General features: G+C 60.5%; 49 protein-coding genes and 1 pseudogene (1 of these 50 running past the window's edge). 23 read left to right on the top strand and 27 right to left on the bottom strand.

From position 1 onward, the window contains the following. Positions 1-67: 67 nt before the first annotated feature. Positions 68-1,246 (bottom strand): acetyl-CoA acetyltransferase, encoded by a 1,179-nt coding sequence (locus UCMB321_RS16325; protein ID WP_040068688.1) that lies wholly within the window; start codon positions 1,244-1,246, stop codon positions 68-70. Positions 1,247-1,395: 149 nt separating this feature from the next. Between UCMB321_RS16325 and UCMB321_RS16330 the strand changes: the two genes are divergently transcribed. Beyond that, positions 1,396-1,968, top strand: coding sequence for a LuxR C-terminal-related transcriptional regulator (locus UCMB321_RS16330; RefSeq protein WP_040068690.1), 573 nt, complete (start codon positions 1,396-1,398; stop codon positions 1,966-1,968). Between the two features lie 32 nt (positions 1,969-2,000). Here UCMB321_RS16330 and UCMB321_RS16335 read toward each other — a convergent pair whose 3' ends face one another. Continuing rightward, positions 2,001-2,942, bottom strand: coding sequence for a LysR family transcriptional regulator (locus UCMB321_RS16335; protein WP_040068693.1), 942 nt, complete (start codon positions 2,940-2,942; stop codon positions 2,001-2,003). 100 nt (positions 2,943-3,042) lie between these two features. On the opposite strand from UCMB321_RS16335, the gene UCMB321_RS16340 reads away from it, so the two are divergent. Continuing rightward, positions 3,043-4,269 carry an MFS transporter gene (locus tag UCMB321_RS16340; protein WP_040068695.1) on the top strand — a complete coding sequence of 409 codons (1,227 nt, stop codon included), beginning with the start codon at positions 3,043-3,045 and terminating at the stop codon, positions 4,267-4,269. A gap of 27 nt (positions 4,270-4,296) precedes the next feature. Here the strand turns inward: UCMB321_RS16340 and UCMB321_RS16345 are convergent, their stop codons facing one another. Beyond that, positions 4,297-5,097 (bottom strand): class I SAM-dependent methyltransferase, encoded by an 801-nt coding sequence (locus UCMB321_RS16345; protein ID WP_040068697.1) that lies wholly within the window; start codon positions 5,095-5,097, stop codon positions 4,297-4,299. A 531-nt stretch (positions 5,098-5,628) separates the two neighbouring features. Between UCMB321_RS16345 and UCMB321_RS16350 the strand changes: the two genes are divergently transcribed. After that, positions 5,629-6,918: an MFS transporter gene (locus UCMB321_RS16350; protein WP_040068698.1), complete on the top strand. Its 1,290-nt coding sequence runs from the start codon at positions 5,629-5,631 to the stop codon at positions 6,916-6,918. 183 nt (positions 6,919-7,101) lie between these two features. Here the strand turns inward: UCMB321_RS16350 and UCMB321_RS16355 are convergent, their stop codons facing one another. Further along, on the bottom strand, positions 7,102-7,542 hold the full coding sequence (locus UCMB321_RS16355; protein ID WP_040068699.1) for a hypothetical protein: 441 nt from the start codon (positions 7,540-7,542) through the stop codon (positions 7,102-7,104). A 410-nt stretch (positions 7,543-7,952) separates the two neighbouring features. Between UCMB321_RS16355 and pnuC the strand changes: the two are divergent. The 6 genes and pseudogenes from pnuC (at position 7,953) to UCMB321_RS16385 (ending at position 13,404) form a co-directional block, all read left to right on the top strand. Then, positions 7,953-8,550 (top strand): annotated as a pseudogene (pnuC, locus tag UCMB321_RS16360) (nicotinamide riboside transporter PnuC). Positions 8,551-8,714: 164 nt separating this feature from the next. Further along, positions 8,715-10,298 carry a lactate dehydrogenase gene (locus UCMB321_RS16365; protein ID WP_245220815.1) on the top strand — a complete coding sequence of 528 codons (1,584 nt, stop codon included), beginning with the start codon at positions 8,715-8,717 and terminating at the stop codon, positions 10,296-10,298. Between the two features lie 507 nt (positions 10,299-10,805). Further along, positions 10,806-11,153: a hypothetical protein gene (locus tag UCMB321_RS16370; RefSeq protein ID WP_157015980.1), complete on the top strand. Its 348-nt coding sequence runs from the start codon at positions 10,806-10,808 to the stop codon at positions 11,151-11,153. 97 nt (positions 11,154-11,250) lie between these two features. Further along, complete coding sequence (locus tag UCMB321_RS16375; protein WP_052451269.1) at positions 11,251-11,736, top strand: Spy/CpxP family protein refolding chaperone; 486 nt, start codon at positions 11,251-11,253, stop codon at positions 11,734-11,736. Positions 11,737-11,883: 147 nt separating this feature from the next. After that, a complete protein-coding gene (locus UCMB321_RS16380; protein ID WP_040068700.1) occupies positions 11,884-12,444 on the top strand; it encodes a lipid-binding SYLF domain-containing protein in 561 nt (186 codons plus the stop codon). A gap of 510 nt (positions 12,445-12,954) precedes the next feature. Next, on the top strand, positions 12,955-13,404 hold the full coding sequence (locus UCMB321_RS16385; RefSeq protein WP_040068701.1) for a hypothetical protein: 450 nt from the start codon (positions 12,955-12,957) through the stop codon (positions 13,402-13,404). A gap of 24 nt (positions 13,405-13,428) precedes the next feature. On the opposite strand, the gene UCMB321_RS16390 is transcribed toward UCMB321_RS16385, so the two are convergent. The 9 genes from UCMB321_RS16390 to UCMB321_RS16430 form a co-directional block, all read right to left on the bottom strand. Next, complete coding sequence (locus UCMB321_RS16390; RefSeq protein WP_040068702.1) at positions 13,429-14,160, bottom strand: Crp/Fnr family transcriptional regulator; 732 nt, start codon at positions 14,158-14,160, stop codon at positions 13,429-13,431. A 137-nt stretch (positions 14,161-14,297) separates the two neighbouring features. Further along, positions 14,298-15,881, bottom strand: coding sequence for an MFS transporter (locus tag UCMB321_RS16395; protein WP_040068703.1), 1,584 nt, complete (start codon positions 15,879-15,881; stop codon positions 14,298-14,300). 18 nt (positions 15,882-15,899) lie between these two features. Beyond that, positions 15,900-16,328 (bottom strand): DoxX family protein, encoded by a 429-nt coding sequence (locus UCMB321_RS16400; RefSeq protein ID WP_040068705.1) that lies wholly within the window; start codon positions 16,326-16,328, stop codon positions 15,900-15,902. A gap of 68 nt (positions 16,329-16,396) precedes the next feature. Beyond that, positions 16,397-17,050, bottom strand: coding sequence for a hydrolase (locus tag UCMB321_RS16405; RefSeq protein ID WP_040068707.1), 654 nt, complete (start codon positions 17,048-17,050; stop codon positions 16,397-16,399). An 84-nt stretch (positions 17,051-17,134) separates the two neighbouring features. Further along, the gene (locus UCMB321_RS16410; protein WP_040068710.1) at positions 17,135-18,031 is read right to left on the bottom strand and encodes a LysR family transcriptional regulator; all 897 of its coding nucleotides are present in this window, start codon (positions 18,029-18,031) and stop codon (positions 17,135-17,137) included. Between the two features lie 136 nt (positions 18,032-18,167). Further along, positions 18,168-18,794 carry an isochorismate family cysteine hydrolase YcaC gene (ycaC, locus tag UCMB321_RS16415; protein ID WP_040068711.1) on the bottom strand — a complete coding sequence of 209 codons (627 nt, stop codon included), beginning with the start codon at positions 18,792-18,794 and terminating at the stop codon, positions 18,168-18,170. 67 nt (positions 18,795-18,861) lie between these two features. Continuing rightward, positions 18,862-20,700 carry an amidohydrolase gene (locus UCMB321_RS16420; protein ID WP_040068713.1) on the bottom strand — a complete coding sequence of 613 codons (1,839 nt, stop codon included), beginning with the start codon at positions 20,698-20,700 and terminating at the stop codon, positions 18,862-18,864. Further along, entirely contained in the window at positions 20,697-21,332 is a 636-nt protein-coding gene (locus tag UCMB321_RS16425) for a putative antibiotic biosynthesis monooxygenase (protein WP_040068716.1), read from the bottom strand. The genes UCMB321_RS16420 and UCMB321_RS16425 overlap by 4 nt, the downstream gene beginning before the upstream one ends. A gap of 142 nt (positions 21,333-21,474) precedes the next feature. Further along, positions 21,475-22,395 carry a LysR substrate-binding domain-containing protein gene (locus tag UCMB321_RS16430; RefSeq protein ID WP_040068718.1) on the bottom strand — a complete coding sequence of 307 codons (921 nt, stop codon included), beginning with the start codon at positions 22,393-22,395 and terminating at the stop codon, positions 21,475-21,477. 211 nt (positions 22,396-22,606) lie between these two features. On the opposite strand from UCMB321_RS16430, the gene UCMB321_RS16435 reads away from it, so the two are divergent. After that, entirely contained in the window at positions 22,607-23,047 is a 441-nt protein-coding gene (locus UCMB321_RS16435) for a helix-turn-helix domain-containing protein (RefSeq protein ID WP_040068721.1), read from the top strand. A gap of 122 nt (positions 23,048-23,169) precedes the next feature. On the opposite strand, the gene UCMB321_RS16440 is transcribed toward UCMB321_RS16435, so the two are convergent. After that, positions 23,170-23,994 (bottom strand): alpha/beta fold hydrolase, encoded by an 825-nt coding sequence (locus UCMB321_RS16440; protein ID WP_040068723.1) that lies wholly within the window; start codon positions 23,992-23,994, stop codon positions 23,170-23,172. Next, a complete protein-coding gene (locus UCMB321_RS16445) occupies positions 23,991-24,614 on the bottom strand; it encodes a flavodoxin family protein (RefSeq protein WP_052451270.1) in 624 nt (207 codons plus the stop codon). The genes UCMB321_RS16440 and UCMB321_RS16445 overlap by 4 nt, the downstream gene beginning before the upstream one ends. Positions 24,615-24,946: 332 nt before the next feature. On the opposite strand from UCMB321_RS16445, the gene UCMB321_RS16450 reads away from it, so the two are divergent. Beyond that, the gene (locus tag UCMB321_RS16450) at positions 24,947-27,742 is read left to right on the top strand and encodes an ATP-binding protein (RefSeq protein ID WP_040068724.1); all 2,796 of its coding nucleotides are present in this window, start codon (positions 24,947-24,949) and stop codon (positions 27,740-27,742) included. Here UCMB321_RS16450 and UCMB321_RS16455 read toward each other — a convergent pair. After that, positions 27,689-29,185 carry an ATP-binding protein gene (locus UCMB321_RS16455; RefSeq protein WP_040068725.1) on the bottom strand — a complete coding sequence of 499 codons (1,497 nt, stop codon included), beginning with the start codon at positions 29,183-29,185 and terminating at the stop codon, positions 27,689-27,691. The two genes, UCMB321_RS16450 and UCMB321_RS16455, sit on opposite strands and share 54 nt — an antisense overlap. Before the next feature lie 186 nt (positions 29,186-29,371). Next, entirely contained in the window at positions 29,372-30,322 is a 951-nt protein-coding gene (locus tag UCMB321_RS16460; protein WP_040068727.1) for a GlxA family transcriptional regulator, read from the bottom strand. 223 nt (positions 30,323-30,545) lie between these two features. Between UCMB321_RS16460 and UCMB321_RS16465 the strand changes: the two genes are divergently transcribed. From UCMB321_RS16465 to UCMB321_RS16485, 5 genes are all read left to right on the top strand, one after another. Beyond that, the gene (locus UCMB321_RS16465; protein WP_040068728.1) at positions 30,546-31,268 is read left to right on the top strand and encodes a pirin family protein; all 723 of its coding nucleotides are present in this window, start codon (positions 30,546-30,548) and stop codon (positions 31,266-31,268) included. Between the two features lie 306 nt (positions 31,269-31,574). After that, positions 31,575-32,009 carry a hypothetical protein gene (locus UCMB321_RS16470; RefSeq protein ID WP_040068729.1) on the top strand — a complete coding sequence of 145 codons (435 nt, stop codon included), beginning with the start codon at positions 31,575-31,577 and terminating at the stop codon, positions 32,007-32,009. A gap of 296 nt (positions 32,010-32,305) precedes the next feature. After that, a complete protein-coding gene (locus UCMB321_RS16475; RefSeq protein ID WP_245220816.1) occupies positions 32,306-33,754 on the top strand; it encodes an efflux transporter outer membrane subunit in 1,449 nt (482 codons plus the stop codon). A gap of 101 nt (positions 33,755-33,855) precedes the next feature. Next, entirely contained in the window at positions 33,856-34,962 is a 1,107-nt protein-coding gene (locus UCMB321_RS16480) for an efflux RND transporter periplasmic adaptor subunit (protein WP_245220822.1), read from the top strand. 13 nt (positions 34,963-34,975) lie between these two features. Beyond that, positions 34,976-38,047, top strand: coding sequence for an efflux RND transporter permease subunit (locus UCMB321_RS16485; RefSeq protein ID WP_040068730.1), 3,072 nt, complete (start codon positions 34,976-34,978; stop codon positions 38,045-38,047). Here the strand turns inward: UCMB321_RS16485 and UCMB321_RS16490 are convergent. Next, entirely contained in the window at positions 38,016-38,885 is an 870-nt protein-coding gene (locus UCMB321_RS16490; RefSeq protein ID WP_040069010.1) for a LysR family transcriptional regulator, read from the bottom strand. The genes UCMB321_RS16485 and UCMB321_RS16490 overlap by 32 nt on opposite strands. 105 nt (positions 38,886-38,990) lie before the next feature. On the opposite strand from UCMB321_RS16490, the gene UCMB321_RS16495 reads away from it, so the two are divergent. Further along, positions 38,991-40,052, top strand: coding sequence for an alkene reductase (locus tag UCMB321_RS16495; protein WP_040068732.1), 1,062 nt, complete (start codon positions 38,991-38,993; stop codon positions 40,050-40,052). Between the two features lie 110 nt (positions 40,053-40,162). Here the strand turns inward: UCMB321_RS16495 and pdxR are convergent, their stop codons facing one another. Then, complete coding sequence (pdxR, locus tag UCMB321_RS16500; protein ID WP_040068734.1) at positions 40,163-41,653, bottom strand: MocR-like pyridoxine biosynthesis transcription factor PdxR; 1,491 nt, start codon at positions 41,651-41,653, stop codon at positions 40,163-40,165. 120 nt (positions 41,654-41,773) lie between these two features. Here pdxR and UCMB321_RS29545 point away from each other — a divergent pair, with 120 nt between their 5' ends. The 3 genes from UCMB321_RS29545 to UCMB321_RS16515 all read left to right on the top strand — a co-directional run bounded on the left by UCMB321_RS29545 (position 41,774) and on the right by UCMB321_RS16515 (position 44,381). Beyond that, positions 41,774-42,871: a flavin reductase family protein gene (locus tag UCMB321_RS29545; protein WP_084615075.1), complete on the top strand. Its 1,098-nt coding sequence runs from the start codon at positions 41,774-41,776 to the stop codon at positions 42,869-42,871. Positions 42,872-42,966: 95 nt separating this feature from the next. Next, positions 42,967-43,596 (top strand): M24 family metallopeptidase, encoded by a 630-nt coding sequence (locus tag UCMB321_RS16510; RefSeq protein WP_245220817.1) that lies wholly within the window; start codon positions 42,967-42,969, stop codon positions 43,594-43,596. Positions 43,597-43,685: 89 nt separating this feature from the next. Beyond that, positions 43,686-44,381, top strand: a complete 696-nt coding sequence (locus UCMB321_RS16515) for a type 1 glutamine amidotransferase (protein WP_040068740.1) — start codon at positions 43,686-43,688, stop codon at positions 44,379-44,381. A 31-nt stretch (positions 44,382-44,412) separates the two neighbouring features. Here UCMB321_RS16515 and UCMB321_RS16520 read toward each other — a convergent pair whose 3' ends face one another. Together UCMB321_RS16520 and UCMB321_RS16525 are read right to left on the bottom strand one after the other, a co-directional pair. Continuing rightward, positions 44,413-45,288: a DNA/RNA non-specific endonuclease gene (locus UCMB321_RS16520; RefSeq protein ID WP_040068743.1), complete on the bottom strand. Its 876-nt coding sequence runs from the start codon at positions 45,286-45,288 to the stop codon at positions 44,413-44,415. A 136-nt stretch (positions 45,289-45,424) separates the two neighbouring features. After that, the gene (locus UCMB321_RS16525) at positions 45,425-45,985 is read right to left on the bottom strand and encodes a DUF4123 domain-containing protein (RefSeq protein WP_052451273.1); all 561 of its coding nucleotides are present in this window, start codon (positions 45,983-45,985) and stop codon (positions 45,425-45,427) included. Between the two features lie 356 nt (positions 45,986-46,341). On the opposite strand from UCMB321_RS16525, the gene UCMB321_RS30760 reads away from it, so the two are divergent. Then, positions 46,342-46,545 carry a hypothetical protein gene (locus UCMB321_RS30760; protein ID WP_157015982.1) on the top strand — a complete coding sequence of 68 codons (204 nt, stop codon included), beginning with the start codon at positions 46,342-46,344 and terminating at the stop codon, positions 46,543-46,545. A gap of 144 nt (positions 46,546-46,689) precedes the next feature. On the opposite strand, the gene UCMB321_RS16535 is transcribed toward UCMB321_RS30760, so the two are convergent. After that, complete coding sequence (locus UCMB321_RS16535) at positions 46,690-47,160, bottom strand: Lrp/AsnC family transcriptional regulator (protein ID WP_040068749.1); 471 nt, start codon at positions 47,158-47,160, stop codon at positions 46,690-46,692. Positions 47,161-47,336: 176 nt separating this feature from the next. Here UCMB321_RS16535 and UCMB321_RS16540 point away from each other — a divergent pair, with 176 nt between their 5' ends. Both UCMB321_RS16540 and UCMB321_RS16545 read left to right on the top strand, forming a co-directional pair. Beyond that, the gene (locus tag UCMB321_RS16540) at positions 47,337-48,593 is read left to right on the top strand and encodes a Zn-dependent hydrolase (RefSeq protein WP_040068751.1); all 1,257 of its coding nucleotides are present in this window, start codon (positions 47,337-47,339) and stop codon (positions 48,591-48,593) included. Positions 48,594-48,665: 72 nt separating this feature from the next. After that, entirely contained in the window at positions 48,666-49,892 is a 1,227-nt protein-coding gene (locus tag UCMB321_RS16545) for a diaminopropionate ammonia-lyase (RefSeq protein ID WP_040068752.1), read from the top strand. Positions 49,893-49,918: 26 nt separating this feature from the next. On the opposite strand, the gene UCMB321_RS16550 is transcribed toward UCMB321_RS16545, so the two are convergent. From UCMB321_RS16550 to tssM, 5 genes are all read right to left on the bottom strand, one after another. Continuing rightward, positions 49,919-51,484, bottom strand: a complete 1,566-nt coding sequence (locus tag UCMB321_RS16550) for a sensor domain-containing diguanylate cyclase (protein WP_040068753.1) — start codon at positions 51,482-51,484, stop codon at positions 49,919-49,921. Between the two features lie 244 nt (positions 51,485-51,728). Beyond that, entirely contained in the window at positions 51,729-52,661 is a 933-nt protein-coding gene (locus tag UCMB321_RS16555; protein ID WP_040068754.1) for a hypothetical protein, read from the bottom strand. Positions 52,662-52,763: 102 nt separating this feature from the next. After that, positions 52,764-53,708, bottom strand: coding sequence for a serine/threonine-protein kinase (locus tag UCMB321_RS16560; RefSeq protein ID WP_052451274.1), 945 nt, complete (start codon positions 53,706-53,708; stop codon positions 52,764-52,766). After that, entirely contained in the window at positions 53,705-54,433 is a 729-nt protein-coding gene (locus tag UCMB321_RS16565) for a PP2C family protein-serine/threonine phosphatase (RefSeq protein WP_040068755.1), read from the bottom strand. Before UCMB321_RS16565 ends, UCMB321_RS16560 begins: the two co-directional genes overlap by 4 nt. Next, positions 54,433-57,671, bottom strand: the 3' portion of a protein-coding gene (gene tssM / locus UCMB321_RS16570; protein WP_040068757.1) for a type VI secretion system membrane subunit TssM. 184 nt of this gene lie beyond the right edge of the window; the window shows 3,239 of its 3,423 coding nt (coding positions 185-3,423); its start codon lies off the right edge, out of view — the gene reads right to left on this strand; its stop codon occupies positions 54,433-54,435. Before tssM ends, UCMB321_RS16565 begins: the two co-directional genes overlap by 1 nt.

Genomic DNA, 57,671 nt, shown 5'->3' on the forward strand with positions numbered 1-57,671 from the left:
TCGAACAAGGCCGGCTGCTCCGGGCAGCGCAGCCCGGTATCTTCCAACCAGTTGGCGATATTCATGCTCAGCTCCTGCGTGCCTGAAGGACCGAGGCGTAGTTGGCGACCGCCATGCCGCCCATGTTGAACACCAGGCCGAACTCGGGATTCGCCGCGGCCAGGCCGATTGGCTCGCCGGTCAGTTGCCGAAAAGCCAGGGCATGCATCGAGACCCCGGTCGCCCCCACCGGATGGCCCTTGGCCTTGAGTCCGCCGGACAGGTTCACCGGCAGGCGACCACCCGGGCGCACAGTCCCGTCATCCAGGGCCCGATGCCCCTCGCCCCGGGGCGCCAGGCCCATGGCTTCATAGATCAGTAGCTCGGCGATGGTGAAACAATCGTGGACCTCGGCAAAGCCCAGGTCGCCCAGGGTCACACTGGCGCTGCGCAGGGCCGAGTGGATCGCGCGCTGCGGCCCTTCGAAGGCGAGGATGTCGCGGCGCGCTATCGGCAGCAGATCGTTGACCTGGGCCACCGAACGGATCAGTACCTCACGGCGAAACTGCCGGGCGCGCCTGGCCGAGGCCAGCACGATGGCCGACGCACCGTCGCTGATCAGCGAGCAATCGGTCAGGCGCAGCGAAGGCGCGACATAGGGATTGCTCTGGGAGACATTGTTGCAGTGTTCGAAATCCATCACCTTGTGCATCTGCGCCAGGGGATTGGCCATGGCGTTGGCGTGGTTCTTCGCCGCGATGGCGGCCATGGACGCCATGGGGCAGTGGTAGCGCTGGCGATACTGCTGCGCGGCGAGGCTGAACAGTTGCGGGAAACTGAGCCCGGCCTCCTCGCTATCGTTCTGGTAACCGGCGCCGGCCAGGGCGCGGGTGACCTCGGCCGTGGAGTTGCCGGTCATCTTCTCGGCGCCCACCACCAGCACCAGTTCGGCGGAGCCTGAGAGAATCGCGTTGATCCCCGCCTGGATGGCCGCCGCCCCCGAGGCACAGGCGTTTTCACAGCGGGTGGCCGGCTTGAAACGCAGCCCCGGGTCGGCTTGCAGCAGCAACGAGGCGGCAAACCCGTCCGGGACCATGCCCGAATTGAAATGCCCGAGGAACAGCGCATCGATTTCCGCAGCCTCTATCGCGGCGTCCGTCAGCGCCTGGCGGGTCACTTGAACGATCAGATCTTCCAGGGTGGAACCGGCAAGACGGCCAAAGGGCGAGTGGCCGGCCGCAACAATGGATACGCAATCATTCATCATGGTGATTTTCTTCTTGGTTTGAATCAGGCATTGATTACAATGGCGCACCGCCGGGATCGCTCGCCAGTTAGTACAATTACGTACTTGGGTACGTAGCCGACCCGAGGGCGATATCGCCCGTACAGGATCCCTACCGAGGCAGGATGCCAATGACCGTCTTCACGCAGCAACTGAAAGACCTTCAGCGCCTGGCATTCAAGGTGTCACCGGCAGCGCAACTGATCACCGGCGACCGCGTGATGCTCGACTGCAACGAAGCCTTCCTGGAATTGTTCGGCTATCCGCGCGAGGAGTTGCTCGGGCAGTTGACCTTGCTGATCTACCCGTCCCAGGCGGACTACAAGACCATCGGCAATCGCAGCCGCAACTGGTTGCTGTGCAGCAAGACCGGTTCCTACTCCGATGAGCGCTTCATGCAGCACAAGAACGGCGAGGTGTTCTGGGCCCGGTCGCAAGGCTATACCCTGACCCCGGACGATCCGTTCAAGCTGATGGTCTGGCACTTCGAGCGCCTGGACCGGGCGCACCACGCCACGGTGGACCTCACCCCCCGCGAACGTGAAGTGTCGATGCATATCGTCAACGGCCTGACCTGCAAGGAAGTGGCCAGGAAGCTGGCGATTTCCCACCGAACCGTGGAAGTCCACCGCGCCCGGTTGATGAAGAAGCTGCAGGCCAAGAACAGTGCGGAGTTGGTGTCGAAGATTATTTTTGTCGACTGACGCGTGAGTGACCGACAAAGCCCCTCTCCCCTTTAAAAACGCGGTACCTGCATGTCACGCAGCAGTTCCTCGCTAGCGTGACTGAAGCGCTCAATCAGAAAGTCCAGCAGCGCACGCACTCGGGGTACCTGGTAGCGGTTGGCATGCAATACGGCATAGACACCCGCCTCATTCACGCTGAAATCCGGTAACAGGGCTTTCAGTGTCCCGGCGCGGATATCCGCGGCAGCGTCCCAGATGGTCTTGCGTGCGATGCCGCGACCAGCCAGGGCCCAGGCTCGGGCCAACGCACCGTCGTTGGTTTCCCAGGCCTGCTCCGTCGGCACGATATGACTCCAGTGCTGCTCATCCACCACAAAGTGGAATTCATTCAAGGGCCCGGCCGAGGTCACCAGCACGATAAATTGATGGTCAACCAACTGCGCGGGGGTCGCCGGCTCACCCCGTCGTGTCAGATAGTCAGGTGAAGCACACAGCACCCGCCAGTTGGGCGCCAATTGCCGCGCGACCAGTGAGCCGTCGCTGGGCCGCCCGAAACGGATAGCCAGATCCACATCGTCCTGCAGCAGGTTCGACAGGGAGTCCGAGAGTGTCAGCGCGATGCTCAGTTCTGGATGCTGGTCGCAGAATATTTCAAGCCAATCGTTCAGCAGATTGCGCCCGAAATCGGCGGAGGCCGAAATCCGCACTTTTCCGCGCACGCCCTGCTGACTGGCTTGAAGCCCCGCCTCCGCGTCATCAATGGCGCGCAAGGCCACCCAACAATGTTGCAGGTAGAACCGCCCCTCGTCGGTCAGGCGCAATTGCCGCGTGGTGCGATCGAACAGCCTGGTTCGCAGCGCCATCTCCAGCTTGATCAGCCGTGCGCTCGCGGCGGCTGGAGAAAGCCCGAGCTTGCGCCCGGCCGCGGACAAACTGCCGAGACTCGCCGCCTCCGCGAACAAACGCATATCACCCAATCGGTCAGTTGCCATTTTAAATACAGATTTGAAAGACAGACAAAGAGTACGCCAATTATCAAATACAAGGAAAGCCAGCAGACTCGCCCTTCTTCCCGCAATCGAGGTGCAGACAATGACCGGCAAACAGAACGCAGGGCGCGCGACCGCTGCGGCCACCCCCGAGAGAATCCCCCTGGCCGCCCTGCTGGCACTGACCATGGCCAGCTTTATCGCCACCGCCAACGAAAGCGTACCTGCCGGCCTGCTCCCGCAGATCGCCCAAGGCTTTGGCATCTCACAAGCCTGGGCCGGTCAACTGGTCACCTTGTGTGCGCTGGGTTCAGGGTTGGCGGCGATTCCCTTGACCATCGCCCTCGCAAACTGGCGACGGCGCTCCGTCCTGTTGCTGGCGGGCGCTGCCTTTTTGGTCTGCAACGCCGTGACCGCGTTGTCACCTTATCTGTCGCTGACCCTGCTGGCGCGCTTTATGGTCGGCATCGCTACCGGCTTGGCCTGGAGCCTGCTGGCCGGTTATGCCCGGCGAATGGTGCCAGTGCCTTTGCAGGGTCGAGCCATGGCCCTGGCAATGCTCGGCATACCGCTGGCGCTGGCGTTTGGTGTCCCGCTCAGCACCTGGCTGGGTGCCCTGCTCGGTTGGCGTGGCGTATTCGGCGTGCTCTCCGGGCTCAGCTTGGTGCTGATGCTCTGGGTCCGGTTCAAGGTGCCTGATTATCCCGGCCAGGCGAGCGTCCGACGGCTGCCGATGCGCAAGGTCCTGAACATCCCCGGCGTACGTCCGATACTGGTCGTGATGCTGTTCTGGATCATGGCCCACTACACCCTTTACACCTACATCGCGCCGTTTCTAGCCGCCCTCGGACTGGGCGATCGACTGGATTGGGCGTTGCTGACGTTCGGCGTGGCCGCGTTGGGCGGTATCTGGATAACCGGCCTGCTGGTGGATCGCTGGCTGCGTCGCCTGGTGTTGCTCAGCCTCGGGGCGTTCGCCCTGGTGTCGCTGATGCTGGGTTTCAGCGGCGCACCAGCGGGCGTGACCTTTATTGGCATCGCAGTGTGGGGACTGAGTTTCGGCGGTTCGCCGACACTGCTGCAGACCGCCCTGGCGGACGCAGCCGGCGACGGTGCCGATGTGGCGCAGTCGATGCTGGTGACCGTCTTCAACCTCGCATTTGCCGCCAGTGGCGTGCTCGGGGGCCTGCTCCTGGAAACCCTGGGGACCGGAGTTTTTCCCTGGGTGTTGATGGGCATGCTGTTGGTTGCGCTGATCGTGGCGTCCGCGGCCAAGGAACATGGGTTCAAGGCTGGCCGAAGGGCATCGACGCGACTGGAACTTCAGTGATTGCTCAACCGGTTATCGGGTCCAGGGCTACATCTTGATGGCCGTCAGGATGTAACACATCGGCACGTCCCAATAACCTTGCTCATAGATGTCATAAAGCTCTTCTCTGTTGGAGTGCGGATACTCCGAGAAATGGCTGATGCGCAAACCGGCACGGATAGCGCCCGTGATGATTTCACCCAGGCCATGGGGGTGCCAGTAGCTAGTTACTCCGTTGGCCTCTCCTTGGCCTTCGTAAACGATGACTTTGTCTTCAACCACTGGCCCTGCCTGGAAGTAGGAGCTGGCGACTCTCCAGGGGTCGGTAGATTCAGGGTCCAGCATCTCCAGGAAGGGATGTGTTTCGTAGATCACCATCGTGCCGCCCGGCCTGAGGGTCTTTGCCGCGTGCGCAAAGAAGGCCTTGATGTCTGGCATCCAATTCAGGACCCCAATGGTGATCAGTGCGACATCGAAAGCTTCGTAAAGGTTGGCGGGCAGCTCATGCACGTCCGCTTCGACGAATGTCGGGGTATGTGGCGATCGGGCGGTCAGCTCAAGGGCCTGATCGAGGAACGCGGCGGCCTGGTCCACGCCCACGACGGATCGTGCACCCAAGGCAAACAACGAAAGTGACTCGCGACCGTTGTTGCAGCCCAGTTGGATAACATCCTTGCCTGCAAGACCTATGTCACGCAGTTGCTCAGTCAAGGTTGCATCCAGGCAGGAAAAATCCGGAGTGCCAGCGGACTCGACAAGACTCTTCCAGGTGCGACTGCTTCTGTGGTGCTCGGCAGAAGCGTTCCAGGCGTCTCGATTGCTGGCAATGACGCTCTTGGCAGATGGCATGTTCTAGTTCCCTTAGAGTGATTCGTCGTTTGTAGTCAATCTTGACCGAGTTGTCTGGCCTGCGGCTCACCCGCAGGTCGGCACCGGTCATCCAGTCGGTCTAATTCGGAGTTGAAAGATCCTCAAAGGGTACGTCAATTATCAAATGCAAGGAAGGCAGCAAGGCTCGCGCCTCTCTGGACTATCAGGGGCGCACCGTGGCTTCCCAAAGGGGACAGATTTATTTTTTCAGCTTCGTTCTTTTCGTTGGTCTCCTTTTCATTGAAATCTGGAAGTGTTTTTCAGAGTTCCCTTAGAGAAAACACCAATCTGCCGTTGACGAACAATACGGAGCGCGTTACGTTAAATTTTATGAACATATTTTTCGTCACCACCACGACAACCACCACCACGACCGCCATCGGCGGGCCGCGGGGAGGTTGTGCGCTCTAAACACTTGCCACAATTTAACCGAAAGGCCCCGCCGGAAACGGACGGGGCTTTTTTGTGCTTTTCGTCCTTCCGGTCCATAAAAACATCAGGGAGAGAAGGATGGACGATTTTGATCATCGCGCATTGAGAAATAAACTCGATTTGCGACGAGTTCGGTCTGCGAGTGACGCCATGCAATCAACGAAGGTTGGCCGGGCTTCGCGGCATTTTGATCGAATTACCGGCGGAGTCGGCTTAGCAACAACGGTCCTGCTCTTTCTGCAGTTTCTCGTTAACCTCTCGGTGTTCGGGTCTTTTCCGCTGCTGGCTGCCTTTCTGAGTGTCGAGCGACATTTGAGCTCCGGCGACATCGCGAGCGTACTCACCGTGAGCCTGCTGTCGAGTCGGCTGTTGCCGCTTATTCTAGGATCCGCTACCGACCGCTTCAGTAGCAGAGTGCTGGCTTCGTTAGGCCTGGTCTGCCGTGCTCTGGGTTTCATCGGTTTGGGCCATGTTCTCGATTTCCCCGCGTTGGCCGCATGTGCGTTCTTGGGTGGACTCGGCGCAGCCCTCTATGAAACGACCGCGTACTCCGTGTTCGGCACCCTCAAAACAGACATTCGTTCGCGTGTATTCGTCTTGAATAATCTTGTACTTAACCTGGGTGCGCTGGTCGGGCCAACAGTGCTGTTCGTACTGCCTGTCCATAGCGGCGCTTTTCCATTTGAGGTGAGCGGTTATATTTTCGCTGCGTTGGCTTTGGTGGCACCGTTCGCGGCTGTACGAAGGCGCGTGAATGAAAGACCGAGGCGCGGGGCCTCTGTGTTTTTTGATGCTTTCCACGACAGGCAATTTCGAAGACTCTGCCTCGCACTTATCCCGTTCTGGACCGTGTACACGCAAATTTATGTGTTCATCCCGCTGACTTTCGCTCAGGGAGTGTCAGGGTATAACGGTGTGCGACCGTTATACATCGCGAACGCCTTGTTCGGTGTCTTAACCGCGCTTCTGGGAATGCGATGGTTTCAACGCACGAAGTGGCAATCGCTGATGTCAATCGGTCATCTCGCGCTGCTCGCCTGTTTCGCACTGGCAGCGCTCATTTTCCTACGTGAATGGAACTCACAGCAGTCTCTGGTGATCCTCGTCGTCATCGCTTTAGTTTTCACCTTCGGCGAAAGCCTCATCTTGCCCGCGTCGAATATCGCTCTCGCTGAGCTCACAACCGAGAGCAACGCGGGAACCTATTTCGGCGCGTCAGCAGTCTCTTGGGCAATAGGTGGAGCATTGGGAAACTATCTGGGGAGTATGGGCGCACGATGGACGCCGATCAGCATGGGTTGGCTCGTCTTCGCCGTTGTCAGCATGGTTGGGTTGCTTTGTTTCAAGAGGTTTGAGCATGCCAAATAGAGGGTGAGACAAGATAAGTGCAAAAGGTGACACTCATTAGCCAGTCATGGTTTGGAGGGTGAGCTTCAGCAAAGCCACGACGCTATTACGTCTTGCACAGCCCTTAAACAGAAAAGAGATCAAGCGGCCAAGCGCTTGATCTCTCTAAATGGAGAAACGGGATTTATTTTCTTACGACCTCAATCAATCGGAGGGTTGCTCCACTACAGGGGATAGCTGATTGGACGGGGACGCGCCCTCAAGCAGCGCATCCACCACCGCACGCGCTACCTCCACCGAATGCAGCATGCCCCAGAACAACGCTCGCTCGACGGGATTAGTATGCAGGCTGATTTCGTCACCATTGAGTTCCGCCGTTTCGAGCAGATTCGAAACGTAGGTCAGTGCGTCCTGGGCATTGATGCCCGGCTGGATGGCAAACAGCGTGGGTTTGTATGGGGCTTTGGGGGTGACGGGTTTGGAGCAGGTGAATGCGAGGGTGTTGAGCAAACGGGGTGTGTTTGCCGGGACAGACTCAGGCTCGTTGGAGGGGGTATCAGAGAGTTTGCGCAGGTAGATGCCTTTGTCGGCAGTACTGAGGGCGTTGCGAGTGGTAGCCAGATCGGGGGGCATTTTCTTTGTCATGGTGACGCTCCTTAAACCGCTTACGCGGTGCTGTGCGCCTTTTCGATCCGGGCTGCAAAACCCGTATCGCTGAATTTGCAGCGACAGTCGAACTGTAGCCATGACGTTTAGTGCACGCAATATTCTCCGACGCCTGAAGCATGTGGGAAATGTGAGTTTTTTCAGCGGGCCATTTCGCGTATTGATTGAACGCTGCTGAGCTGCGCTTGGGGCAAAAAGTCCGCCCATTCTTTGATTTGTCACACCTGAAATATTTCAAAAAGTTCTCGGTATTTTTTGACCTGAAAGGCTCATTGCAGAAAAATACCCCGCTAATTCATTGATAAGTATCAATTTCAATACCAAACTAGCCCGCTCCTCTCCCCGCTCCCGGTCAAGGCACCGCTACCGTTTCCGTCAAGGAACCCTGCATGTCCACACTTGAAATCATCGCTGTCCTAGTCAACGTCCTCGGCGTCTGGCTGACCGCCCGGCGCATTCGCTGGTGCTGGCCGGTCGGCGTCGTTGCGGTGCTGCTCTACGCCTGGATCTTCTACGACGCCAAGCTGTATTCCGATACGTTGCTGCAAGGCATCTTCGCCGTGTTGCAAGGCTATGGCTGGTGGCGCTGGAGCCAGGGCGAGCTGAGCGAGGGCAAGGTCCATGTCGCCCGGCTGTCCTGGCGTGAAGGCCTGCTGGGTCTGCTCTGCGGTGCGTTGGGCGCGGGGGTGCTACCGGCTTACCGATGCAGCGGTGCCGTGGATGGATGCATCGCTCACCGCCTTCAGCCTGGTGGCCAGTGTCTGGGCGGCGCGCAAGTATGTGGCCAGCTGGTGGCTGTGGATCGTGCTGGACGTCCTCTACGTCGGCCTGTTCCTGTTCAAGGACCTGCAACTGACAGCGGCGCTGTACGCCGGCTTCGTGGTGCTGGCGATCTATGGCCTGCGGGCTTGGCAGCAGGACCTGAACGGCCAGGAGCAGCGACCGCTCCCAGGACGCGACTCGACGACGGGTGAGCTGATTCGTTAGTGCCGGCACCTGCGCAAGGCATCGCCTTCGAACACTTCGCTCATTGACGCCCGATACGCCAGGCTGAAGCCGTCCGGCCGGACCCTCGGGCGATCCTCAAGTTTAATGTGTCGTAGTCGATACACTCCTGTACATAGAACAACTTTCTTGACTCAGGAGGCTCCATGACAGGGATATCGTCGATCAGTGTTTTGACGCTGAACCCTTCCCAGGTTACTGGCAACCTGCCGGCTGGCGTACAGCCTGCCAACGCAACCGCTGCGGTTTCCTCCCCGGCCTCCAGCGTGATGATTGGCCAGAACACTGTGGTCGAAATCAACACCTACAACGCCCGTGGCGCCTTGTCTGACGCCGCGGCGGCGCCTGCCTGGGAAAACAGCCCGCTGGACAGGATATCGTTCACGATGGGCGGTAACCTCGCCAGCCGCTCCAACGCCAACCGCTTTGCCGGCCTCGGCGCGGCGTTGTTGGCGCAACTGGCCGAAGGCAAGAAGGACATCTCGCAGTCGGTTATCCAGGCGCCAGGCAGCAAACCGCTCAACGCCACCGAGCTGTCTGCCGCTCAATCCCAGCTGCACAGCCGCAATGCCGACAGCACCATCAGCCTGACCCTCAAGACCGCCAGCGGTAAAACCGTGACCTTGAGCCTGGCGAACCAGGACAATGGCCTGGCCGTGCAGGCCCACGTGGATGGCGGCAAGCTCAGTGATGAAGAGAGTGCCGCCCTGGCCAAGATGGCCGGCGGTTTCCAATCCGCGCTCGACGGTCTGACCGCCGAGCCGCCCCAACTGAAGCTGGCTGCCCTGACCCAGTTCGATTCCAAGGTGTTTTCCTCGGTCGACCTGAGTACCAAGCTCAAGCTTGAGGACAATCGCACCCAGACCCTGAGTTTCCATGCCGACGGCCAGCAACGCTCGGTACGCATGAACGGGCCCGCGGGTGACCTGCAACTGTCCGTGGACCTCAAGAGCCAGGCGATTCGCGGCAACGCCAATCAACAGCAGAAGGCGCTCCAGAGCTACCTCAAGCAGATCGACGCCGCCACCAGCCGGGGTAACGGCGACCGGCAACTGATGTCGATGTTCAAGGATGCGTTCTCCACCCTGAACAGCAACTATCCCGACACCCGCGCGGCCACCACACCCGCCACCGTCGACCCGCTGGCGCCGAGCAATATCGACCGCAACCTGTTGACCGGCCTGGCTGACTTCTCCGCGTCGGTGAAACAAACGGCCCAGGCGAGCAACCCGATGCGTCCCGGCGAACGGGATACCTTTGCCTACGACGTGTCCCAATCCACTCGACTCAAGGGCCGCGATCCGTTCAATCGCGCCATAGAGCAGGACCAGCAATCGCACCTGTCCGCCAGCTATCACCAGCCGCTGTACCCGGGCCAGAAGCTGAAGCTGACCAGCGCGGCCGAGTCGCAGAACTACCTGTTTTACCAGATCGACGACCACGCCAGCAGCCACACCACCATCAGCTATGACAAGGGTGAGTTGACCAACGCCTCGGTGACACAGTCGGCCAGCCAATCCACGCGGATATCCAGATACGTGATGGGGCGTCTGCTGGAGCAGACGGTCACCCCGCTCAACTCATCGAGAACCCGGAGTTTCAGGGACGTGCTGGAACACGCCTTGCACCCGGACAATACGCCGACGGGTGCCGCGCAATTGAAACAAGCCCTGGCCGAGCTTCAGGACAAAGCACTGTTGCAAGCGGACCCGGCAAAACTCAAAGGCTGACCCTGGCGGTCAGCTTTCTCCCACGTCACCTGGGATAACAGGGCGGGTGCCGGGACCCGCCCTTGAGCCGTGGCTTTACCTGCTATATCCCTGACTCCCTCCTCGATCGTCACCGAAGTAGCGGCCATGCTCATGCCCGCCGTGACCTTCGTGCCAATAAGGCCAACAGCCCCCCAGCAGGAGGGCACCGGAAAGTACCAGGATCCATAGGGTCGTGCGTTTCATTTGATCGTTCTCCAATGCAACGGATTAGCGGCTGCTCCGATTCATTGCCATGGGCCAATGTGTGTCACAGCAAAATCCCTGAATGCCGGGTATGGAACGATGACATGCCCCCAGCAGCTCGTCGGTTCGCTGCCGCGCATAGTGGCCTCAAGCGATAACGGTTCGGGCACAGGGGCCGTGTCGCCCCTCCAGCGTGCGCTACCGAACAGACTCGCTTCGACCACAGGGTCAACCTGACATCAGGCAGATCGCTGCCAACTGATGATCGCAGAGGCACAACCCATGACCCACACATCGAAACTATCTTTATACCGCCGGCTGGCAGTCATGGTTGGCGCCATTGCCGTGTCGGCATCCGTGCTACCCGCACAGGCGGAGCATGACCATTACCGCGAGGGGCACGGGCGGCCGGTTTACCATCGCGACTATCGCGGCGGCCATGGCGACTATCGCGGTGATCGTGGTGACTATCGCGGCGGTGGTGACGATCTGGGCGGGATCATCGCCGGCGCGCTGCTGGGAGCCGCGGTCGCCGGTGCCCTGCGGCCGCCGCCGGCCGTGATTTACAGGGAAGCGCCGCCACCGCCACCGCCAGGGGTCAGGTACTACTATCCGCCACCCGGCTATTGAGCTCCATGCCCCCCTGCCCCCCAGGCAACCGGCTGAACTCACCGATAGATCCCCAGCCACTGTCGTCAATCCGCTCCCTTAATCCGGGTATACAGACATGAAAAACTTCGTATTCAAAGCGGCCATGCCAGCCGTATTGATGCTGGCCTTCCTCACGACTTCTGTCTCGGCACAGACGACGGCAGCGAACAGTTCCGACGCTGTCTCACAAGCGGCTGCCCGTCACGCAAAAAAACACGCCGACTTTGTAGAAAAACGGGTCAACGAACTGCACGCCAAACTGAAGATCACCGAGCAGCAGTCGGCACAATGGGAGGCCTATGCGAAAACCATGCGTGACAATGCAGATGCCACCGATAAAGCCTTCCTGGATCGTGCGCATAAGCTGTCATCGCTAAATGCCGATGACGCGATGCAGTCCTATGCCAAATTGGCCCAGATGCACGCAGACAATATGCAAAAACTTGCCGCGTCGTTTAGCGCGTTATATGGCGTGCTTTCCGCCGATCAGAAAAAAACCGCGGACAAGTTGTTCCGCAATGAACGAGAAGAACGGCTCGAAACAGCCAGTAAATCTCATTGATGTGCAGTGTTGTGTGCGCTACCGAACAGACAAGAATCGGTAGCGACTCCCACTCTGATCAAAGGTCGGCCGCGGCCGAACAATGATCGGATGATCGCAGAGACAGCCAGCCTGGTTCATCGCTATCGCTGGCATTGGAGGACCACCATGATCACTTCACTACGCTCACTTATGTTTATCGCTGTCACAACCCTGTCGTTGGTTTCGACAGGTCTGTTCAATAGTGCAAGCGCCGCCACGGCCGAGGATCTGGAAAAAGAATCCCGGCAGGCCTTGCAAATGCTCTACAAGACTCAACCATTTGCCGAAACCCTATCCCACAGTGCCAAGGCTGTACTGGTATTTCCCAAAGTCGTCAAAGCAGGCCTGGTGTTTGGTGGCAGTTATGGCGAGGGGGTGATGCTCAGTGGCCCGAAAGTGGACGGTTACTACAACTCGGTGACCGGTTCATGGGGACTGCAGGCCGGTGCCCAGTCTTATGCCTATGCGGTGTTCCTGGTGACTGACAAAGCGGTCAACTATGTCCGTGCAACCAAGGGTTGGGAGCTCGGTGTAGGCCCCACCGTTGTCCTGGCTAACCAGGGGCTCTCGAAAAACCTGTCGACCTCGACCTTGAAGGACGATGCCTACGCGTTTGTCTTTGACCAGGAGGGCCTGATGGCGGGCGTCAGCATCGAAGGCACCAAGATTTCGCTGATCAAACGTTGAATCGAGGCGGACATCGGGAAAGTGTCGGTAGCCTGGTCTATAGCAATGCAGTGATGATCGACAAACGGGGTTGGCGAAACGCTGTTCAAATCAACCTTTCCCAGACGTCCCTATTGGCCAACTCCGTATCGGTCGCGTGTATTGAACGGCCACTGATAGGACTTAGTTCATAAGTACCGCCGGCCTCACAGACTGCCAAATAGCGCACGCCACTTGATTTGTGAAGGTAGCGTAGCAGTGGATGGCACTGTGCATTGATACGCCGTACCAGAGCTGAATCAGTCATGGCGTTCATGATTAGACCTGCTGCAGCGATGGCTGCTCTGTTGTTGTTTTTATTCTGTGCTGTCTCGCGGCAATATTCTGTACGCCATCCCACACAGTGCAAACTATCACTTTATGACTCCCCTTTCTGAGTCTATGTGTACTAGCGCACAGACCCACTCCGTCCATTCCTTGCAATCTGGCAGTACATGCATTGGTTCGAGTACGAACCAAGGAGTATTGATCATGAAATTCATTTATTCAGTGAGGTTTTCAAGACTTGCCTTGGCCCTGTTGATGGGTGTATCTCCCGTTGTGCTGTCTGCAGCCAACAATGAACCGGTCGACATGTCCGCGGTACAATTGGAACCGCATGAGCAGAATGGAATCCGCTATGTGGCAGGTGGCATTGGCCAGGATGAGTCAAAGGCCTTGTTGCAGACCCAGGGCTACAACCTTCATCTCGTCTTTTCAACGGGGTCGGGCAACAAGTACCTGAGCGATGTCGACGTACTGATCCAGAGTGAAAAAGGCGACGCTCTATTGTCGCTGAACCAAGTGGGTCCCATTCTCTACGTTCAATTGCCGGCGAACAAATACCGGGTAGTGGCAAAGGCCAATGGACATGAAGAGCGCCGCACCGTTGCCCTCAACGGTAAATCTATCGATACGGTGAACATACACTGGAGCGATTAAGGGCATGCTGACGCTGGCCCGCGACTATTCGTCGGTAGGCGGCAATGGCTCACTGGGTAGCAGGCGGTCGGTTTCCTTTTTGACCACGGCATAGCACTCGCAACTCAGTTGCTCGAGCGCGGCCCTGTCCAACACCGTGATGTGGCCGCGGCTGTATTCGATAACGCCCAGGCGTTGCAGCTTGCCGGCGGCATCGGTCACGCCTTCGCGGCGGACACCGAGCATATTGGCGATCAACTCCTGGGTCATGGTCAGTTGATTGTCCTGCAGGCGGTCGAGAGACAGCAGCAACCAGCGGCACAGTTGTTGATCGATGGAGTGGTGCCGGTTGCAGACCGCGGTCTGGGCCATCTGTGTAATCAGCGCCTGGGTATAGCGCAGCATCAACTGGAGCATCTCCCCGTGGCGGTTGAACTCGTCCTTGAGCCGCTGGCAGGGTAATCGGTAGGCATGTCCTGCACTCTGGACAATGGCCCGGCTGGGCGTACTTTCCCCGCCCATGAAAACAGCGATACCGATCAAGCCCTCATTGCCGACCACGGAAATCTCCGCCGAGGCACCGTCCTCCATCACATACAACAGGGAAACGATGGAGTCCGTGGGGAAATAGACATGGTGCAGGATATCGCCGGATTCGTAGAGCACCTCACCCAGCGGCAAGGGGATCAGTTCGAGGTAGGGCAGCAAGCGCTCCAGCGATTGCGCGGGAAGGGCCGCCAGAAGATGGTTCTGTTGTGGTTTGGGAACATCGAGCATATCCGCCACCTCTCCAGGAGAAGTCCCCCAACTACTAAAGATTAGGCCAACGTACGCTGTGTGCGTTACCGCACACAGCCGCTCATCGGGTTTTGGGATTGTCGAGACGTTGATTGCAACGGAGCGAGACTCACCCGTCAGCCTTTGAGCAGGTGCCGAATACGAACAGGCTTTCCGGCGATCTGAAAGCGCCGGGCGGCTGATTCGATTTTCAACTCTGCGCGAGTGACTCTACCGTGATGGCGTAGATGATCGTGCCAGGACTCGTCAAAAAACAGCTCTATCCACAGTTGCGGATTTTCGGTGTCCTGCATCAACTGCCAGGAAAAAGAACCGTTGCGGTGGCGCATTCTGCGCACTTCTTCCATGGCCTCCTTGAAGGCATCGGCATCCGTCGTGTCAATCTCATACTCGAGCGTGATCATGACGGGCCCACGTTCACCATCAGCCTCGACATTGATCAACGGTTGAGGCCAATGCAGCGAAGGGGCCAGGTCTTCCGCACTCAGCGCAGGCAATTTGACCCACCAGCCCACCCCTACTCCCAACACCATGATGACAGCGGCAAAGCTCAGCGATATCGAGATCGACAGCCAGCTGGCGATCAGCCCCCACATCAGACCGCCCATGGCCATGCTGCCAAAGAACGTCAGAATGTAGACCGCCAACGCCCTCGCCCTGACCCACGCCGGTACCGATGTTTGCGCAGACACCTGGAGGCTGGACAATACCGCGATCCAGGCAGCCCCACTGACGAGCATCACCGGAATAAGCAGATAGAAATCCTGAATCCATGCCAAGGCCAGCAATACTGCCGCATAGATAAGGCTGGCCAATGTCATCAGCCGATTGACAGCCATCAGACGACGAATTCGGGGTAGAAACATTGCACCCGCAACCGCCCCGATCCCGACGCAACCGAGCAGGATCCCAAATTGCTCGGCGCTGCCCTTCAGCTCACCTCGCACGATCAGTGGAAGCAAGGACATACCGGCGCTTGCGCCCAGAAAGAAAGCCAGGGCACGCACCAGAACTCGCTGCAGGTGCCGTGAACTACGGGCATGACGCCAACCCACACGTATCGCGCCAAACAGGCGTTCTGCCGGCAATACGCTCTGTTGTGGCGTGCGATGCCACAAGGCGAGCACCGCGATAACGCCAAAGAAGGACAGGGCATTGACGGCAAAGGTCGCCCATGGCCCTACCAGGCTGATGATGATGCCGGCAATGGCCGGTCCGAGTGCCCGGGCAACGTTGACCCCCACGCTGCTAAGCGATATCGCGGCGGGCAGGTCACTGGCGGGAACCAACTCAGGTGTCAACGCTGACCATGCCGGCATGGTCAGCGCCGTTCCAATCCCCATGGCCAGCGTAAACAGGAGTAAAAGCGTAGCGCTCATCAGGCCCGCAAAGGTGATCAGGGCGAGCGCAAGTGCAACGACGGCCATCCCTGCCTGGACAACCAACAGGTAGCGTCGTTTGTCGACGATGTCGGCCAGCGCGCCAGCGGGTAGCGCCAGAAGGAACATCGGAGCGGCAGCCGCTACTTGTACCAGAGACACCATGAAAGGGCTGGCCGACAAGGAGGTCATCAGCCAGCCGGCACCGACTTCATGCATCCACGTCCCTATGTTGGAGGCAATGCTGGCGAGCCACAGACTGCGAAACAGTCCATGGCGAAGCGGTTGCCAGGCCGAAATCGGGGCCTGCTCTTTAGTCATCGTACCCACCCTTTCCCCCTACAGTTTGCTCAGGAGCGGCCAACGATGCGACAGCCCGGTCCCCAAGGCCAATCGTCCAGATCCGCCGACAAGGATCGTCGAGAAGATGATCAGCAGCAGCCAGGCGAACTGGCCCTCGGCCAGGCTCCACTCGGGATGCACCCAGATGACCGATACAACCAGCAAAAATAGAACAGGCAGTGTCGCAAGGCGCGTCAGAAGCCCCACTGCGATAAATATCGGACAAAACACTTCCGCAAAAATGGCCAGGGACAAGGTCAACCGAGCCCCCAAGCCAAACGGGTCTTCGATCAACCCCAGTTCGTGCTCGAAGTTGAAAAGCTTGGGCAATCCATGCACCAGCAACAGCATCAGTACACCGGTGATGCGTAGCCAACACAGCGCCACATCCGGTGCAGTCGTCGTATTCCTATCAGATGCGGACATGTTCCATGGCCTCCCAACGCTTACCGGAGTGCGCCTCTTCCCTCAACAAGGAAGAGGCGCGATACAGATCAGTGACCTTCCGACGCGTTGAACATGGTCTTGGCATAAATCAAGCCAAGACCATAGCCGCCACCGTGAGTGATAGCGGTTTTCACCGTCTCGTTATAGGTGTCACCGCGAGCCCAGTCACGCTGCAGTTCCAGGAGGTATTGAAGCGAGGTCATCGGACGCGCACCGGCTTGAATCATGCGTTCGATAGCGCGCTCATGAGCCTCGTCTGAAACGTCGCCACACGCATCACAAATGATGTAGACCTCGAAGCCTTGTTCGAGCGCCGAGATCGCAGGGCCAACGATGCAGACCGAGGTCCAGAGACCGGCAAGCACGATGCGGTCGCGACCGATCTTGTTCACGGCGACGGCGATACGCTCGTCCTCCCAGGTATTCATGCTGGTCCGATCAATCAGCTCCTGGCCGGCAAAGACCGAAGTAATTTCTTCGAACATCGGGCCCGAAAAACTTTTTTCAGCGACGGTGGTAAGAATGGCAGGAACGCCAAATTCCTTCGCTGCTTTCGAGATCAGTGCAGCGTTATTACGCAGTGAGACAGCGTCGATGGATTTGGTCGCAAATGCCATCTGTGACTGAAAGTCGATCAAGATCAGGGCGTGATTGCTCGGATCAATCAGGCCTTTGCCGGGTGCTGCTTTTGCGGTTGCCATAACACTTCTCCAGATAGGTTTGAGAGGTGCTATTTTCGGCGGCGTTGGAGCAGCGCGATTGTATGGGTGTGCGAATCTGGAAAATTAAAGCCCACCCTCGGTCCGATCCAGCCGTTCGCGCAAGAACTCGATCAGCGCCTGCACCGGCCGCGAGCCCTGACGATGCTGCGGATAGACCGCCGATAACGTCAACGGCTCAGGGCGGAAGTTGTCCAGCACCTGCACCAACCGCCCGTCCTTCAAGGCCGATCCGACAATGAAGGTCGGCAAATAAGTAATGCCCATGCCGGCGATGGCCGCATCCTTGAGCAATTCACCGTTGTTGACCCGCATCCTTCCGGTGACGTTCACGGTCAATGGTTTGCCCTGCCCTTCGAAACGCCATTGCACCTGGCGACCGTGGCCGTAAGGCAGGCAGTCATGACTGTGCAAGTCTTCGGGATTGACCGGCGTACCGCGCTCGGCCAGGTAGGCCGGGCTGGCGCAGTACACCCGGTGGATGGAGGCGAGGCGTCGGGCGATCAGTGTCGAATCTTCCAACACACCGATGCGCAATGCCAGGTCGTAGCCCTCACTGAGCAAGTCCACCGGACGATCACTCAAGTCCACTTCCACCGTGACGTCGCGATAGCGCTGCAAAAACACCGGCAGCAGACAACCCAAGTGCGCCACCGCGAACGACAGCGGCGCGCTCAAGCGAATGGTGCCACGAGGCTCGCTGGTCTGGCCGGCGATCCCCTGCTCCACCTGCTCGACTTCGCTGAGCAGGCGCAAGGCCGACTCGTAATAACTCTGTCCCAGGGGTGTGACGTCCAGCCGCCGGGTCGAGCGATTGAGCAGCCGTACACCCAGGCGCTCTTCCAGTTGCATCAGGCGTCGGCTGACGAATTGCTTGGACAGCCCCAACTGATCGGCCGCCGCCGTGAAGCTGCCGGAGTCCATGACCTGGCAAAAAATACGCATGTCTTCGAACGGGTTCATTGTCACTCTCTGGTTGACAGCTGAACGCTTTATAGCCGCCTTTTCACTTTCAGGCACCTCATTAAAAGGAATTGACCCTGAACATTCTTGAGCGCAAAAAAAATGCCCGCACATCGGCGGGCATTTTTTCAGCCAATCACTTGGCAGTGAACTTGGTGTAGCTGTTGATCAGGTTGCGATAGTTCGGCAGGCGCTGGGACAGCAGATTCGCCAGACCTTCCATGTCATTGCGCCAGTCAACTTGCAGCTCGCAGGCCACCGCGAACCAGTTCAACAGATGCGCACCGGCGGCCGACATCCGCGCCCACGCTGCTTGTTGCACGGTGGTGTTGAAGGTGCCGGAAGCATCGGTGACCACGAATACCTCAAACCCTTCGGCAATCGCCGACAGGGTCGGGAACGCCACGCACACGTCAGTCACCACGCCGGCGATGATCAGTTGCTTGCGACCGGTGGCCTTGATGGCTTTGACGAAGTCTTCATTGTCCCAGGCGTTGATCTGGCCAGGGCGGGCAATGAACGGCGCGTCCGGGAATTGCTCTTTGAGTTCCGGCACGATCGGGCCGTTCGGGCCGCTGTCGAAACTGGTGGTGAGGATGGTCGGCAGGTTGAAGAACTTGGCGATGTCGCCCAGCGCCAGGACGTTGTTCTTGAACTCGTTCGGGCTGAAATCCTGCACCAGCGAGATCAGACCGGTCTGGTGGTCGACCAACAGCACAACAGCATCGTCTTTGTTCAGGCGCTTGTAAGGAACGTTGCTCATGTGAAACTCCTCGGTGGATGGTTATTGCAGGGAGCGCCGGTCAGAAAGGCCGGCGCTTTTTTCGAAATCAGAAGGCGAAGCAGGAACAGCCGAACGCGCCCCAGAAACCGGCGAAATCGCTGACCGGCGCATTCGACAGGCGCGCCTTCTCATGGCTGTGCGTATGCACCGCGCACGGGCCGCTGCACTGGTGCACCTGGGCCTGCAACGGCGAATTCGGGCGCCAGTGGCCGGGAACCTTCAGCACCGGCGACCAGTCCGGCAGCACCGGCACGCTGGCCGGCCCGAGTTTTTCGAAGTCGCCGGCGGCGTACACCACCTTGCCGCCGACCACCGTCAGCACCGACTCGATCCACTTGATCGCTTCTTCCTCGACGCTGAAGAAGTCCGCGCTCAACGCCGCCAGGTCCGCCAGTTGCCCGACCTTGATCTGGCCCTTCCTGCCCTGTTCGGAGGAGAACCAGGCGCTGCCGTGGGTGAACAGTTCCAGCGCGGTGGTGCGCGGCAAGCCTTCCTCGTACAACGCCAGACCGCCGACGGTGCGGCCGCTGACCATCCAGTACAGCGAGGTCCACGGGTTGTAACTGGAAACTCGTGTGGCGTCGGTGCCCGCGCCCACCGGCACGCCTTCGGCGAGCATGCGTTTGATCGGCGGCGTGGCTTCGGCGGCCTTGCTGCCGTAACGGTCGACGAAATATTCGCCCTGGAACGCCATGCGGTCCTGGATCGCGATGCCGCCTCCCAGCGCCCTCACCCGCTCGATGTTCTGCGGGGTGATGGTTTCAGCGTGGTCGAAGAACCACGGCAAGCCGTTGAACGGAATGTCGCGATTGACCTTCTCGAACACATCGAGCATGCGGCTGATGGATTCGTTGTAAGTGGCGTGCAGACGGAACGGCCAGCGATGCTCGACCAGGTGGCGAACCACCGGTTCCAGCTCCTGTTCCATGGTCTGCGGCAGGTCCGGGCGCGGTTCGAGGAAGTCCTCGAAATCCGCCGCCGAAAACACCAGCATTTCACCGGCGCCGTTGTGACGCAGGAAGTCATCGCCCTGATGCAGGGTGACGCTACTGGTCCAGTTCTTGAAGTCGGTCAGCTCTTCTTTGGGCTTCTGGGTGAACAGGTTATAAGCAATGCGAACCGTCAGTTGCTGGTCCTTGGCCAACTGTTCGATCACTGCGTAGTCGTCCGGGTAATTCTGGAAACCACCACCGGCATCGATGGCGCTGGTCAGGCCCAGACGATTGAGTTCACGCATGAACTGACGGGTCGAGTTGACCTGATATTCCAGCGGTAACTTCGGCCCTTTGGCCAAGGTCGAGTAAAGAATCATCGCGTTCGGACGTGCCACCAACATGCCGGTCGGCTCGCCGTTGGCGTCGCGCACAATCTCGCCACCCGGCGGGTTCGGCGTGTTGCGCGTGTAACCGACGACCTTGAGCGCTGCGCGGTTGAGCAAGGCGCGGTCGTACAGGTGCAAAACGAACACCGGCGTATCCGGCGCCGCCTGGTTGAGCTCTTCAATCGTCGGCATGCGTTTTTCGGCGAACTGGAATTCGTTCCAGCCGCCCACCACCCGCACCCATTGCGGTGTCGGCGTGCGGTCGGCCTGGTCCTTGAGCATGCGCAAGGCATCGGCCAGGGACGGCACGCCTTCCCAGCGCAGTTCCAGGTTGTAGTTCAAGCCCCCACGAATCAGGTGCAAGTGCGAGTCGTTGAGCCCTGGGATGACGCAGCGGCCCTTGAGGTCAATGACCTGGGTGCCCGAGCCACGCAGGGCCATGGCCTCGGCATCGGTACCCACCGTGACGAAGCGGCCGTTGGTGATCGCCACCGCACTGGCAAGGGGTTTTTCACGGTCAACGGTATGAAATTGACCATTGAATAGAATCAGATCGGCGTTCATCGGGTTTCCTCAGGCGGAGTGGAATGAGGCTGTCCAGCTTGCAGCCACGGCGCGAACAAGCGCGTTGCCATGGGCATGAACAGGTACACCACCGAAACCACGATGGTCACGGTGATCAGAAACGTGGCAACCACGTAATTGGACAGAAAGGCGTTGAGCTTGAGCAGCGGGCCCCAGATCAGCGGCACCAGCAAGGTATGCGGCAGGATCACCAGCAACGTCACCACAGCCTGCTTCCAGCGCGGCGGTGGCGAACCGGCGTCGGCCTGTGGCGCGAACCAGAATTCCTTGACCGGATTGACCTCGGTCTGGTCCCCATCCGCCAGCATCGGCGCGGCTTCGTTGACCAACTCCTGTCGTTGCGGCGAATCGAGCCAGCGCTGCATGGCCTCGGTGGAGCAAAAACGCAGCACGCAGGTAAACATGGCCAGGCCGGCGCTCTTGCCGCGAATCACATCCACCCCCAAATGCCCCTCGCTCTGCCCGGCAATACCGACAATCCGCCGCAGCCAGGCTTCATAGGGCACTTCAAAACCGGCCTTGACCCGATGCTTGACGATCAGGGTCACGACTTCTTCGACCCCCCGCACCGGATGGGTGGTTGCAGGGTCGAGTCGATTGGAATCAGGCATGACGAAAGGCTCCGGCGAAACGGAAATTGTGCGCAAGCACAGGTGAACAACCCGCGGCGTCGATGCGCCGGGGCTGGATTCGATAATGCCGCTGCGAGGGAGGGGAAAATTGAACGTATGTGCTCTCTTTACGAGCGAACGATCAAGCTGGAATATTCAGAGGCTCGGACATGAACTGGGTAATCCGCGAGCGCAACCATCGCTCCGCCGGATCATTGTCGTGCACCCCGCTCCAGGCCATCGACAACTCTGCCTCATCGATGGGAAACGGCGGATCTTCGGCCCTCAAGGCACAGCCTTCGACCAGCGCGCAAGCGGCGTAGTCGGGAACAGTAGCGATCATCTCAGTCCCGGCGAGCAACGCCCGCAATCCACTGAACTGCGGCACCCCCAACACCACCCGCCGGGTGCGCCCCACCTTGGCCAGATCAAGATCAATGTTGCCGCTCAAATCCCCCGAAAACGACACCATCGCATGGGGCCGCTCACAATACTCATCCAGCGTCAGTGCTCCAGGCCGGTTGTCTGCGCGCAGCACTTTGCAGGGGATATCCCGCAGTTTCTTGCGTTTGGCATTGGCCGGCAGTTCGGTGGTGTAGCTGACCCCGACTGAAATCTCCCCGGACGCCAGCAACGTCGGCATCAGCAGGTAGTTGGCCCGGCGCACCACCACAATGATCCCGGGTGCCTCCTCCCGCAGATGGCTCAACAGCGCCGGAAACAAGCCAAACTCGGCGTCATCCGACAGACCAATGCGAAACACATCGCAACTGGTAGCCGGATCAAACTCCTTGGCCCGGCTGACCGCCCCGGAGATGGTGTCCATCGCCGGTTGCAGCTCCTTGAGAATCGCCAAAGCCCGCGCCGTCGGCTCCATGCCGCGGCCGTTACGCAGCAGCAACGGATCGTCGAACAGGTCACGCAAGCGCCCCAACGCGGCGCTCACGGCCGGCTGACCCATGAAGAGTTTTTCGGCGACCCGGGTCAGGTTCTTCTCGAACATCAGAGCCTCGAAAATCACCAGCAGGTTCATGTCGACGCGGCGCAGATCGTTACGGTTCATAGCTACGGTTCCATTATGTTTTCAGTCAGGCACCAGTCTTTTGGACTTTACTCAATCATGTGCGCTTAACAAGAGGAATTAACAACGTTTAACTCGCAAGCCCGAGCCCTGCGACCAAGAATCAAGCCATCTACGCAAACCTGTTTTTCCAAAGGGGGGTGTAGGCCCACCGTACAGTGGGCCGACGCATTCCCATCAACGGATATTTGTCATGGCTCATACTCAGCACTTCGCCACGAAAGCGCAAAAAGCCACCACTGGTGCCCTCACGCCCTGGCGCGAAAGCCTGGTCAAGCAACTGATTCTCGACCGCCTCGGCGAACCCCTGGAAGTCACTGAACTGGCCCGGGCCTGCGCGATGTCCCGCAGCCATTTCTCCCGCACCTTCAAGTGCAGCACGGGTCTGTCCCCCCAGGACTGGATTCGTTGCCAGCGCATCGCCCGGGCCAAGCAACTGATCCAGAACACCGACATGACCCTGACGCAAATCAGTCTGGAGTGCGGCTTCTGCGATCAGGCGCACTTCTGCCACATTTTCACCCGCAGCGAAGGCATCACGCCTTTCGCCTGGCGCTGTCAGGCGCTGCGATCCGCGCCACCCACCACAGCACAAGCCACCCCCTCACCTGTCGCTCAACGTTACGCCCAATGATCAAACCGAGCGGCATGACCGCTCGCTTTCAGGAATGACAACCGAGCATCACCCCGGCGCCGGAATGCCACTCATGCAGAGGCAGAAAACCGGCGCGGGCCGAACGCCCGCGCCGGGGCCAATCAGGCCTGGAGGAACGCCAGCAGGTCGGCGTTGAGCTGATCCTTGTGCGTATCCGTCAGCCCATGGGGCGCGCCAGGGTAGACGAGCAGTTTCGAGCCCTTGATCAATCTGGCCGAGGCGATGCCGGCGGCTTCGATCGGCACGATCTGGTCAGCGTCGCCATGTACCACCAGGGTCGGCACGTCGAACTTTTTCAGGTCTTCGGTGAAGTCGGTTTCGGAGAACGCCTTGATGCAGTCATAGGTGCTCTTGTGACCGGCGATCATGCCCTGCATCCAGAACCAGTCGATCATCCCCTGAGAAGGCTTGGCGCCAGGCTGGTTGAAGCCAAAGAACGGCCCGCTGGCGATGTCTTTGTACAGCTGCGAGCGGTCCGCCAGGGACGCCTGGCGCAGGCCGTCGAACACTTCCATCGGCAGGCCGCCCGGATTGGCTTGGGTCTTGAGCATCTGCGGCGGCACCGCGGAAATCAGCCCGGCCTTGGCCACGCGACCGGTGCCGTGTCGACCGATGTAGCGCGCCACTTCGCCGCCGCCGGTGGAGAACCCGAACAGCACCGCGTTCTGCAGATCCAGCCGCTCGATCAACTGCGCGAGGTCGTCGGCGTAGGTGTCCATTTCATTGCCGAACCAGGGTTGGCTGGAACGGCCGTGACCACGGCGGTCATGGGCGATGACCCGGTAACCCCTGGAGGCCAGGAAGATCATCTGCGATTCCCAGCTGTCGGCATTCAACGGCCAACCGTGACTGAAGACAACGGGCTGACCGCTGCCCCAGTCCTTGTAGTAGATCTCGGTACCGTCGCGGGTGGTGAATGTGCTCATGGCGATGACTCCTCAGGTAAGACGTCGGGGGTGTTTGGGTGAATCAAACTGATGGATGGCCCCATTCGTTCGGCCAGGCGCGCAACCCGCTCACCCAAGTGCGCGGCGGTATCACGATCTTCGGGGGGTGGCGCATGATCGGGGGACTGTTCGACATTCGACTGGGCCATGGCTCCCAGGGAGCTGCCCAAGCGATTCAATTGCCCATCGAACACGCCGACGCTGGAACGTGCGGGCAGCAGGCCGAGGCCAACCCAGATCATCGAGTGCTGGGCGGCAAAGACCGCCATCTGCAGCAAGGTGTTGAGTTTGTCACCGCACAGGCAACCGGAGTTGGTGAAGCCGGCGGCGAGTTTGTCGCGCCAGGGCTGGGCCAGGTAGAACGACGCGGTGAGCTCCATGAACCGTTTAAAAGATGCCGAGGCGCTGCCCATGCAGGTCGGGGCGCCGAAGATGATCGCGTCGGCCTGGTGCAAGCGCTCCCAATGGTCGTCCACTTCCTCGACCGGAATCAGCTGGCAGGTACTACCCAGGTGCCGTTCCACCCCCTGGGCCACGGCTTCGGCCATGACCCGCGTATGACCATAGCCACTGTGATAGACCACTACCACGTTGCTCATTCCGGCATCCTCCTGAAACGTTGATCCCTTTTGCGGCACGAAGCACGAAAACCGGTGCTGCAGTTGATGGGCTTGGAAGTATTGGATTTTTGGGTGTAACCCGAACGCAGGACGAGTTAAACGTTGTTAATTCTCAACGGTGCGCCAAAAAACCCGACGCCCCCTGTGCCACTGCCGCGTCCAGTCAATTCGGAGCTTGCGAGCGGCGCCGGAAACCCGGCGGTCGATGCGCATGCCGGACAGGCGCTCGGCCACCGCGTTGCACTGACGAAAAAATCCAAGGAAAATGCTCGGATACCGCGTGATGGGCGGATGCAAGCAGGAGTACCCCGTTGACCCTTCCCCCCGAACAGGTTGTCCATTTCGGCCCCTACCGGATCTACCCCGGACAGCGTCTGGTGCTGGAGGGCGACCAGCCCCTGCGCCTGGGTCGGCGTGCCATGGACATTCTGTTGATCCTGCTGGAGCACGCCGGGAATGTGGTCAGCAAGCAACAACTGATCGCCCGGGTATGGCCCAAAAGCGTGGTGGAAGACATCAATCTGCGAGTGCACATGGCGGCGTTGCGCAAGGCCCTCGGCGACGGCCAGGCCGGCCAGCGCTACATCGTCACCGTGGCCCAGCGTGGTTACAGCTTTGTCGCGCCGTACTCGCTGGAACAGGTCGTCCAACGTCCCGCGAGCGGTGGGCACGAGCAGAGCGGCCATAACCTGCCCATTCGTCGGACGCGCATGATTGGTCGCCAGGCCTTGGTCGACAGTCTTGTGACGCAATTGCCACGCCAGCGCTTCATCACCCTCGTCGGCCCGGGCGGTATCGGCAAGACCACCGTGGCGCTGCGCGTCGCCGAACAACTGATCGGCCGCTACCGGGACGGCATTCGCCTGCTGGACCTGGCCCCACTCAACGACCCGTTGATGATCACCACCCACCTGGCGACTCTGCTCGGCCTGTCCTTGCACGACGCCGAACCGATGAACTGTCTCGCGAGCTTCCTGCGCGAGCGACAGATGCTGCTGGTCATCGACAACTGCGAGCATCTGATCGACGCCGTTGCGCTGCTCAGCGAAAGCCTCCTTCGCGGCGCGCCCGAGGTGCACATTCTGGCCACCAGCCGCGAGAGCCTGCGGGCCGAAGGCGAATTCGTCCAGCGCCTGGAGTCTCTGGACTGCCCACCGCCCATCGCCGCACTGGACCGCACCCAAGCCTTGACCTTTTCGGCGGTACAGTTGTTCGTCGAGCGGGCGATGGCCAGTCATGACAGTTTCGAACTGACCGATGACGAGCTGCCTCTGGCGATCGAGATCTGCCGCCGTCTGGACGGCATTCCTTTAGCGATCGAACTGGCCGCGGCGCAAGTGGGCAACCTTGGCCTGAGTGGATTGCTGACGCAACTGCAAGGCAGTTTTCGTCTGCTCACCCAGGGCTGCCGGACGACGTTGGGCCGGCATCAGACCCTGCGCGCCACACTCGACTGGAGCTTCGAGCTGCTCAGTGCCTGCGAACAAACCTGCCTGCGTCGACTGGGTGTGTTCAGGGGAGGATTCACGCTGGAGTCGGCGGCCGCAGTGATTGTCGGTGAACACATCGTGCCCCGCGAGGTGCTTGGCTCGATTACGCAACTGGTGGCCAAGTCGTTGCTGAACGTGGAGGTGGGCGACGAAGAGGTGTTCTACCGTCTGCTCGACACCACCCGCAGCTATGCCTTGGAAAAACTCGACCAGACGACTGATCTGCCAAGCACCCTGGAACGCCACGCCGAACGCTGCCTGGCCTTGATGCATCAGGCCCAGAACGACTGGGAGCACGTCCAGACCTGTGTGTGGATCGAGCGCTACGCCCGCAGTCTGGAAGACATTCGCTCGGCCCTCGATTGGAGCTTGAACGCTCAAGGGGCGCAGGCACTGGCGATCCGACTGGCTTCGGTTTCGACACCCCTCTGGCAGGAGCTGTCGCTGCTCAAGGAACACGGCGTGTACGTGCGCAAGGCCCTGGCACTGCTCGAATCGACGCCCGAGCCCTGCCCTCGTCTGAAAATGGCCCTCAAGCTTGCCCTCGGCAGCTCCTGCTACCATACCCAGGGCGGTACCGCCGAAACCGTCGAAGCCTTTGTGAGCGCCAGGACCCTGGCCGAACGCTGCAACGACGTGGCCGGTCAGCTCAAAGCCGTGTCCGGGCACATGGCGGTCAATCTCAGTTGCGGCAACTACCAAGCGGCCCTGGAACAGAGTCTGCAATTCGATCGACTGGGTTTGCAAGACGATGCCATTGCGTCCCTGAGTACTCACCGTTTGCAGGTGCTGGCCCTGCACTTTGCCGGGGATCAGCCACTGGCGCGGGAGAATGCCGAACAGGTCATTCAGCGTATGGCCCAGAGCGGACACCTCAATCGCTTCACCCACGGCTTTGGCATCCAGTACGACCAGAGCGTCGCCGCCCTGACCATCCTGGCGCGGATCCTCTGGTTGCAGGGCTATCCCGAAAAGGCCTGGTGCACCGCCCGTCAGGCGCTGGATATTGCGATCCGGATCGACCACGGCACGTCCATCTGTTACACGCTGGCACTGTCCGGTTGCCTGATCGCCCACTACAACGGCGACAGTCGAACTGCCCGCGAACTCTTGCGCCTGCTGCTCGAGCAAGCACAAAAACATTCAGTGCTGCTGTTCCACAACTGGGCCCGGCACTACGCGCAGGTGATCGATGCCGATGGTGCACACTCGAACCCGCAACCCGTTACCGGGCTGATCAAGGAAATCATGGTCACCCTGAATACCGGCTTCGTCGATGACGCCTTGCTGGCACGGGCCGAAGACGGCGCCGCGGGCTGGAGCACGGCGGAAATCCTCCGGGCCAGAGCGGATGCTCTGCTTGCGGAAGACTGTCAGAGTACGGCCGAGGCCGTTCTGCTCAAGGCGCTGGGGGTGGCAAAAGCCCAGGGTGCCCTGGCCTGGGAACTGCGTACTGCCACGTCACTGGCCCGGCTTTGGCAGCGTCAAGGCCACTTCCAGCAAGCCCATGACCTGTTGGCGCCGATCTACGATCGCTTCACTGAAGGCTTTGCCACGCCAGACCTAACCCAGGTCCGTTGGCTGCTCGACGAGTTGCAACGACACAGGTCCGCGTAACGCCCAGCGGGTCTGGCGGAAGTAGCGGGCATAACGCATTTCAAACACCCGCAGCAATCCACTGCGCTCAAGTTTCTCCCGAGCGTAGGTGCGGGTGGTGTTGAGAAGCCGGTAGCGTGTCATGCCATTGCCCCGCTCGACCGACAGCAGCGATTTGCGCGCCAGCCGCTCCACCACGTCCACCAGACGGGTGGGGCGCAGCACCGCACAACCGATGACGCCGACGGCCGCCTCCAGGGTAAAGGCCATTTTGAACACCGCCAGCCCCTGCAACACGGTTTGCTCCAGCGGGCTCAGCCGCTGATAGCTCCAGTCCAGCGCGGATTTGAGGGTTTGCTGCCGCGCAACGGCGGTGCGCCGCCCGTGGGTCAGCAGTTGCAGGCAGTTGCCCAACTGGGCTTGCAGCCCCACCAGCGCCAGCGCGTCGATCTGCGCCGCCGCCAGCTCGATGGCCAACGGCAGACCATCGAGTCGGCGGCAGATTTCACGCACCGTCTTGAGGTCCCGCTCGCGCAAGGTAAATGCCGGCTGACGGGCTCGAACCCGGCTGACAAACAGCTGCACCGCCGAATACTCCATGACGTCGGCCACACTGTGCAACGCTGACGCGGGCGGCACGGCCAAGGGTGGCAAACCCAGCACCGTTTCGCCCGATGCCCGCAGCGGCTCGCGGCTGGTGGCCAGGATCGACAACCGTGGCACCGCCACCAGCAACGTCTCCACCGCTGTTCGACAGTCTTCGAGCAGGTGCTCGCAATTATCGAACACCAGCAAGGCATGCCAGGGCACCAGGGCGTCCACGCCACCGTCCAGCTCGAGGGTGCGAATCAGAGACTCGATAATCCGTGTCGGATCATCGATCATCGCCAGATCCATGATCCAGACACCGTCGCGATAGTGATGCAACAGCAGCTCCGCCACGCGCAAGGCCACCGTGGTTTTGCCGACGCCGGCCGGACCGACCAGGGTCATGAAACGGCGAACCGGCAGTTGCCGGACCACACTGCCCACCACCGAGTCTCGACCGGTGACCGGGGTCAGCCGCACTGGCAGGTTATGCTGGGGCTTGCGCACGCTGTCGATCGAGACCGATGCGCCCTCCTGAATGCGCTGCACCGGGGCAATGAAGCTATAACCGCGCTGGGGAATGCTGACGATGTAGCGCTGCCCACCCAGGCCGTCGCCGAGGGCCCGACGCAGGGCGGCGATGTGGACACGCAGGTTGATTTCCTCGACCACCGAGGTTGGCCATACACAGGCGATCAGTTCGTCCTTGCTGACCACGTTGCCGGCGCGGTCGACCAGCACCTGGAGGATATCCAGTGCCCGCCCCCCCATGCGCAGCGGCCGATCACCTTCCAGGACCAACCGTTGACGCGGGTGGAACGCGTAGGGGCCGAACCGCAGTACCGTATCGCTGTTCAAATCGCTGAGGTTGTTCATACCGGGTCACGTGCTGAAAACCTGGCCCGGCTCAAGGTACGGCATCACCCGTTGCGCGAGTTCGCCCAGGCTCCCGCATCTCTATTGCCAAGCGTTCGCGACTATCTTGGCAGGCTTGGGTGACCGTACAACTGCCCCGGGGGGAGCGTCACGGCCATCCCGGTGCGCAGAACGGACAAGAAGCTCCTAGCTAAACTGTTCCCGGTACTGGGTGGGGGTCAAGCCGAGTTTTTCACTGAACAGAAAACGCATGTGCCGCACGCTGCCGAAGCCGCTCTTGTAGGCGACGGTCTTGAGCGGCAGGTCACTGGTTTCCAGCAGGTTTCTGGCGCAGTCGATACGCGCGCTTTGCAGAAATTCCATGGGCGTCATGTTCACTTCCCGGGCAAATACCCGGGCGAAATGCCGCGCACTCATGTTCGCCAGGCTGGCCATGCGTTCGATGCTGAAGGCTTCATCGAGGTGTTCGAGCACATGGTGCTGAACCCGGGTGACCGGGGTTTCATGGGACGCCACCGCGGACATCAACGGGCTGAACTGCGCCTGCCCACCCTGGCGCTTCATCACCACCAGCAACACCTTGGCCACGTCCTGGGCGATTTTCTTGCCGTGATCCTGGGCGACCACCGCCAGTGCCAGGTCGATGCCGGCGGTGACGCCGCCGGAAGTGATCAGGTTGCGGTCCTGAACGTAAATCTGATCGGTCTCCACCGTCGCCTTGGGAAAACCCTTGATCAGCCGCTCCGTATAATGCCAGTGGGTCGTCACGCGATAGCCGTCCAGCAAACCGGCATTCCCCAGCACGAAAGCGCCCGTGCAGATCGAGCCATAACAGGTGCTCCGGCGGACAGCGTGCTGAAGCCAGGCGAGCAACGGCGGATGTCTTTCGTTGTAGGCCCCGGGGCCGCCCGGTACCAGCAACAGGTCATAGCCCTCGCACGCCTGATCAATATGCACATCGGCCTGAACGCTGACACCGTTGGAAGCTCGCAGAGGGCCATGCTCGGTGCCGATCATCGACAGATGATAGTGATCGTCCGGAGCCAGATAACGATTGGCGATGGAGAACACCTCCATGGGCCCGGCCATGTCGAGCAGGAGGAAGTCCGGGAACAGCACCATTGCCACGCTTTTCATGGTTTGTAAGTCACTGATATCAAAGAAATGGAAGCGTCACACCGACGTTGAACAGTCTGACCGAGGGTGGCGTGCTCATGGAATAAGCATACGTGATTCGTCGAACAAAATTGTCAATCTGAAAGAGACAGTATTTCAATTTTCACCTACTTATTGCACAAAATGGTAAACATTAACCTTCTCCTCACTCGGACGAATTAACGTCCCTGCAGGAGATCTCATCATGCTGACCCTTCGCAAAGCCTCTGATCGTGGCATGGCCAATCACGGTTGGTTGAAGTCGTTCCATACCTTTTCCTTCGCCAACTACCGCAACCCGCGGGAGCAGGGTTTTTCCGACCTGCTGGTGATCAACGATGACCGGGTGGCGGCCGGTAAAGGTTTCGGTCAACACCCGCACCGGGACATGGAGATTTTTTCCTATGTGCTCGAAGGTGCCCTGGAACACAAGGACACCCTCGGCACCGGTTCGGTGATCCGCCCCGGCGACGTCCAACTGATGAGCGCCGGCAGCGGCGTGGCACATAGCGAGTACAACCACTCGGCGACCCGGCCGGTGCACTTCCTGCAAATCTGGATCGTGCCGAACGTCAGCGGGGCCAAACCTCGTTATCAGCAAGAACACTTCAGCACCCAGAAGAAACGCGGCCGTCTACAACTGATCATCTCGCCTGACGGGGCCAACGGCTCGCTGCGCGTGCGTCAGGATACGCGGGTTTATGCCGCGCTGATCGACGGCAAGGAAAGCGCCAGCCTGGAATTGGCCGCCGATCGCTACGCCTATGTACACGTGGCCCGGGGCAAGGTCGAACTCAACGGCGTGCAGCTGCAGGAAGGCGATGGCGTGCGGGTTCGGGATGAACAGGTGCTGACCTTGAGCAACGGCGCGGATGCCGAGGTGCTGGTGTTCGACCTGCGCCCTCAGGAGCTGCCGGAAATGCCATGACCGTACTGGGCCTGGGGGCTCTGTGCCCCCGGGCTTCAGCGGTACCGCTGATGACACTCACGACGTTTGACTCGCCCACGCCTCACTGCCTGGACAAACAATCTGTGGCACTCAATTCGCTAGGAAAAGGACTACAAAATCCAGCGAAACATCCAGCTATCTCATCCAGGGGATTTGAGTCCAGTATCGGTGCCATGGATCAGTGTCGGCGACGCCTTTGCCGGCTGAATGCCCAAGCCCCGCGCCGCAACGCACGGCTCGACATCAGGTGGCTGTCATGGGCCGTTGTCAAATACAGGAGATAGAATGACGCCCGCCATTACGCTCTACGACGCGCTGACCACTGTCAGCATTCCATCAGACAAGGCCAAGGCTGTTGTGCACGCGTGGGAGGCTGAAGTGGAAAATCTCGCATCGAAAGCTGACCTAAAACAGGTTGAAGCACATTTCAAATCAGACCTAAAACAAGTTGAAACACATTTAACACAGTCCATCACGGCATTGGGCACTGAACTGCGTTCGTCCATCAAGGAGCTCCAATCCGCTCTCCGCGAGCAGGGGGTCGAGCTGAGAGCAGAACTCAAGGAACAGCGGGCCGAGTTCCGGGCCGAGCTCAAGGAACAACGGGCTGAGCAACGGTCCTCCACCCGAGTCCTGCAATGGAGTATCGGTGTGACCTTCCTCTGTGTCGCCGCGCCTTTCATTAAAAATGCGTTCGAGGTGTTGGCCACGTCGTACTGACTGAAGTGGCTCGGTGACATGACGCGGCCTGCCCAAGAAATTTCACTTGACTTGCCGCCAATTAACTCAGCAATTAGTCTTCTGATGGGCCGTCACGCCTTGAGTGGGTGCCGCCCGCCTCCCGAATCTTGCGCATTAACCGTTGTCCAAGGAGGTAAAGAGCATAGGCTTGGTCTATTCATAAACTAACTAATTGATCAATTAGAGAGCCCATGAAAGAGCCAGAGCAATCCCAACGGAAGGCGACCTCTCGCATCTGCCAGGCTCTCGCTCCTGCGAGTGTGCTTTGCATCGCCATGCTCACGGGCTGTACCGTAGGGCCAGACTTTGTTCGGCCCAGTGTCGCCAAGAACGCCGGCTATTCGCGGGAGAAACTCGACACGACGACGGCCTCGGCGGACGTGGCGGCGGGAGGCGCCGCGCAAAAGCTGGTCGCGGGCATGGACATCCCTGGCCAATGGTGGACGCTGTTCCGCTCGCCGGCACTGAACGCGCTGGTGGAAGAGGCGCTGAAGGCCAATCCGGATGTTGCCGCCGCTCAAGCCGCCCTGCATCAGGCCAACGAACTGGTTTACGCCGATCAGGCGGCGCTGTTTCCCTCCCTCAGTGGCAGCTTGTCCAAGACTCGAGAGTTGCCATCGGCGGCCACGACGCCTGGTTTCACCCCGAAGATTCTCACCGTCAACTCAGCCTCGCTGAGCGTCTCTTACGCCCCGGATGTTTTCGGCGGTACCCGTCGGCAGATCGAATCGTCCACCGCACAGGCCGAATATGAGCGCTACCAATTGGAGGCGACTTACCTCACGCTGACCTCGAATGTCGTCAACACCGCCGTGACCCTGGCCTCCCTGCGCGATCAGGTGACGGCCACCGAGGCCATTATCCGGCTCCAGAGCGACCAGCTGGCGCTTCTGCAGGCACGACGGCGGCTTGGGGCGATCGCCAATACCGACGTGCTCACGCAGCAGGCGTCACTGGCACAAACCCGCGCGACGCTGCCGCCGCTGCAAAAGCAGCTCGCGCAAACCCGCAACCAGTTGATGGCCTATCTCGGCCGCTTTCCTGACCAGGACCGGGGTGAACATTTCGAGCTGGCCTCCCTCCAGCTGCCAGAGCAGTTGCCGCTCAGCCTCCCCTCGGCCATCGTGGAGCAGCGCCCGGATGTGCGCTCCGCCGAGGCGCAACTGCATCAGGCCAGCGCCAATATCGGCGTTGCCGTTGCCAATCAACTGCCTCAATTCAACATCACCGCTGCGCTGGGCTCCAGTGCGAGCGGTGGCACCAAGCTGTTTTCCTCGGGCACGGGGTTCTGGAGTCTTGCCGGATCGATCAGTCAGACGATCTTTGACGCCGGCGCATTCGAACACCGCAAGCGGGCCGCCGTGGCCGCGTATGACGAATCGGCCGCCCGTTATCGCAGCACCGTGATCGCGGCCTTCCAGGATGTCGCCAACGCCCTCAGAGCGCTGGAAGCCGATGCCGATACGCTCAACCAGCAAGTGCAGGCCGAACAGGCGGCCCGCGACAGCCTGGCGCTGGCCCAGGCGCAGTTCCGCCTGGGCGCCGTTGGCTATCTGACACTGTTGACGGCGCAACAGACCTACCAGAACGCGGTACTCACCCGCGTCAGGGCGCAGAGCGCCCGCTATAGCGACACCACCGCCCTCTTCCAGGCACTGGGCGGTGGCTGGTGGAACCGAACCGATGTGGCCCCGGCCTCCCTGGGAAGTCCTGACCGTTATTGAAACAGTGAGAAAACACCATGGCCGACGCCAAGACCGCCTCTGCTCTATCGACCCCGCCGACTACACCTGGTGGTGTCCGTAAACGACGGCTGCTGCGGCCCATGCTCATCATGCTCGCAGTGGTGCTGGTGATCGTGGCGATCATCGCCGGCGTGAAATTCATGCAGATATCGAAGGTGATCGCCCAATCCAAGATCCCCCTGCCGCCCTCCGTGGTGACGGTCACCCGCGCGCAATTGGCCGATTGGCAGCCGAGCGTTTCCAGCGTGGGTTCGATGAAGGCGGTGCGGGGTGTCGATGTCACCACCGAGGTCGGCGGTATCGTTCGCACGATCGGCTTCAAACCGGGCCAGGAGGTGGCGGCCGCCGACCTGCTGGTCCAGTTGAATGCGGACTCGGACATCGCCCAGCTTCACTCGCTCGAAGCCACCGCCAACCTGGCCGTCACGGTCCTCAAGCGCGACAAGGCTCAACTGGCGGTCAGCGCCGTGTCCCAGGCACAAGTCGATGCGGACGACGCCGACCTGAAAGCGAAAGTGGCGGCGGCAGAGCAGCAACGGGCGCTGGTGGCGAAGAAGACCATCCGTGCCCCCTTTGCCGGAAAGATCGGGGTGACCAGTGTCAATCCCGGTCAATTCCTCAACCCTGGCGACAAGATAGCGACCCTGCAGACCTTCAACCCCATCTACATCGACTTCAACGTCCCGCAGGCACAGTTGGAGGCGATTGCCCTCGGTCAAGCCGTCTCGGTCACGGCAGGCGGCCTGCCCCAGCAGACCTTCACCGGCAAGGTCACGGCCATCGACACCAAGTTCGACCCGACCACGCGCAACGTCATCGTCGAAGCCACCATCGCGAATCCGCAGCAACGCCTGGTGCCCGGCATGTTTGCCCAGGCCGTCGTGGAGTCTGGTACGAAGCAGCGCTATCTCACGGTTCCACAAACCGCCGTCACCTATAACCCTTATGGGACAACGGTGTTCATCGCGGTACCGAGTGACCAGGGCAACGAGGTGCTCACGGCACAGCAGACCTTCATCAAGACGGGGCCGACCCGCGGCGACCAGGTGGCCATCCTGTCCGGCGTGAAGGAAGGCGACCAGGTGATCACCAGTGGCCAGATGAAACTCAAGAACGGCTCACCGGTGAAAATCGACAACCGTGATGCGCCGCTGAACGACACGTCACCGACGCCACAGGAACAATGAGGCCCGCCCGCCCATGAAACTCACCGATACCTTCATCAAGCGACCGGTCTGGGCCGTTGTCGTCTCGATGTTCATCCTGATACTGGGGTTGCGGTCGATCTTCGGGCTGCCGGTCAACCAGTGGCCTCGCACCGAAAACACCGTGGTCACCATCACCACCAGTTACTACGGCGCGGATGCGGCCACCGTCGCCGGCTTTATCACCCAACCTCTCGAGTCGGCCATCGCCCAGGCGCAGGGCATCGATTACCTGTCCTCCTCAAGCATTACCGGGCTCTCGACCATCACCGCGACCCTGCGGCTCAACTACGACGCCAGCAAGGCCCTGACGGAGATCAATACCCAGGTCAACTCGGTGAAGAACCAGCTGCCGGCGCAGGCCCAGGAGCCGGTGCTCACGGTCGCGGTCGGACAGACCACGGACGCCATGTACCTGGGCTTCTACAGCGATGCACTGCCCACCAACAACATCACCGATTACCTGTTGCGGGTGGTCAAGCCCAAGCTCGATTCGCTCGAAGGCGTGCAAACGGCCGAGATTCTCGGCGGGCGCCAATTCGCCATGCGCGCCTGGCTGGACCCGGACAAGCTGGCCGCCCACAACGTTTCGGCACAGGACGTTTCGGTGGCCTTGTCCAGCAACAACTACCTGTCCGCCCTGGGTTCGACAAAAGGCCAGATGGTGACGGTCGACCTGACCGCCGGAACCGATCTGCACACGGCGGATGAATTCAAGCAACTGGTGGTCAAGCAGAACGGCGATGCACTGGTGCACCTGGAGGATGTGGCAACGGTCACCCTGGGTGCGGAGAACTACAACACCAGCGTCGCGTTCTCCGGCAAGCGTTCGGTGTTCATCGGTATCAAGGTGGCCCCCACTGCCAACATCCTGACGGTCGCCGCCGAGGTCAGAAAGGCTTTCCCCGACCTGCAATCGCAACTGCCGGCCGGCGTCACGGGCGAGATCGTCTACGACTCCACGGAGTTCATCAATACCTCGATCCGCGAGGTGGTGAAGACCCTCGGCGAGGCCATGATCATCGTCTCGATCGTCATCTACCTGTTCCTCGGCTCCTTTCGCGCGGTGATTGTGCCCCTGGTGGCGATACCACTGTCGCTGATCGGAACCTTTTTCATCATGTTCCTGCTGGGGTACTCGATCAACCTGCTGACCCTGCTGGCGCTGGTACTGGCCATCGGCCTGGTGGTCGATGACGCGATCATCGTGGTCGAGAACGTCGACCGCCATATCAAGGAAGAAGGTAAAGCGGTCATGGAGGCCGCCATGGTCGCGGCCAGGGAACTGGGGGGGCCGATTATCGCCATGACGGTGGTGTTGATTGCCGCCTACGTCCCCATCGGGCTGCGCACCGGTCTCACTGGCGCACTGTTCAAGGAGTTCTGTTTCTCGTTGGCCGGCGCCGTGACCGTGTCGGCCGTGGTGGCGTTGAGCCTCTCGCCGATGATGACGTCGCGACTGTTCAAGCCCGGGCAGGAAGAAGGTCGATTCGCCCGCTGGCTGGATCGCTGTTTCGACCTGCTGCGCAGCCGCTACCACCGGGTGCTGTCAGCCGGACTCGACAGCTGGCCGGTGCTGGTCATCTTTGGCTTTATCCTGTTCCTGCTGGTGGCCGCCAGCGGCATGACCGCCAAGAGCGAGCTCTCCCCGACCGAAGACCAGGGGCTGGTGTTCATGCAGGTCAAAGGGGCGCCGACGGCCTCCCCGCAGCAGATGGAGCGCCTGGCTGACCAGGCCTTCCAGATCTCGAAAACGGAGCCCGAGTACGCGCAGATGTTCCAGCTCACGGGGGTGCCATCACTCAATCAGGGGCTCGGCGGCGTGCTACTCAAACCCTGGGGACAACGCAGTCGCTCGCAAGCGGAATTGATCCTGGACCTTCAACAGAAGTGGAACCAGGTGGCCGGTGCCAAGATCGCGGCCTTTCCGCTGCCGTCGTTGCCGGGCGCCCAGGGCTTGCCGATCCAGTTCGTCATTACCACCACCGAGTCGGTCCAGAACCTCAATGAAGTCGCCCAGGCGGTGATGAACGAGGCACAAACGCAAAAGCTGTTCTGGTTCTCCGACCTGGACTTGAAGATCGACAAGCCGCAAGCCACGCTGGTGGTCGACCGTGACAAGATCGCGGCCCTGGGGATGACCCAGGCCGACGTCGGCGCGGCCCTTTCGGCGGCGCTGGGTGGGAACTACGTGAACTATTTCTCCACCGCCGGGCGCTCGTACAAGGTCATTCCCCAGGTCCTGCAGGTCAACCGTCTCAACCCCGAGCAGATTCTCGATTACTACATCCGCACGCCCTCCGGCGCCATGATCCAGGCGCGTACGGTGGCCCATATCGAGACATCCACGGAGGCGGAGTCGATCAACCACTTCCAGCAGCTCAACTCCGCCACCCTTTCCGGCGTGAGCAGCTTGTCCCAAGGTGAACTGCTGGCGAAGCTGGACAGCATCCTCAACAGCGTCGCACCGTCAGGCTACACCTCGGATGCGTCAGGTGAGTCGCGTCAGTTCCTGCAGGAGTCGGGCGGCTTCGTCGGCCTTCTGCTGTTCTCCATCCTGATCGTCTACCTGGCGTTGGCGTTCCAGTTCGAGAGCTACCGGGACCCCGTGGTGATCCTGTTTTCGGTGCCGCCGGCGCTGTTCGGCGCACTGGCGTTCATCACGATGGGCTTCGCCTCCATCAACGTGTACACACAGGTCGGGCTGGTGACCCTGCTCGGGCTCATCACCAAGCATGGGATCCTGATCGTGCAATTTGCCAACGAATTGCAACGCGCCGGTCGCGCCAAGCGCGAGGCCATCGAAGAGGCCGCCGCGGTACGTCTGCGGCCGATCCTGATGACCACCGCGGCCATGGTGCTGGGCGTCGTGCCGCTCGTCCTGGCCTCCGGTGCCGGCGCGGCCGGGCGTCACGACATGGGCCTGGTGATCTTCTCTGGCCTCTCGATCGGCACCCTGCTGACGCTCTTCATGGTGCCGGCCATGTACATGTTCATTGGCACCACTCACCATCAGGAGGTGCCCGAACAGCCGCTCACGCCAGCCGAGCTCGAAGGAACTCGATGAAACGTTGGGTCTTGGCGGGCAGCAGTCGCGTCTCGGTGACGGCATAAACCGTCACCGCCTTGCCCCTCCATTCGGGCAGGACCCGACGCAGCTGGCCATTACGCAGTTCATCGACAATGATTTCGTCGTGCATCAACACAATCCCCTGGTCCAGCGTCGCCAGCCGTCGCAGCAACCCGACGCTGTTGACCATGAAACGTCCTCCCACCGCCACCGAGAGGGTTTGCGCACCATTGTTCAGGGTCCAGGTCCCGTCCCTCAGGATATTCAGACACTGATGCCGTTCGAGATCGCTCGGTGTATCGGGTACACCCGCCACTTCGAGATAACGCGGCGAGGCGTACAAATACGGCACCAGCGTGATCAGGGGGCGTGCGATCAGTTGGGAGTTTTCAGATTCGCCAATCCGAATGGCGACGTCGAAGGGCTCGCTCACCAGGTCGACTCGCCGTGGGCTCAGATCGAGATCGAAGGTGATTCCCGGATATAGGCCGGCAAACTCGGCGATCAAGGGCGCCAGGTAGGTGATCGCAAAGTCCACGGGCAATGAGACCCGCAGCACACCGCTGGGCTGCGCCAGCATGTCGCCAAGCTGCTCATGGGCCAGCCGGGCTTCATCGACAATGCGCTTGCAGCGCTCGAAGTAGATCTGCCCGGCTTCAGTCAGCTCGACCTTGCGCGTTGTTCGATGCAAGAGCCGCAAGCCGATCGCCTTCTCCAAGGCACTGATACGCCGCGACAAAGTGGAGTTCGGCATGCCCATCACCTCGGCAGCCCCGCGAAACCCTTTCGCTTTGACCACCTCGACAAACAACGCCATATCGTTCAGCAGTTCCACGAACATTGCTCCACATATGGATCAATCAAATCCAGAAAGCCCCATTTATCCCAAAAATAATAAGACGGATGATGCGTTCCTCGCAATTCATTTGAGGGTCGCACCATGAGCTCACTCTTCACGCCCATCCACGTTGCCAAGGCGACTTTTTCAAACCGCCTGGTCATGGCCCCCATGACCCGTAGCCGCGCGGAGTTCGATGGAACCCCGGGGGAACTGGCCGCCGAATACTATGCCCAGCGCGCCAGCGTCGGCCTGATCGTGGCCGAAGGCACGCAGCCATCCGCCGATGGCCAGGGCTACCTCACCACGCCGGGGATCTATAGCGATGCGCACGTGGCGGGCTGGAAGAAAATCACCTCGGCGGTACACGCCCAGGGCGGTCATATCTTTATCCAGCTGATGCATGCCGGTCGTATGTCGCACCCCGATAACACGCCTCATCATCGCCAGGGTGTGGCACCGTCCGCCATTGCGCCGAACACGCCCATGTTCACCGCCACCGGTATGCAGGACATCCCTGTACCGCGCGCGTTGAGCACTGAAGAAGTACGCCAGACGGTCGCCGATTTCCGCTTCGCCGCGCGTCGAGCGATTGAAGCCGGCGCCGACGGTGTCGAGATTCACGGCGCCAACGCCTATCTGATCCAGCAATTCTTCGCCCCGAGCGCCAACACCCGGACCGACGAATACGGTGGTTCGATCGAGAACCGCGCACGCTTCGCCATCGAGGTCGCGACCGCCATCGCCGAGGAAATCGGGGCCGACAAGACCGCCATCCGTCTCTCGCCCGGCACCGCCATGTGGGGAATTGACGAAGGCGAAGAAGGCCCGAGCCTCTACCGCTATCTGGTCGCCGAGTTGAACAAACTGGGCCTTGCCTACGTGCATGTCCTGCATCAAGGCAACGACGCACTGCTGGCTGACATCCGCAAGCTCTGGAAGAACACCCTGATTCTGAACCGCCCAAGCCGCCCACGGGAACAGATTGGCGCCGACCTGGCTGCAGGGCTGGCGGATATGGAGGCCTACGGCCAGATGGTCCTGGCCAACCCGGACTTTGTCGAGCGCTTGAAAGCGGGCGCGCCGCTGAATCAAGCGGACCACACGACCTTCTTCGGCGGCAGCCAGAAGGGCTACACCGACTACCTCGCCTTGAGCGCTTGAGGTCGGCGCAGTCCTCGGAAAAATAGCCAGGGCAGACAGGACGTCCCGTGGCCCTGGCTACACCGCCCCGGTCGAAGGCCCCGAGCACGCCGGCCAGGCCGCCTTGGGGCTCATCTCGACAACACCCTCCCCTTCACCACCTGGCTCAGTCGTTCGATGCCGTGACGAAACTCTCGCTCATCCAGACTGCCATAACCCAAGCGCATCGCCTGGACCGGCGAGTCATCGTCGCCGAACAAGTGCCCGGGCAGGATGCGGATGTTTTGCGCCATGGCGTCCTGCGCCAGGAGCGCCATATCCAGCGGCTGGGTGAACCTGATCCACAGCGCCAGACCACCGCCGGGTGCGGTGACGCTGGCCACGTCGCCCAGGTGCTCATGGACGGCCTGGACCGCCAACCGACAACGCTGTTCGTAAACCCGTAGCGCTCGCCGAATATGGCGCTTGAGCTGGCCGCTTTGCAGCAGGTGCGCCGCCGCACGTTCGGTAACGGTATTGCCTTGCCTGTCGACCAGCAGGATTTCGTTGGCCAGGCGGTTGATGATGAGCGGTGGCGCCACGACGTAACCGATGCGTAGACCCGGTGCCAGTATCTTGCTCAACGACCCGATGTAGATCACGCGCCCGCCTTGATCCACGCTCGCCATGGGCAACATCGGGCTGTGCGAAAAGTGGAACTCATGGTCGTAATCATCTTCGATGATGACGAAATCGAATTGCTCCGCCAGCGCCAGCAGGCGCATGCGGCGATCTATCGGCATGGTCACGGTGGTTGGAAACTGATGATGCGGCGTGAGGTAAATGGCCCGTATGCGCTGAGCTCGACACACCCGCTCCAGCGCATCGGGGATCATGCCGAGCTCGTCCTGCTCGATACTGTGAATCGAGCCACCACAGGCGCGGAACGCGTCCCTCGCCGGGGGGTAGCTCAGGCGCTCCATGGCCACTCCGTCGCCGGGGCGCACCAGCATTTTTGCGGCCAGGTAGATGCCCATCTGACTACCCCGCACCAGGCACAAGGTATCCGCGTCGGCATTGAGGCCTCGCTCCGCGCGCAACATGGCGGCCAGTTCCTGACGCAACAGGCCCAGGCCGCGAGGATCGCCGTAGCCCATCCGATTGCCGCGCGCCGACTCCAGCAGGGCAATACGGAAAGCCCTCGACAGCTCCTCGAACGGCACAAGGCGTGTGTCGGGCGCGCCGTCACTGAAATCGAATACGTCGTCCCCTATCTGAACCACCGGCGGGCACACACTGCCGTAAGGCTGGTAGCCAGGTTCTGGCAGGCGCCCCGAAAGACGCTGGGCGACCGCCGCGACACGGGCCTCCTGCTTGACCACGGGCAGTTCCGGGGACACAAAGGTCCCGCGCTTTTGCTGGGTGATCAACCACCCCTGCGCCGTCAACTCTTCGTACGCCAGGACGATGGTCTTGCGGTTCACGCCTAACCGAACCGCCCACTCACGAGAAGTCGGCAACGAGTCGCCGGGACGTAGCAACCCCGAGCGTATCCGCTCCGTGAGGGCCGCCACGAGCTGTGCATTCAGCGAAGCGGTCGCCGTTCGGTCGAGTTCGACACTGATATCCCATCGTTTAACCATGGACGTCCACGTTGTCTCGGATTTTTCTGGACCATCAGACTTATCAAATCTGGATGATTGAATAGGACCAGACAGACGATAGCATTTTGATCACGACCTAACACCCAGGCTGTCTCAAAAATGACTATCGCTGCGCACCGCTACGCTCTTACGGCTGACTATCGAGTCGCCAAACGGGAGGACGTGACCGACCAGGTGGTGAGGTTGGTACTGCTCCCGGTCAGCGCCCGGCGTTTGCACTACCGTGAAGGCCAATACATCAGCATCGAACTCGCCAATGGCGAACTGCGTAGTTACTCGCCCGCCACGGCGATGGCGGCTGACGGTGCGATCGAGTTGCACGTGCGCCTGCATCCACAGGGGAAATTCTCGACGCTGCTGCGTGAGCGCAGCAGCGTCCTGAGTTCGCTCAAGGTCTATGGGCCCTATGGTGACTGTGTCTGGCAAACGCCGACATCACCCGATGCACCGATACTCTTTCTGGCAACCGGCACCGGCATCGCCCCCATCAAGGCGCTGGTGCAGGCAGCCCTGTCGAGTGGTTGCACGAACCCGGTGTGGCTGTACTGGGGAGCCCGCCATGTCGAGGAACTCTATGAGTCGGCTGCGTTCGAGGCGCTTGAATCACGCCACCCCAATTTCCATTTCCGCATGAGCGCCAGTGCCTCGGACAGGGACCATGGCGAGCCGCGCTACGTTCAGGATTGGGCGGCGCGGCAACATCCGGATCTCGCCGACGCGCTCGTTTACGCCTGCGGCCTGCCCGCCATGGTGGATGCCGCGCAAGCCCTGCTGACGCAAAACAACGGGCTGCGCGCCGAACGTTTTTTCGCCGATGCTTTCGTCAGCGCAACGGCACCGGCGGCCACCCCTCGGCCACCCGCCGACACCCTGTCGGTCAACGCCACCTTCGATACCCAGCAGCCGCAGCAAGTGACCCGCAACCGCCTGCAGCTTGAACCTGGTACGTCGCTGCTGCATGGCTTGCGGGCCGCGGGTGTACTCAAGGGCGTTTGCGGTGGTCGGCAATCCTGCGGGACCTGCCGGGTCAGCCTGACACCGCACTGGTTCAACCAGATCCCGCCACCTGCCCGTTCAGAACAGCGGCTGCTCCAGGCGCTTCCCGAAGCGGGCCAGTTGGACCGACTAGCGTGCCAGATCATCATCGAGCCCGCGTTGGACGGGCTGCATTTCAGCATTCCGGCACTGGCCGTTTAACCCTGTCCACTACCCTGATCGAGAGTCCCCCCATGACATTGATACATGACCGCCAAACCGTGGAAGCCGTAGGACCAGCCTACAGCGAGAGCCAAATGATGACCGTGCGCCAGATGACGCGTTACGCGATCCAGGAGATCGCGCGCAGGGTCCAGCCCGGAATGGTCGAAGAAGACGCGGTGGAAATGGCCAAGGACGTCCTCGCCGAGCACGCCATGCTCCGGGGTTGGCATGAGGTCTATGTTCGCTTTGGCAGCAATACGACCAAGACCTTTGGCGAAGCATCCGAACCTGGAATGGTCCTGGGCGCGGACGATATCTTCCTGATTGACATTGGCCCGACCTGGAAAGAATGGGAAGGCGATGGCGGCGATACGTTCGTGACAGGCAGCAACCCGGACATGGCCCATTGCGCCACTGACGCGCGGGAGATATTTCACGACGTCCGCCGCCACTGGCTGTCCACTCAAGCAACAGGCAAGGCACTTTATGAGTTTGCGCTCGCATGCGCCGAGCAACGTGGCTGGGAGCTCAACATGGATCTTTCCGGACACCGCCTTGCGGACTTCCCCCACGCGTCCATCTACCCAGGCCCCATGGCGGACATCACCTTCACGCCGTCTCGACAGTTGTGGGTGCTCGAAATACATATCCGCAATAAAGAACACACCTTCGGCGCCTTCTTTGAGGACATGCTGCTCGAAGATACCTACTTCTTCGCCTGACCCCGGCAGCCCTGCCGACGATAGATCTGCTGTAATGCAACCATTATCAAGTCAGGGCAGCCCTGTCTGCTTGGAAAGGGAGAGTCAATATGCGCGTCCACGTTTTGCAACATGCTTCGTTCGAAGGCCTGGGAAACATCGAAACCTGGCTTCAGGAACACGACGCCCAGATCACTTACACCCGTTTCTATGAGTCCGCCGAACTTCCGGCATTGACGGGGATTGATCTGGTCATCGCACTGGGCGGCTCGATGAGCGTGAATGACGAATCCGAATTACCGTGGTTGATCCCTGAGAAACGCTTTATCGCCCAGGCCATCGACAGTGGTGTTGCCGTCCTCGGTATCTGCCTGGGCGCACAGCTCATTGCGGCGGCGAAAGGGAGCCGTGTGTATCCGGCGTCCGAGAAAGAAATTGGCTGGTTTCCCATTTCAGCAACCACTCACTCAGCCGGCAGGTTCAACTTCCCGGCGACGATCGAGGTCTTGCACTGGCATGGCGAGACCTTCGATCTGCCTCAGGGCGCCCTCCACCTGGCGAGCAGCGAGGCCTGCAAGAACCAGGCATTTCAGTTGGGCCATTGCGTGATCGGCCTGCAGTTCCATATGGAAATGACACGGGCCAGCGTTGACGCAATGTTGAAGCATTGCGCCAGCGACCTGGTTGAACAGCGATACGTACAATCGCAAGAGGTGATTCGTGCCGCATCGGACGAGTGCTATGCGGCGACGAAACAGGTGATGAGCGACGTCCTTGCGTACATCACGCAGCATCGAGACCGTTGAAAAAACGATGCGCCGCTATCACGCCCGACACTCAGGAACGCACCACCGAGCCCGAGACCGGTAGCTGGTCCAGCAGCTTGAGCCCGGTGGTTTTCACGAACGTCTCATAGTCCATCGGTTTCTCGATGCGGGTTTCTGTATTGGGCAGCACGTAGGCCCAGGCCCGTTTCGACGATGCGTCGTACACCAGCTTGAACAGGCGCGTGGGGACCCAGACCTGGTCGTCGCCGATGGTGGTGTGGCCCTCGTCAAAGATCGGGCCGGTAAAGACGAACACATTGCCCTCGGCGCGCATCGCGAACTTTCTGACGTCGGCCTCGACCTTGCTCCAGATCTTGCGGTTATTGGTCGGGTCCTGCGGCACCATGTTCGACAGCGCGAAGGACTGGGCCATGGCGTTCGAATTCGGGGCATCCGCCGCCGGGGCCTGATGGCCGCGATCCATGGCCGGATGCTGAGCCCGGTAGTCGCTCAGCTCGGCTCGCGCGCCCTTGGGAATACGCGGGTCCGGGTAGAACTGATTGGTACGCTCCTCCCCCTTGGCATCCTGTAGCTGCGCCGCGCTCAGGCGCTCCACCACCACCAACGGGGTCTTGCTGGTTTGCGAGTACAGCACCGCAAAGCTGTCGGAACACAGCGCCATGGGTTTCATCGTGGCCGGCACACTGGCGGTGCTGATCGGCCGGGCGCCCGGGAACAGGTCTGCACAGCCGTCAAAGGAGGCCTGCTGCTGTTTGCTTGAATAGAGATCAATCGCTGCGCTCTGGCTGATCGAGCCCGAACGGTGTCCTTGTTTCTCGTGCTGGCTGGGGTGATCGATGAGGTCCAGCAGGTTGCGCGCTTGCGCCGCGCCGGTCGAGAACAACACAAGGGCCGACAGCCCCACTGCGATATTGCGTAGGTTCATGCTTGAATTCTTCGGATTGGAGTACGGGGATGCAGATGACAAAGCCCTCTAGATGAGGGCTTGGAGGGGCGTTTTACGCGTTATGAGCGGAAATTGCCAGAAGCGCTTGAGTCGATGCTGGCGGCATCGCGGCCTGTCAGGCCGACACGATCCGCAGGCTGCGATCCTCCAGGTCGAAGATGTTCCATCGCTCACCTTCGTCCAGCTCGACCAGCAGGCGGTTCAATGGCCCGAGGAATTTCGTGAACTCCTCATCGGTGCAGGTGGGCAGGAAGACCGACAAGACCCGTGGATCGTAATAACGAAACATGAGCAGCTTTTTATCTTCGGTCCGGACACGGAGGAACTTCTTCAGATGCAAGCGTATGGCGGGCATCGGCAATGCCGCAGGGGCAAAAATGAAGATCCCCCAGGCGCGCCCCCAGCCTCGCTCAAGCAGCTCCCGGGTGGCCGGAGACTTGGGCATGAGCTGTACCAGGTACGGGGCTGCCGCCTCAAGACTCGGGGTCATCTGACCCGAATACAGGCACGAGAACCTGAGTTCGCCGGATCGAAGCCACTGTACGATCCCGGGATCACGCGCCCCGTCGAGTAACCAATAGACGCCATCACCTGAAGCGTCATCGCCGTTCGGCCATAGCAGCATCATCAACCGCTCGAGTGTGGTCGGATTCATCCTGTCGCCGTCGCTGTTCAAGACTCGGCCTTATTGAGTTCACATATTTCACAAAAAGGCGTCCCGCTCTTGGCGGCTTCCACCAGTGTCGCGGCCTGATTATCCTGTACGGCATTGATACTTTTCTGGTGCTCGGATTCGGCTTGGACGGCGGCTGCCGGAGCAGGTGCGGACGTGTCAGTGTCTACACTGGGCTTTTTCGGCAGGCGACGAGTCGGGGGCCTTGCTCTCGGCGTATCAATCCGAGGCATTGCGTCCGGCGCCGGCACTCTTGTACGCACCATCGGTACGTATTTATAAACGTAGGCACACAACTGCCCATTCTGGAGTTGACTGGACAGTTGTCTCAGGACCTCCTCATCAGGTAGGCGGTAGTCATGAGAAAGCTGGCTGGAGAGCAAGGAGCGCAAGCGGTGCATCTCCCCGGCCCCCTGAAAATATCGGCGAACAAAACGTTCCACCTGCCACGTCTCATGCAGGTCCATCTTGACCGCTGGCTGGTCATAGGTTCTGTTACCCGTCCTCGTATCGAACGGCTCATGAACAAATCCGGCCCTGTCGCCCACTTCGATGCGGTCTGATCCATCAAAAAAACATAACCGCATAGGCTACCGGCCCTCGAACGCAATGATACGAGAGTCAGTTGTAGCACAGGCCGCCTGGGGAAGCGTGAGGATGGCACGCATGACGCTGCCCCTGGCGCTTCGTTATGGAACTGGACGCCATCAGGCAGGATCCGTTACCGGGACAGCCAGCCCGACCTTCACATTGCTCATCGAGACCAATGTCTTGAAGCGCTTGACGTTATTGCTCTGGAAAAACAGTGTCCGGGTCAGCTCGGTGTATTGCTCCATGTTCCTGACCGCCAGGATCAGGACGAAATCGCACTCGCCGGCGACGTAGTAGCACTGCTGGACCTGCGGGCAGGCCAGGAAGGTACGCTTCATCGCATCCAGCAGGTCCAGGCGCTCATTTTCCACCTCCACCTCGGCGATGACCGTCAGCCCGTAGCCCAGGCGCACCGGGTCCACCAGCGCGACGGTCTGGCGGACCAGGCCGTCCTCCTTCAGTTTTTTCAACCGGCGATTCACGGCGGCGGACGACAGGTTTACCCGCGCGCCGAGGTCCTGCTGGGAGGTGGTGGCGTCCTGCTGGATGGCTTCGAGCAGGGCTAAATCGAAATGATCAAGGCTCATGGGTGTGGGTTCTTCAATGGGCAAGCGCAAGTGGCGCTGAAAACGGAATAAAAATTCATTCGGCAGCCGAAAATCAAGAAATAAGTGCGCTGCGTTGCAATAAGATTTACCCAGCAACCATGATCCACCCACGAACCTGTCGGGCCTTCAGCCGCCCGTAGCGCCCGGAGAATCCTATGAGCCCCTTTCCCGATCTTCGCCTGAACGGTGCGATTCTCCTTCAGCAGATCCGAGCCCTCGGCGAACTGGGGGCTGACCCCTTGAACGGCGGCCGCACCCGCATTGCACTGACCGATGCGGAAAAGTCCGGGCGCGACCAACTCGTGGCCTGGATGAAAGAGCTGGACCTGGAGATCCAGGTCGATCGTATCGGCAACATTTTCGGCACGCTCCGCGCTGTTGACGACCAGGGCGAACCAGCCCCGCTGATGATCGGCTCGCACATCGATACAGTGACCAATGCGGGTGCATTGGACGGTTGCTATGGCGTGTTGGCCGGCCTGGCCGTGGTCCGGGCATTTCGTCAGGCCCGTGTGCTGCCAGCGCGGCCCATTACCATCGGCGCCTTTACCAATGAAGAAGGTGTTCGCTATCAGCCGGACATGATGGGCTCACTGGTCTACGCCGGGGGACTGTCGGTCGAAGCGGCCTTGGCCACCATCGGCACGGACGGCACGCGCCTCGCCGACGAGCTGGAGCGCATCGGCTACGCCGGCGATCTGGAGCCGGGCTCCATTGTTCCCCACGAATACCTGGAACTGCATATCGAGCAAGGGCCGATCCTGGAAGCCGAGAACACCTTGATCGGCGTGGTGGAGAACCTCCAGGGGATCTCCTGGCAACGGGTGATCGTGCAAGGCAACGCCAACCACGCGGGCACCACCCCTACCCGCTTGCGTCATGACGCCGGCTATGTGGCCAGCGCGGTGGTTGCCGAGTTGCGCAAGATCGCCAACGACTCGGACGCAACCACCCTGGCCACGGTCGGCTGCATGAGTTTCGAGCCGAATGTAATCAACGTCATACCGCGCAAGGCCAGCTTCACCGTGGACCTGCGCGATCCCGATGACGCGCGGCTGGCGAACGCTGAAGCGCGGCTGTCCCGGTTCCTTGCCGAGATCTCGGAGGCCGAAGGCGTGCACATCGACACGACGCAACTGGTACGCTTCCAACCGGTGATCTTCGATGCCGGCCTGGCCGACGAAATCGAGGCATCGGCCCGACGCTTCGGGCTCAGCCACAAGCGCATGACCTCGGGTGCCGGGCATGACGCGCAGATGATCGCGCGGATTGCGCCGGCGGCGATGATCTTCGTACCCAGCCGGGGCGGCATCAGCCACAACCCGCGCGAACACACCGATGACGACGCGTTGATCAAGGGCGCCGAGGTGCTCCTCGATGTGGTGGTCCGCCGCCTGAACAGCCACCCGTAATTCCCCATTCAAACTACCCGCTACCGGTGAAGACCGGTGGTGATGGCCCTGCCTTGCCCGAAGGAGTCAGTGATGTTGCTCGCCAATCCCAACGCAAAACGTGAGACCTACCCCGATGCCCTGAAACGCATCCTGAGTGTCGAGAAGGCCGCTGAGAGTCGCGCCTGGCTGTCCCAGTGGTCGCGGCTGAATCGCGGCGCCACGCCCCTGCACTCACTCCCCGATCTGGCCACGGAACTGGGGGTCGCGGAGATTCGGCTCAAGGATGAATCGCAACGTTCGCAGTTGGGCAGTTTCAAGGTGCTGGGTGCACCGATTGCCCTGCTGCGTCTTATCCTGCGCCAGTTCCCGGACCAGGGCTTCGAACCTCAGGGGTTGCTGGCGGGGCAACACCATCCGGTGTTGCGCGATTTCACGGTCGTCAGTGCCACTGACGGCAACCATGGCCGTGCCTTGGCGGCAGCGGCGCAGAGTGTCGGTTGTCGCTGCGTCATCGTCCTCCATGCCAACGTCAGCCTCGAGCGTGAGCAGGCGATTGCCGCCTACGGTGCCGAGATCGTTCGCATCCGTGGCAACTACGACGGGTCGGTGACAGAGGCCGCCGCGCTCGCGCAAAGCAACGGATGGTGGGTGGTTTCCGACACGTCCTATGAGGGTTACGAAGAGATTCCCCGCGACGTGATGCAGGGTTACGGCACGATCGCCGCCGAAATCGTCGAAGCGCTCCCCCTGCGCCGGAGCGGCGGCGGCGCGTTCACCCATGTGTTCCTGCAAGGCGGGGTGGGCGGTCTGGCGGCCGGCATCGTCAGCTATCTCTGGGAGCTGCAGGGCGAGCAGCGCCCGACCTTCATCGTCGTCGAACCGGAGCAAGCGGACTGCTTGTATCAGAGTGCGCTGGCCGGAACAGCCGCGAAGACCACGGGCTCGGTGGACTCGGTCATGGCCGGACTCGCCTGTGGCGAAACTTCTCCCCTGGCCTGGAAGTTCCTGCAACCCAGCATCGACTTCTTCATGACCCTCCATGACGACGAAGCGGTGAGTGCCATGCGTCGCCTCGCGGCGGGCAGCCGGCGCGATATTCCGGTGGAAGCCGGCGAGTCAGCCGTTGCCGGGCTGGCAGGACTGATACGGCTTGCCGCAGCGCCGAGCCTTGCCGCTGAGGTCGGCATCGACGCCCAGTCGCGCATCCTGCTGATCAGCACCGAAGGTGCTACGGCGCCGGGCCTCTATGCCAAGCTGGTGGGAGAGTCCGATGCGTCGGTTCGGGCTCGCCAGCAGGCTTGGCTGGCGAGCGTTTGAATGGCGTCGACCCGAGACTTATCCGTTCAAGCCGTGGCATCAAGATAATTGGAAATAACGGTCCGATTCCTGCCGTTGGTTTTTGCGACGTACAGTGCTTTGTCAGCGATATCGATCAGGTCCTCGGGCGTGTCGGATTTCGAGCCGGATAAAGTACTGATACCAATGCTGACGGTGACGACGTTGGCCGGCGACTCGCTATGTTCCATTGAACTTTTCTCCAATTCAGTTCGAATTTTCTCAGCGATAATAAATGCCCCCACATAGTCGGTATTCGAGAGGACGATGGCAAACTCCTCCCCTCCGTACCGGGCAGCCAGGTCGCCTTCCCGGGTTATATTTCTCTTGATGATGGTGCTTACCGACCTCAAGCATTCATCGCCCTGTACATGACCGTAATGATCGTTGTATTTCTTGAAAAGATCGACATCGATCATGATCAGCGCAACATCATCGGATCTTCGCCTGGCCTTGTTTATTTCAGCATGGATAAACAAGTCGAATTTACGGCGATTGGGCAGTCCTGTCAGTCCATCTTCAAGCGCCATTTGCCCGAGTTCCTTGTTGGCCTCGATATAAATTTCTTCAGAACGCTGCAATTCTTTTTGTGCGTGAATTTGCAGGCTCATCAGCTTGATCAGTCGATAGCCCAGGAAACTCAGTGTGAGCAGCAATACCGATGAGATGAGAAAGCTCGCAAAGGATTCGCTGCGCCAGTCCGCCAGGATCTCGTTTCTATCAAAGGCCGCGATGATCACCAGGGGGTAGCCATTGACACGTTGAAAGCTGATGACCCGCTCGGCATGGTCAATAAATGATCGAATAGTGGCGGTGCCCGAACTGACCCCGGGCTTCAACAAGGCGAATACCTCTCCCGTTGAAATATCAGTACCGATATCAGCGTCGTGAAAGGGTTTGCGCACGACGATATGCCCGGTCGAAGAGGTTAGGTTGATAATGCCATTTTCCCCCATGTCGATACCGTCGTAGAGGCTGAGAAAATACTTGAGATAGATCGTGGCGATGGTCACGCCCGCAAAACTGCCGTCAGGATGATTGAGTCGGCGCGAGATGCTGATGATCCATTCGTTTGTCGAACGGCTGAGTATGGAGGGGCCAATATAGGGCTCTAGACTGGCATGGTCGCGATGGTAGGTAAAATAGTCGCGATCCGAGTTATTGGCGCCGGGGGGAACTTTACCGTTCGAGTTGAATAACCGGAGCCCCTGCTCATCATAAATAGAAAAACCATGTACCTGCGGCAGGCTTTTTTGTTGGTTTTTCAGTACATCCCCCAATCGCTTCAGGGTCTCCGGCCCCGTGCCTTCGATTCCCACCTGCCCCTGGATCCCCAGTATCACGGTGTCGGCTTGAGCGAAGGTCGCCGCTATATTGGATGACAACGCCTTGGAAAGGTTTGACATCTCGATTTCTTTGTCATGCAGGTGATACTGCAAGGAGTTGAACACCCCCCAGATACTGATGCCTATCAGTGAGATACACACCGCGGCCACAAAGAGCACCACATGGCCAATCTTGAGCTTGGCATCCGCCCACTCGGCCTTGAGAAACGAGGTCGCTGCAGTGATCATGAAACCCTTCCCTGTGGTCGAAATGATGGCATGTAGCTTATGCGATTTTCACGCAGGCCTCACGTTTCTGACAATGATAGACACTCAACGGTACTGGTCACCCGGTTTGATCGGACGGATGACCGAAATGTACGCCGCGGCAGCCGACCGGCTACCTGATTTCACGCTGACGGACGCCTGCCGCCTGGCCGGCGATCCGCTCTTGCCACGGAGCCTGAACACTCAGGGGGTAGAACACCACGAATCAGCTTTCAACGATGGCACGGTAGTCATAGGCGGCGTAGCTGACTTCGCTTCCAAAGATGGCTGTTCGGATCTCCGCTGCAGATTTGTATTTGTCGATCTCTGCAAGGTATGAAGTGAGGGATATATTGAGGGCCTTGGCTTTGGAGTTGGGTGCGAACGTGAATCCGAGAGCCGCTCTGACTTCGGCGTCAGTCGCCTTGACCCCTGTGGTACTGGCGGTCGAAAAGCCGGATGCCACAGCGGGAACCACAGGCTTGGTGGTCACCCACGAAGGAAGGCCGACCAACGAATAGCCGGCGGTCTTGAGCCCTATCAGTTCTCTGCCGAGTACACGGCAGCGCGCTGCGGCACCGTCCCACAGCAGGTCGTCGTCAACACTGGCCAGCGTGAGGTGAAAAATTTTCAGCTGGTGAACGGCGCCGAGAACCCAGGCGTCGTTAACGAAGGGCCACCAAAAGCCGTCATTCAGAATACTGCCCTTGTAGAGTAACTCGCTTCCCTCGTTCGGCTTCACCAGGCTGTCGGTGCTTTTGCCCAATCTGACGCCCTCGGCAATAGCCGCGGTGTATTGCTTTTTCTGCTCGATCAAGGACTCCGTTACTACGTCCTCGGTAATGCTCACTTCGCCCACCTTCCATGGTCTGAGAGCCATCATGGTTTGAGTTCCGGCCGTAGTGCCGAAGTTTTTCAATATCGAAAGCTCGGAGCGGAGTTTGACATCGCCCAGCAGCATTTCCTTGAGCGTGCTGGAAGAGGCGTTGTGATAGACGCTCCAGCCGTTGGCGATAGCGTCTGCGATAACAGGGACATAGTTCTTTCCGGGTTTTCTTCTATCGGTATGGAGCTTGTGCCATGTCGGCAAGTCGTTCTGGATACGACCCCACTGGGCGTTGGCTTCCGTCTTGAATGCTTGTTCAGTGTAAATCGCCATCTTCAGACACCCTTTAGAGTCGTAGTCCAGTTGATGAGAATAGCCACCACCTTTAAATCACGCATCAACCTCATTCGATAGTCTATAAAGCGTCAAGCAAAATCAGCGTTGCCAGAAGCGCGACCAACGGCACCGGAACGGAACCTTGCGAAAAGCCTCCAGCAACTGATCCGCGTCGATGTTCCGTTGCCCGGGGTCGAGGCTCAGCGCCTGACGCAAGACCGGCCAGAGGCGGTTCGGCAGTTGTGCCGGGCGTCCCAGGGTGCGGCCCAGGCCCTGAGCCCTGGCCTTGAGCGCATCCAGCCGATGAAACGGGTGTCTACCGCTTGCCAGCTCATACAGCACACATCCCAGCGCATAGATGTCCGTCGCGACCGACAAGGGTGCCCCCTCCAGCAACTCGGCTGCCGCATAGGCCGGCGTCCAGGCCTTGACGCGCGACCTGTCCAACTGCGCCAGCCCGGGCAACACCCCTGCCATCGGCCGACCGAGGCCGAAATCGAACAGCCGCGGGCCATCCTCCGCCAACAGGACGTTGCCTGGCTTCACATCGCCATGCAACACCCCACGCCGATGCGCATGGGCCAATGCCTCCAGAAGACCTATGGCCATGGGCTGCAATACCGACCAGGACACCCCCTCGGGACGCTCGCAGAGCAACCAGTCCAGGCTCGTGCCCTCAATCAGCTCCTGGGTCATGAAAGTACGCGCACAGGCACTGTCGACTTCAAAGCTGTAGGTACGCACCACACAGGGATGGCACAGGCGCCGCATCAGGACGAACTCGTTGTAGAGCAACGCGCTGGCATCCGTGATGTCGACAAAGTCGGGATTGAGCAGTTTCAGCGCCACCCAGGGCGCCGGGTCACCGAACTGCTCGTGCAACAGATCCCGGGCCCGATACACCACCCCCATGGCACCCGCCCCCAACAGGCGTTCGACACGGTAGCGCTGCGCCAGAAGCAGCGGCAGTTCGCTGAGACGCGCTGTCGATACCGGCTCAATACCCGGCAGGCAACCTTGTAGCCATGGCTGGGACACCGTCATCGCCGGACGACCACGGCCGTCAGGTTATCCATTGCCGTACCCGCCAAGGCACAATCGAACAACCAGTCCACCGCCCGGCGAGCTGAGCCAAGGGCCAACGCAGCGCTCAGCTGCCTGTTGTCCACTGACTGGTAAAGACCGTCACTGCACAGCAGAAACACGTCGCCCGGGCGGACCTCGAACGTCAACACCTCCAGAGTCAGGCGCGACTGTGCACCAACCGCCCGCGTCAGTGCGTGATCACCCGACTGTCGATCGCCGCTGCCAGGAGCTTGCGCTTGCGTAGAGAGTCTTTGCTGCCGGAGCGAGTGGTCCTTCGACAACTGGTACAAGGCGTGATCGCGCCACAGGTAACAGCGGCTATCCCCCGCCCAGATGCAGATGCCCTTCCCCTCCTCGACCAGCAACGCGACCACGGTGCTACCGATAACGCCGCCCCGCCGATCGCACGCCAGGGTCAACTCCTCGGTCAAGCGGCGATTCAGCCAGTGCAGGCAGCGCCTGACCGCTTCGCTGCGCAGCTCAACATCCGGCTCGGGTTTCAGGGCGGCCAGTTGATTGACGATCAACCGGCTGGCGATGTCCCCCGACTGATGACCGCCCAGGCCGTCGGCAACGACCCACAGCCCCTGGGCCGCGCCGTCGAGAAATGCATCTTCGTTGCGCGGCCTGACCTTGCCGGGGTCGGTCCGCCCGGCACTGCCAGAGGCTCTCGACGGTGCCATCAGAGTTGCGCCGGCAACTGGAAGCGGCGCACCGCTTCCAGCTCGAAAGGATTCGGTGAGCGCTGGCTGGCCAACAGATAATTGAAACGCGCACCCGCCAGGTCCGCCTTCATCACCATGACGTCGCGCCCACTGAGGTATTCGGTCTGCATCAGGTCCAGCAGGCGAAACAACGACCAGGGCCCGGTGTTCTTCTCGATCCCGACCGGACGCTCGGCCACTCGCTCCAACACCAGGCTGGTGCGCCCGTCCTCGGTCTCGCTGGGCCAATGAAACAGCACCGGTATCACCGGACCATGGCGGTACTCCATCGACTGCTTACCGAAACGGAACTCGGCACGACTGACCACCGGGTCCAGCGTATAGGGCTCGAGCCGGAAGCGAACCGACGGTTCCGGCGAGTCGGGCTCGAAGAAGCTCTGGCGAATACGTTGTGCCCGCCCCATCTGCTGCAGCACCGGCGATGAAATGGGCAGGCTGAGACCGTCAACCCGACGCAGCTGGTAGGCCCCAGACTCGTTGCTGACAAAAGGCCTGAGGTAATCATTGAAGAAGCGCTCGACGACCCCTTGAGCCTTGAAGAACTCACGAAAATCATTGAGGGCGACATCGCTGCTGCTATGGGCATGAAACGGATAGCGCTGATGAATCGACTCCTTGTAGAAGGCATACACCTCATGCTGGTAGCGACGATCGACGTACTGATGGGCCAGCGTCAGGACTTGCCCCCAACTGTGATCGGCGATCGCCGCGAACCATTCGCTCACCGGTACCGGCAAGCGGGCGGCGGCGGTACGCAGGTGGGTCATGGCATCACGCTGGCCGCTCATTCGCGACCTTGCCAGTTCAAAGGCCGCCTGTTCCGGTTGATGGGCCCGTACCAGGGTCGCCAGTTGCGCCTGTAATTCGTTCAGCGCCTGCAAGGCCATGCGCAGCTCGGCGGTTGGCGCGCCCTCATCGTCCAGCAGGTGATGCAAGGGTTCGAAGCGGCGCTGCATGGCCTCGCGACCGGCACTCGGCAGACTATTGGCCAACGCGCCCGCGGCCTGGTCGGCGACTGCCGCCAGCGCTTTGCCCGGATTGACCGGCATAATCTCCGACGCGCCCTTCTCGCCATCGCTGCCCGCCGAAAACCGGGTATGTTCTCGCACCAATGCCAGCGCCTTGATCAACGGCGAATCGACGGCAGACAGGGTCGACAGGTAACCGCTGCCCAGGCTCGCCTCCAGCAGCGGTTGCAAGGACAGCGCCGCCACCGCCTCGCCCCAATGGCGCGCATAGTCGGCGAAGTAGAGTTGCTCCAGCTCGACAGTCAGTTGATGCAACTCGGTGGCGTTCAGCGTCCGTTCACCGAGCACCCAGTGCTCACGCTGGATCTGTCCGGCCAGCGATGCCCCCAGGCTCAGGGAGAACTGCCGATGGCCACGCTGGGTGTACAACCCCGCAATGGCATGGTCAACGCCGGCCAATGCGGCGCCCTGGCTGCCGAGATGCTGGCTGAGGCGATAGTCGGGCAAGCGCTCGCCCTGTTGGCGCAGGTTGCGGTAGACCACGCTGGCCAACGACTCCTTGCGCAGCAACTGGCGAGTTTGCGTAACCAGGTTGTCGTCGAGTGTGTAGCTGAAAGGCTGTGCCAGCAGACGATCCAGATGGGGTTCCAGATCGCTCGGCAAACCCGGTAGAGCCTGATGCTGGGCGGCCCATTGAACCCGGATCCTTTCCTTGAGCCAGGACGGCTCGCGATGCTCGGCCAAACCCAGCATCAGGTAGGCCCGCAGACTGTCCAGCAGGGCTTCGCGATCATGGTGCTGACCGCGCACCTGAGTCTCCAGGCCGCGGGCGATGTAAGGCAGCAAGCGTTCACCCAGCACCTGCTCGTAGGCCCGCTCGACCCGCGGCCGGCTTTTTTCACCCTGATACAGGCCGTTGTGCTCGGACAGTGGTACCTCGCCGGCCGCGGGGAAGACCTGGGTCGCGGCGTGGCTGATGTCCAGCGCCGCCAGCAAGGCTTGCCCATCGTCCTGGGTGGCCGGTAGCAGCGGGTGTCGCGTCAGTTCCCGAGCCAACTCGCGAATGCGCTCAAGACGCTCATGGTTGGAGGAAAAGCCGACGCTCCAGATCAGACCGAATACCGCCAGTACACCCAGCGCGGCACCATATACCGCCTTTTGCCCCCATTCGATGCGGCGTCGCTCCCGCCCATCGAGCCCGGCGACATGCGCTTCGGGAAACACCACCTGCTCGAGCAGGTCGGCGCTGAAGCCTGGGCGCTGGTCGCGTACACAAGTCAGGTAGACGCCGCGCAAACGCAGGTCGCGTGAATGGCTTTTACGTGAAAACACCCCCTCGATGAGGGTCCCCAGAGGCATGGCGATACGTTCCAACCGACGGGGAAACTCGAGAATCCGTGCTCGGCGCTGGAGCATCCGCTCCTGATGCAAACGTTGAATCAACTGGCTGTTGAGGCGTTGCAACAGCGCGTCGAACATCTCCCGGAATGCGGCTTTCCCAGGGCTGGACAACGTCTTGGGAAAACTGAAGCCCAGGACCTGATCCCACTCCTCGCGGGACAAGGCGTCAAAGAACTCGGCAAAGCCGGGCAGGCTGTCGGCATGGCTCAACACCAGGTAAACCGGTACCTCTGCATGGAGCTTGCGGCGAATATCCAACAGCCGAGACCGTGCCTGCAATGCCAGCTTGTCGACGGCTTGATCATCCAGTTCCCCCAGGTTTTTCAGCGACACCACCAGCAAGACGCCATTGAGCGGTTGATGGCGACGACGGCGGCGCAACAGCGTCAGCAAAGCCGACCAGACTCGCCCGTCGGCAGCCGCGTCGGGTTGCTCCAGATACCCGCCCGGCGCCTCAAGCAGCACCGCTGACGGCGCGAAATAACCTTCGAGATCCTCCCCCTCGCCAGCGGCATTCAGGGGCTGCTCGTCCTGTGATTTCAAGACCGGTTCAAGTCCAAGGCTTTCCAGCAGTGTACTTTTCCCAGCCCCCCGGGGCCCCATCACCAGGTACCAGGGCAACACCTTGCGTCCCTGCTTGCCATGACGCCGATAGAGATCCGCGCTGTTCAAGCACCGCCCCAGCGCCTGTAGACGCTGCTGCTGAATGCCCATGCGCGCATTGAGCCGGCGTTGCGTCACCAGGCGTGCTTGCGTCGAGTCCTTCTCCTCCTCGGCGTGCTGGCGAAGATTGCGACGCCAACTGACCAGGACCATGGACAGGCCCC

The sequence above is a fragment of the Pseudomonas batumici genome (genome assembly GCF_000820515.1).
Taxonomy (GTDB): Bacteria; Pseudomonadota; Gammaproteobacteria; order Pseudomonadales; family Pseudomonadaceae; genus Aquipseudomonas; species Aquipseudomonas batumici.

Excerpts from the sequence above, each read along its gene's own strand:
- UCMB321_RS16325 (WP_040068688.1), bottom strand. The coding sequence starts at position 1,246 with ATGATGAATGATTGCGTATCCATTGTTGCGGCCGGCCACTCGCCCTTT.
- UCMB321_RS16330 (WP_040068690.1), top strand. The coding sequence starts at position 1,396 with ATGACCGTCTTCACGCAGCAACTGAAAGACCTTCAGCGCCTGGCATTC.
- UCMB321_RS16335 (WP_040068693.1), bottom strand. The coding sequence starts at position 2,942 with ATGGCAACTGACCGATTGGGTGATATGCGTTTGTTCGCGGAGGCGGCG.
- UCMB321_RS16340 (WP_040068695.1), top strand. The coding sequence starts at position 3,043 with ATGACCGGCAAACAGAACGCAGGGCGCGCGACCGCTGCGGCCACCCCC.
- UCMB321_RS16345 (WP_040068697.1), bottom strand. The coding sequence starts at position 5,097 with ATGCCATCTGCCAAGAGCGTCATTGCCAGCAATCGAGACGCCTGGAAC.
- UCMB321_RS16350 (WP_040068698.1), top strand. The coding sequence starts at position 5,629 with ATGGACGATTTTGATCATCGCGCATTGAGAAATAAACTCGATTTGCGA.
- UCMB321_RS16355 (WP_040068699.1), bottom strand. The coding sequence starts at position 7,542 with ATGACAAAGAAAATGCCCCCCGATCTGGCTACCACTCGCAACGCCCTC.
- UCMB321_RS16365 (WP_245220815.1), top strand. The coding sequence starts at position 8,715 with ATGACAGGGATATCGTCGATCAGTGTTTTGACGCTGAACCCTTCCCAG.
- UCMB321_RS16370 (WP_157015980.1), top strand. The coding sequence starts at position 10,806 with ATGACCCACACATCGAAACTATCTTTATACCGCCGGCTGGCAGTCATG.
- UCMB321_RS16375 (WP_052451269.1), top strand. The coding sequence starts at position 11,251 with ATGAAAAACTTCGTATTCAAAGCGGCCATGCCAGCCGTATTGATGCTG.
- UCMB321_RS16380 (WP_040068700.1), top strand. The coding sequence starts at position 11,884 with ATGATCACTTCACTACGCTCACTTATGTTTATCGCTGTCACAACCCTG.
- UCMB321_RS16385 (WP_040068701.1), top strand. The coding sequence starts at position 12,955 with ATGAAATTCATTTATTCAGTGAGGTTTTCAAGACTTGCCTTGGCCCTG.
- UCMB321_RS16390 (WP_040068702.1), bottom strand. The coding sequence starts at position 14,160 with ATGCTCGATGTTCCCAAACCACAACAGAACCATCTTCTGGCGGCCCTT.
- UCMB321_RS16395 (WP_040068703.1), bottom strand. The coding sequence starts at position 15,881 with ATGACTAAAGAGCAGGCCCCGATTTCGGCCTGGCAACCGCTTCGCCAT.
- UCMB321_RS16400 (WP_040068705.1), bottom strand. The coding sequence starts at position 16,328 with ATGTCCGCATCTGATAGGAATACGACGACTGCACCGGATGTGGCGCTG.
- UCMB321_RS16405 (WP_040068707.1), bottom strand. The coding sequence starts at position 17,050 with ATGGCAACCGCAAAAGCAGCACCCGGCAAAGGCCTGATTGATCCGAGC.
- UCMB321_RS16410 (WP_040068710.1), bottom strand. The coding sequence starts at position 18,031 with ATGAACCCGTTCGAAGACATGCGTATTTTTTGCCAGGTCATGGACTCC.
- ycaC (WP_040068711.1), bottom strand. The coding sequence starts at position 18,794 with ATGAGCAACGTTCCTTACAAGCGCCTGAACAAAGACGATGCTGTTGTG.
- UCMB321_RS16420 (WP_040068713.1), bottom strand. The coding sequence starts at position 20,700 with ATGAACGCCGATCTGATTCTATTCAATGGTCAATTTCATACCGTTGAC.
- UCMB321_RS16425 (WP_040068716.1), bottom strand. The coding sequence starts at position 21,332 with ATGCCTGATTCCAATCGACTCGACCCTGCAACCACCCATCCGGTGCGG.
- UCMB321_RS16430 (WP_040068718.1), bottom strand. The coding sequence starts at position 22,395 with ATGAACCGTAACGATCTGCGCCGCGTCGACATGAACCTGCTGGTGATT.
- UCMB321_RS16435 (WP_040068721.1), top strand. The coding sequence starts at position 22,607 with ATGGCTCATACTCAGCACTTCGCCACGAAAGCGCAAAAAGCCACCACT.
- UCMB321_RS16440 (WP_040068723.1), bottom strand. The coding sequence starts at position 23,994 with ATGAGCACATTCACCACCCGCGACGGTACCGAGATCTACTACAAGGAC.
- UCMB321_RS16445 (WP_052451270.1), bottom strand. The coding sequence starts at position 24,614 with ATGAGCAACGTGGTAGTGGTCTATCACAGTGGCTATGGTCATACGCGG.
- UCMB321_RS16455 (WP_040068725.1), bottom strand. The coding sequence starts at position 29,185 with ATGAACAACCTCAGCGATTTGAACAGCGATACGGTACTGCGGTTCGGC.
- UCMB321_RS16460 (WP_040068727.1), bottom strand. The coding sequence starts at position 30,322 with ATGAAAAGCGTGGCAATGGTGCTGTTCCCGGACTTCCTCCTGCTCGAC.
- UCMB321_RS16465 (WP_040068728.1), top strand. The coding sequence starts at position 30,546 with ATGCTGACCCTTCGCAAAGCCTCTGATCGTGGCATGGCCAATCACGGT.
- UCMB321_RS16470 (WP_040068729.1), top strand. The coding sequence starts at position 31,575 with ATGACGCCCGCCATTACGCTCTACGACGCGCTGACCACTGTCAGCATT.
- UCMB321_RS16475 (WP_245220816.1), top strand. The coding sequence starts at position 32,306 with ATGCTCACGGGCTGTACCGTAGGGCCAGACTTTGTTCGGCCCAGTGTC.
- UCMB321_RS16480 (WP_245220822.1), top strand. The coding sequence starts at position 33,856 with ATGCTCATCATGCTCGCAGTGGTGCTGGTGATCGTGGCGATCATCGCC.
- UCMB321_RS16485 (WP_040068730.1), top strand. The coding sequence starts at position 34,976 with ATGAAACTCACCGATACCTTCATCAAGCGACCGGTCTGGGCCGTTGTC.
- UCMB321_RS16495 (WP_040068732.1), top strand. The coding sequence starts at position 38,991 with ATGAGCTCACTCTTCACGCCCATCCACGTTGCCAAGGCGACTTTTTCA.
- pdxR (WP_040068734.1), bottom strand. The coding sequence starts at position 41,653 with ATGGTTAAACGATGGGATATCAGTGTCGAACTCGACCGAACGGCGACC.
- UCMB321_RS29545 (WP_084615075.1), top strand. The coding sequence starts at position 41,774 with ATGACTATCGCTGCGCACCGCTACGCTCTTACGGCTGACTATCGAGTC.
- UCMB321_RS16510 (WP_245220817.1), top strand. The coding sequence starts at position 42,967 with ATGATGACCGTGCGCCAGATGACGCGTTACGCGATCCAGGAGATCGCG.
- UCMB321_RS16515 (WP_040068740.1), top strand. The coding sequence starts at position 43,686 with ATGCGCGTCCACGTTTTGCAACATGCTTCGTTCGAAGGCCTGGGAAAC.
- UCMB321_RS16520 (WP_040068743.1), bottom strand. The coding sequence starts at position 45,288 with ATGAACCTACGCAATATCGCAGTGGGGCTGTCGGCCCTTGTGTTGTTC.
- UCMB321_RS30760 (WP_157015982.1), top strand. The coding sequence starts at position 46,342 with ATGAGAAAGCTGGCTGGAGAGCAAGGAGCGCAAGCGGTGCATCTCCCC.
- UCMB321_RS16535 (WP_040068749.1), bottom strand. The coding sequence starts at position 47,160 with ATGAGCCTTGATCATTTCGATTTAGCCCTGCTCGAAGCCATCCAGCAG.
- UCMB321_RS16540 (WP_040068751.1), top strand. The coding sequence starts at position 47,337 with ATGAGCCCCTTTCCCGATCTTCGCCTGAACGGTGCGATTCTCCTTCAG.
- UCMB321_RS16545 (WP_040068752.1), top strand. The coding sequence starts at position 48,666 with ATGTTGCTCGCCAATCCCAACGCAAAACGTGAGACCTACCCCGATGCC.
- UCMB321_RS16550 (WP_040068753.1), bottom strand. The coding sequence starts at position 51,484 with ATGATCACTGCAGCGACCTCGTTTCTCAAGGCCGAGTGGGCGGATGCC.
- UCMB321_RS16555 (WP_040068754.1), bottom strand. The coding sequence starts at position 52,661 with ATGGCGATTTACACTGAACAAGCATTCAAGACGGAAGCCAACGCCCAG.
- UCMB321_RS16560 (WP_052451274.1), bottom strand. The coding sequence starts at position 53,708 with ATGACGGTGTCCCAGCCATGGCTACAAGGTTGCCTGCCGGGTATTGAG.
- UCMB321_RS16565 (WP_040068755.1), bottom strand. The coding sequence starts at position 54,433 with ATGGCACCGTCGAGAGCCTCTGGCAGTGCCGGGCGGACCGACCCCGGC.